Source organism: uncultured Eubacterium sp., assembly GCF_934295145.1.
Classification (GTDB): domain Bacteria; phylum Bacillota; class Clostridia; order Lachnospirales; family Lachnospiraceae; genus Eubacterium_I.
The window spans coordinates 1-57,671 of record NZ_CAKRAS010000011.1 but is presented as its reverse complement, the minus strand read 5'-3'; the positions used below and the strand labels follow the sequence as shown (position 1 = coordinate 57,671).

General features: G+C 45.1%; 45 protein-coding genes (1 of these 45 running past the window's edge). 9 read left to right on the top strand and 36 right to left on the bottom strand.

What is annotated here, in order from left to right; translation table 11 throughout:
* The 4 genes from Q0I54_RS03675 to Q0I54_RS03660 form a co-directional block, all read right to left on the bottom strand.
* Positions 1-691: the 5' portion of an Mrp/NBP35 family ATP-binding protein gene (locus tag Q0I54_RS03675; RefSeq protein WP_177957549.1), read on the bottom strand. 158 nt of this gene lie to the left of the window's left edge; the window shows 691 of its 849 coding nt (coding positions 1-691); it begins with the start codon at positions 689-691; the stop codon falls past the left edge of the window.
* A 178-nt stretch (positions 692-869) separates the two neighbouring features.
* A complete protein-coding gene (gene mtnA / locus Q0I54_RS03670) occupies positions 870-1,964 on the bottom strand; it encodes an S-methyl-5-thioribose-1-phosphate isomerase (protein WP_296116541.1) in 1,095 nt (364 codons plus the stop codon).
* A gap of 184 nt (positions 1,965-2,148) precedes the next feature.
* Positions 2,149-3,420: a peptidoglycan-binding protein gene (locus Q0I54_RS03665; protein ID WP_296116537.1), complete on the bottom strand. Its 1,272-nt coding sequence runs from the start codon at positions 3,418-3,420 to the stop codon at positions 2,149-2,151.
* Positions 3,421-4,042: 622 nt separating this feature from the next.
* Positions 4,043-5,011, bottom strand: coding sequence for a beta-ketoacyl-ACP synthase III (locus Q0I54_RS03660; RefSeq protein WP_296116535.1), 969 nt, complete (start codon positions 5,009-5,011; stop codon positions 4,043-4,045).
* Positions 5,012-5,224: 213 nt separating this feature from the next.
* Here Q0I54_RS03660 and Q0I54_RS03655 point away from each other — a divergent pair, with 213 nt between their 5' ends.
* A complete protein-coding gene (locus tag Q0I54_RS03655) occupies positions 5,225-5,989 on the top strand; it encodes an N-acetylmuramoyl-L-alanine amidase (RefSeq protein ID WP_294785072.1) in 765 nt (254 codons plus the stop codon).
* A 331-nt stretch (positions 5,990-6,320) separates the two neighbouring features.
* Positions 6,321-6,881: a hypothetical protein gene (locus Q0I54_RS03650; protein WP_296116533.1), complete on the top strand. Its 561-nt coding sequence runs from the start codon at positions 6,321-6,323 to the stop codon at positions 6,879-6,881.
* Here Q0I54_RS03650 and Q0I54_RS03645 read toward each other — a convergent pair.
* The 8 genes from Q0I54_RS03645 to tig form a co-directional block, all read right to left on the bottom strand.
* Complete coding sequence (locus tag Q0I54_RS03645) at positions 6,822-8,810, bottom strand: NAD(+) synthase (RefSeq protein WP_296116532.1); 1,989 nt, start codon at positions 8,808-8,810, stop codon at positions 6,822-6,824. The two genes, Q0I54_RS03650 and Q0I54_RS03645, sit on opposite strands and share 60 nt — an antisense overlap.
* Positions 8,807-9,679 carry an Hsp33 family molecular chaperone HslO gene (gene hslO / locus Q0I54_RS03640; RefSeq protein ID WP_296116531.1) on the bottom strand — a complete coding sequence of 291 codons (873 nt, stop codon included), beginning with the start codon at positions 9,677-9,679 and terminating at the stop codon, positions 8,807-8,809. Before hslO ends, Q0I54_RS03645 begins: the two co-directional genes overlap by 4 nt.
* A gap of 218 nt (positions 9,680-9,897) precedes the next feature.
* Entirely contained in the window at positions 9,898-10,650 is a 753-nt protein-coding gene (locus Q0I54_RS03635) for a class I SAM-dependent methyltransferase (protein ID WP_296116530.1), read from the bottom strand.
* Between the two features lie 17 nt (positions 10,651-10,667).
* Positions 10,668-11,597, bottom strand: coding sequence for a DUF1002 domain-containing protein (locus tag Q0I54_RS03630; protein ID WP_296116528.1), 930 nt, complete (start codon positions 11,595-11,597; stop codon positions 10,668-10,670).
* Positions 11,598-11,704: 107 nt separating this feature from the next.
* Positions 11,705-13,474 (bottom strand): single-stranded-DNA-specific exonuclease RecJ, encoded by a 1,770-nt coding sequence (gene recJ, locus Q0I54_RS03625; protein ID WP_296116526.1) that lies wholly within the window; start codon positions 13,472-13,474, stop codon positions 11,705-11,707.
* Between the two features lie 22 nt (positions 13,475-13,496).
* Positions 13,497-14,258 (bottom strand): tRNA pseudouridine(38-40) synthase TruA, encoded by a 762-nt coding sequence (gene truA, locus Q0I54_RS03620; protein WP_296116524.1) that lies wholly within the window; start codon positions 14,256-14,258, stop codon positions 13,497-13,499.
* A 169-nt stretch (positions 14,259-14,427) separates the two neighbouring features.
* Positions 14,428-15,819, bottom strand: a complete 1,392-nt coding sequence (gene asnS / locus Q0I54_RS03615) for an asparagine--tRNA ligase (protein ID WP_296116522.1) — start codon at positions 15,817-15,819, stop codon at positions 14,428-14,430.
* Positions 15,820-15,878: 59 nt separating this feature from the next.
* Entirely contained in the window at positions 15,879-17,069 is a 1,191-nt protein-coding gene (gene tig, locus Q0I54_RS03610) for a trigger factor (protein ID WP_296116520.1), read from the bottom strand.
* Between the two features lie 222 nt (positions 17,070-17,291).
* On the opposite strand from tig, the gene Q0I54_RS03605 reads away from it, so the two are divergent.
* Positions 17,292-17,735 (top strand): hypothetical protein, encoded by a 444-nt coding sequence (locus tag Q0I54_RS03605; protein ID WP_296116518.1) that lies wholly within the window; start codon positions 17,292-17,294, stop codon positions 17,733-17,735.
* A gap of 138 nt (positions 17,736-17,873) precedes the next feature.
* On the opposite strand, the gene murI is transcribed toward Q0I54_RS03605, so the two are convergent.
* The 9 genes from murI to Q0I54_RS03560 all read right to left on the bottom strand — a co-directional run bounded on the left by murI (position 17,874) and on the right by Q0I54_RS03560 (position 27,810).
* Positions 17,874-18,719, bottom strand: a complete 846-nt coding sequence (gene murI / locus Q0I54_RS03600) for a glutamate racemase (RefSeq protein WP_296116516.1) — start codon at positions 18,717-18,719, stop codon at positions 17,874-17,876.
* A complete protein-coding gene (locus Q0I54_RS03595; RefSeq protein ID WP_296116515.1) occupies positions 18,716-19,168 on the bottom strand; it encodes a DUF1934 domain-containing protein in 453 nt (150 codons plus the stop codon). The genes murI and Q0I54_RS03595 overlap by 4 nt, the downstream gene beginning before the upstream one ends.
* A gap of 94 nt (positions 19,169-19,262) precedes the next feature.
* Positions 19,263-19,871, bottom strand: coding sequence for a stage II sporulation protein R (gene spoIIR / locus Q0I54_RS03590; protein ID WP_296116514.1), 609 nt, complete (start codon positions 19,869-19,871; stop codon positions 19,263-19,265).
* Between the two features lie 143 nt (positions 19,872-20,014).
* Positions 20,015-21,112, bottom strand: coding sequence for a hypothetical protein (locus tag Q0I54_RS03585; protein WP_296116511.1), 1,098 nt, complete (start codon positions 21,110-21,112; stop codon positions 20,015-20,017).
* 74 nt (positions 21,113-21,186) lie between these two features.
* On the bottom strand, positions 21,187-22,272 hold the full coding sequence (locus tag Q0I54_RS03580; RefSeq protein ID WP_296116510.1) for a GerAB/ArcD/ProY family transporter: 1,086 nt from the start codon (positions 22,270-22,272) through the stop codon (positions 21,187-21,189).
* Between the two features lie 4 nt (positions 22,273-22,276).
* Positions 22,277-23,791, bottom strand: a complete 1,515-nt coding sequence (locus Q0I54_RS03575) for a spore germination protein (RefSeq protein ID WP_296116508.1) — start codon at positions 23,789-23,791, stop codon at positions 22,277-22,279.
* Positions 23,792-23,930: 139 nt separating this feature from the next.
* Positions 23,931-24,605: a GntR family transcriptional regulator gene (locus Q0I54_RS03570; protein WP_296116506.1), complete on the bottom strand. Its 675-nt coding sequence runs from the start codon at positions 24,603-24,605 to the stop codon at positions 23,931-23,933.
* Between the two features lie 27 nt (positions 24,606-24,632).
* The gene (ispE, locus tag Q0I54_RS03565; protein WP_296116504.1) at positions 24,633-25,505 is read right to left on the bottom strand and encodes a 4-(cytidine 5'-diphospho)-2-C-methyl-D-erythritol kinase; all 873 of its coding nucleotides are present in this window, start codon (positions 25,503-25,505) and stop codon (positions 24,633-24,635) included.
* Positions 25,506-25,773: 268 nt separating this feature from the next.
* Positions 25,774-27,810, bottom strand: coding sequence for an FAD-dependent oxidoreductase (locus Q0I54_RS03560; RefSeq protein ID WP_296116502.1), 2,037 nt, complete (start codon positions 27,808-27,810; stop codon positions 25,774-25,776).
* Between the two features lie 385 nt (positions 27,811-28,195).
* On the opposite strand from Q0I54_RS03560, the gene Q0I54_RS03555 reads away from it, so the two are divergent.
* Complete coding sequence (locus tag Q0I54_RS03555) at positions 28,196-28,783, top strand: TetR/AcrR family transcriptional regulator (RefSeq protein ID WP_296116499.1); 588 nt, start codon at positions 28,196-28,198, stop codon at positions 28,781-28,783.
* Between the two features lie 62 nt (positions 28,784-28,845).
* Here Q0I54_RS03555 and Q0I54_RS03550 read toward each other — a convergent pair whose 3' ends face one another.
* The 14 genes from Q0I54_RS03550 to ssnA all read right to left on the bottom strand — a co-directional run bounded on the left by Q0I54_RS03550 (position 28,846) and on the right by ssnA (position 48,366).
* On the bottom strand, positions 28,846-29,235 hold the full coding sequence (locus Q0I54_RS03550; protein WP_296116497.1) for a thioesterase family protein: 390 nt from the start codon (positions 29,233-29,235) through the stop codon (positions 28,846-28,848).
* Between the two features lie 234 nt (positions 29,236-29,469).
* Positions 29,470-30,762 (bottom strand): aminotransferase class I/II-fold pyridoxal phosphate-dependent enzyme, encoded by a 1,293-nt coding sequence (locus tag Q0I54_RS03545; protein ID WP_296116495.1) that lies wholly within the window; start codon positions 30,760-30,762, stop codon positions 29,470-29,472.
* Between the two features lie 25 nt (positions 30,763-30,787).
* Complete coding sequence (locus Q0I54_RS03540; protein ID WP_296116494.1) at positions 30,788-32,104, bottom strand: replication-associated recombination protein A; 1,317 nt, start codon at positions 32,102-32,104, stop codon at positions 30,788-30,790.
* A gap of 308 nt (positions 32,105-32,412) precedes the next feature.
* Positions 32,413-33,549, bottom strand: a complete 1,137-nt coding sequence (locus Q0I54_RS03535) for an aminotransferase class V-fold PLP-dependent enzyme (RefSeq protein ID WP_296116492.1) — start codon at positions 33,547-33,549, stop codon at positions 32,413-32,415.
* A gap of 183 nt (positions 33,550-33,732) precedes the next feature.
* Entirely contained in the window at positions 33,733-35,070 is a 1,338-nt protein-coding gene (locus Q0I54_RS03530; protein ID WP_296116490.1) for a uracil-xanthine permease family protein, read from the bottom strand.
* Positions 35,071-35,251: 181 nt separating this feature from the next.
* On the bottom strand, positions 35,252-36,604 hold the full coding sequence (locus Q0I54_RS03525) for a uracil-xanthine permease family protein (RefSeq protein WP_296116487.1): 1,353 nt from the start codon (positions 36,602-36,604) through the stop codon (positions 35,252-35,254).
* 34 nt (positions 36,605-36,638) lie between these two features.
* Positions 36,639-37,103: a 4Fe-4S binding protein gene (locus Q0I54_RS03520; protein ID WP_296116485.1), complete on the bottom strand. Its 465-nt coding sequence runs from the start codon at positions 37,101-37,103 to the stop codon at positions 36,639-36,641.
* Positions 37,100-39,682, bottom strand: coding sequence for a selenium-dependent xanthine dehydrogenase (gene xdh / locus Q0I54_RS03515; protein ID WP_296116483.1), 2,583 nt, complete (start codon positions 39,680-39,682; stop codon positions 37,100-37,102). Before xdh ends, Q0I54_RS03520 begins: the two co-directional genes overlap by 4 nt.
* A 31-nt stretch (positions 39,683-39,713) precedes the next feature.
* Positions 39,714-41,144, bottom strand: a complete 1,431-nt coding sequence (locus Q0I54_RS03510; RefSeq protein ID WP_296116482.1) for a uracil-xanthine permease family protein — start codon at positions 41,142-41,144, stop codon at positions 39,714-39,716.
* 105 nt (positions 41,145-41,249) lie between these two features.
* Positions 41,250-41,864, bottom strand: a complete 615-nt coding sequence (locus tag Q0I54_RS03505) for a TetR/AcrR family transcriptional regulator (RefSeq protein WP_296116480.1) — start codon at positions 41,862-41,864, stop codon at positions 41,250-41,252.
* A gap of 134 nt (positions 41,865-41,998) precedes the next feature.
* Entirely contained in the window at positions 41,999-42,376 is a 378-nt protein-coding gene (locus Q0I54_RS03500; RefSeq protein WP_177975251.1) for a RidA family protein, read from the bottom strand.
* Positions 42,377-42,495: 119 nt separating this feature from the next.
* Positions 42,496-43,869 carry a dihydropyrimidinase gene (hydA, locus tag Q0I54_RS03495; protein WP_296116478.1) on the bottom strand — a complete coding sequence of 458 codons (1,374 nt, stop codon included), beginning with the start codon at positions 43,867-43,869 and terminating at the stop codon, positions 42,496-42,498.
* 79 nt (positions 43,870-43,948) lie between these two features.
* Complete coding sequence (ygfK, locus tag Q0I54_RS03490; RefSeq protein WP_296116477.1) at positions 43,949-46,939, bottom strand: putative selenate reductase subunit YgfK; 2,991 nt, start codon at positions 46,937-46,939, stop codon at positions 43,949-43,951.
* Between the two features lie 95 nt (positions 46,940-47,034).
* Positions 47,035-48,366 (bottom strand): putative aminohydrolase SsnA, encoded by a 1,332-nt coding sequence (ssnA, locus tag Q0I54_RS03485; protein ID WP_296116476.1) that lies wholly within the window; start codon positions 48,364-48,366, stop codon positions 47,035-47,037.
* Positions 48,367-48,683: 317 nt separating this feature from the next.
* On the opposite strand from ssnA, the gene Q0I54_RS03480 reads away from it, so the two are divergent.
* From Q0I54_RS03480 to arcC, 5 genes are all read left to right on the top strand, one after another.
* The gene (locus tag Q0I54_RS03480) at positions 48,684-49,334 is read left to right on the top strand and encodes a transcriptional regulator (protein ID WP_296116475.1); all 651 of its coding nucleotides are present in this window, start codon (positions 48,684-48,686) and stop codon (positions 49,332-49,334) included.
* A gap of 12 nt (positions 49,335-49,346) precedes the next feature.
* Positions 49,347-50,561: a diaminopropionate ammonia-lyase gene (dpaL, locus tag Q0I54_RS03475; protein ID WP_296116474.1), complete on the top strand. Its 1,215-nt coding sequence runs from the start codon at positions 49,347-49,349 to the stop codon at positions 50,559-50,561.
* A 91-nt stretch (positions 50,562-50,652) separates the two neighbouring features.
* Entirely contained in the window at positions 50,653-51,963 is a 1,311-nt protein-coding gene (locus tag Q0I54_RS03470) for a YgeY family selenium metabolism-linked hydrolase (RefSeq protein ID WP_296116473.1), read from the top strand.
* 39 nt (positions 51,964-52,002) lie between these two features.
* Positions 52,003-53,196: a knotted carbamoyltransferase YgeW gene (gene ygeW, locus Q0I54_RS03465; protein WP_296116471.1), complete on the top strand. Its 1,194-nt coding sequence runs from the start codon at positions 52,003-52,005 to the stop codon at positions 53,194-53,196.
* A 31-nt stretch (positions 53,197-53,227) separates the two neighbouring features.
* Positions 53,228-54,172, top strand: coding sequence for a carbamate kinase (gene arcC, locus Q0I54_RS03460; RefSeq protein ID WP_296116469.1), 945 nt, complete (start codon positions 53,228-53,230; stop codon positions 54,170-54,172).
* Between the two features lie 651 nt (positions 54,173-54,823).
* Here arcC and clpB read toward each other — a convergent pair.
* Positions 54,824-57,406 carry an ATP-dependent chaperone ClpB gene (gene clpB, locus Q0I54_RS03455; protein ID WP_296116467.1) on the bottom strand — a complete coding sequence of 861 codons (2,583 nt, stop codon included), beginning with the start codon at positions 57,404-57,406 and terminating at the stop codon, positions 54,824-54,826.
* Positions 57,407-57,671: the final 265 nt, after the last annotated feature.

The window sequence follows — 57,671 nt, the reverse complement described above, 5'->3', positions numbered from 1 at the left end:
CACCAAACAATTTGATTTCTTTTCCACAATCCGGACATTTCAGATAGCTGTAGTTCTCTACAACTCCAAGTACCGGAATATTCATCATGCCGGCCATGTTGTAGGCTTTCTTTACGATCATCTGTACCAGTTCCTGCGGGGATGTCACGATCACGATACCATCTACCGGAAGAGACTGGAACACAGTTAACGGAACGTCACCGGTTCCTGGCGGCATGTCCACGAATAAATAATCAAGATCGCCCCAGACAACATCGCTCCAGAACTGTTTTACGGTTCCTGCGATAACCGGACCTCTCCAGATAACCGGAGCTTCCTCATCTTCCATCAGTAAGTTGATGGACATGATCTTGGTTCCATCTTCTGCTGCGATCGGTAAGATTCCCATCTCGCTTCCCATAGCCGGTCCGTGTACACCGAACATTTTCGGAATGGACGGTCCTGTGATATCTGCATCCAGAATACCTACTTCATATCCTTTTTTACGCATTGCAGTTGCTAAAGATGCAGTTACAAATGATTTTCCGACACCACCTTTACCACTGACAACACCGATTACTTTTTTTACAGATGAATACTCATTTAATTTTTCCTGAAAGCTCTGCGGCTGCTTGCTGCTTGGACATCCTTCACAGCTCTCGGAAGAACAGCTTCCTGCACTGCTGCAGCTGCTGCATGCACTGTCTGCCATAATTATACCTCCTGTGTATTTCACAAAAATTCAGTAGCGATTCAGCAAAGATATTCCTTCTTAGAACCAAACTCTGCTGAACCATTACTGCTTATTATACCCTACTCCACGAAAAAAGTGAAGTGTTTATTTTCCTATATTTCACTAGGTTTACAGGTTTTTGTAGAATTATTTCTGCCTATTTATTCTTCTGAGCTGCCTCTTTTTTTGCAAAAATCTCTTTGAAGGATTCTGTGTAAGGAGGACGCGCGATACCGAACTCTGTCACGATACCTGCGATCAGCTCATGATCTGTCACGTCAAAAGCCGGGTTGAATACTTTGACACCTTCCGGAGCCATGCGCTCTTTGTACCACATCTCTGTCACTTCTTCCGGTTTTCTCTGCTCAATCTTGATCTGATCGCCGGTCGGTGTGTTCATATCGATGGTGGATGTCGGTGCTGCGATATACATTGGCACGTTATACTGCTTTGCAACTGCTGCAACTACGGAAGTACCGATTTTATTTGCAGTATCGCCGTTTGCCGCCACACGGTCACATCCAACGAAAATAGCATCTACCCAGCCGTTTTTCATAACAGTTGCAGACATGTTATCGCAGAGCAGTGTTACGTCAACTCCGGAAGACTGAAGTTCGAAAGCAGTCAGACGTGCGCCCTGAAGCAGCGGTCTGGTCTCATCTGCAAATACACGGAAGTTGTAGCCTCGCTCCTGTCCCAGATAAATCGGAGCTGTCGCTGTACCATATTTGCTTGTTGCAAGTTTTCCTGCGTTGCAGTGTGTCAGAATACCATCACCTGGTTTTACCAGTGTCAGACCATACTCACCGATGGCTTTACATACGCGGATATCCTCATCCTGAATTTCGATGGACTCCTCTTTCAGAAGCTGCTTGATCTCAGCAACGGATTTGTCCGCATTCTTTAATACAACCAGCTCCATACGGTTTAATGCCCAGGAAAGGTTGACTGCTGTCGGACGGGAAGAATCCAGATACTCTTTCTGTTTCTTAAACTCTGCATAAAACTCATCATAGTTCTCTGTATCAATGCCTTTTGCTAATACATAGATACCGTAAGCTGCTGCCACGCCGATGGCCGGAGCACCACGCACCTGAAGCAGATAAATTGCATCCCAGATTTCCTGTGCTGTTTTTAATGCGATAATTTCTGTAGTTCCCGGTAATTTTGTCTGATCAATGATCACTACGGCACTGTTTTCATCATCCAGAGAAACAGTATCGTAATCCATAATGTTTTTTTTCTGTTCCATCATTTATCCTCTTTCTGTTATTTTCTGTCATTTACACACTATTCTACATGAAATCACAGAAAAATACCAGAAGAACATTTTTTTATAATATCCCCCTTACCCACCGCTTAGTGCTCTTCACACTTGAAGCGGGGGAATACTTATTCTGCGATAAAAATTTGTTGTAATTTCCCTGTAGGCGAGTTTAATTCAGTTCAGCGATTCTCGTCACGCCCACATAAATCTGGGAAATCTTATACCAGGTTGGAAAATCCACCACACCACTCACCGGCAGATCAAAAATCCGCTGGAATGCTTCTACTGCTTCTCTGGTACACTCCCCGAATATCCCGTCCGCTGCAATGGTCGGAATCGCCGGATATGCCTGGGAAATCCGGGCTAACTGCTGCTGCAACTGACGCACCTTCGTACCGGAGGAACCGACTGCCAGATCCGTTCCCGGCCAGGAAGATGGAATTCCGGCAATCTCTTCCGCTGAATTGATGTACATGCTACTCCCGTAATAATAACGCAGGATTTCAATCGGACTGTATCCCTGATCTCCCAGATATTTTGATCCCCACTGGGTCATCCAGCCGCTGCAGGATACATTTTTCCCATCACAGTATTGTGTCAGAATCGGCTGCTGCACATTCGGTCTCGACAGATAGTGATTGAAAATTTCATCCACGATCCGGGAAATATTGCTGAAGATCGTACGACCGAAGGACCACTTCTGATCGTAAGCAGTAGAAGAAGTAATGGTAAAATCGTATCCTTTTCCTCTGTACCACTCTGTGTATACACGGTTTAGGGCAAAGGACATGATTGCCAGAATATTTGCCCGCAGCGTTGCTTCCGGCCAGGTGGAGTAAATCTCACTGGAAGCCACATTTTTGATATAATCCCGATAACGCACATAATAGTCCCGCGCCCGGGTATCCGTCGGCGGTCCGTCATGGACGATCACATACTCCGGAATGACCACGCGGCTCAGCACGATCTCCCCGGTTTCATTTACAGGTTTTACTTCCTCCTCTGGAATCTTTGGTGGAAAATCTCCCCACAGCGTATTCGGGGGAACGACAATATTTTCCATTCCCTCTCCCTTTGAAATATCCAAAGGCTCCATCCGTATCTCCTGCAGAGCAGTCACATTTGCAAACACATCAATTGCAGATACTTCTACACTGCGGTAGCCCTCTGCCTGCACCGTTACGGTGTATTCTGAAAACGGTTGCGGCTGATCCGGCTCCTGGGAATATTCCACCGGCGGTGCGTCCAGCGTCACAGCCTCCGTCTGACCGGATGAATCTGTCTGCAATTCTTCCAACAGACGCTGACTTTCCCCTGTGTATGCAATGCCCACCCGTGCATTCACAACAGGCTGCAGACCCAATGTTGATGTCACATTGACCTGCAGCCTTCCTCTGTCCACATTTTCTGTTTGTTGTACGTGTAATCCTTTCTTTGCCATGAAACCCTCGCAAAATCATGTTTACACTAAATCTATGCGATGATAACCAAAAAATGTCTCTCTTCTTTTTATAAAATTCTTGTTTATCTATGTAAAGGGCAAATCCGAAAGAAAAATCCAGACAGACACGGATGATTTTCTACCTCCGCTGCGCCGCTTATCTCCGCCTCCTCCCTCGAACTCGCACGCAAATACAGCGTGCTCAAACACACTCACGGAGGCGGGCTATGCTCGCTGCGGTAACGAAAATCAACCTACCGTCTTGTCTTGGATTTTTCTTCCGGATTTTGCCCCATTTACGTGACGTCACCGTATGTCACGCATGCATCCTGTTTTTGACACATTTTGTCGCATGCGCGGCACGCAGTGCCGTCGTGTACTTTGACTAATTTTTGCAACGTAAATAGATAAAATGAAGCATCCTGTCAGGAAAAGCGATTCAGTGAGCGACTGATTTTCACAAGGTTTTGCGCGAACGGGAACCGACCAGCTTTTATCGGAGGTGGGAGTGAGCGCGATGAAACCGCAGTGAAAGGAAGGAAGCGAACGTCTAGCTTTCTGACAGGATTCTTCGTTTTCTTAATTATATTAAATTTTAGTCAAACCACAGACAAACAAGCGTTTATATTCCCCACTCGATTGCCATCGTTCCCCAGGTCAATCCGGAGCCAAATCCCGCCAACATCAGTTTGTCTCCCTTTTTCAGCATACCTTTACGGTTGACTTCATCCAACAGAATTGCCACGCTGGCTGCGGATGTATTTCCACATTTATCCACGTTCATCGGGATTTTCTCAGTCGGCACTTTCAGACGTTTTGCGATTGTTGCCGTAATTCTGGCGTTTGCCTGATGAAAAAGATACCAGTCAATATCCTCAGTGGTCAGATTTGCTGCTTCCAGTGTTTGTAAAATTGACTGCGGCACTTTTTTTACTGCAAATTTGAACACTTCACCACCATCCATGTACAGATAATCCATTGGTTTCTGTTCTGTCACAAACGGATTGTAGTTTTCTCTGTTTTTGACATAAATTGCACCGCCACGGGTTCCATCACTTCCCTGTGTGGATGCGATCACGCCGTGCTCTGCCGCACGCACCACGGCTGCACCAGCACCATCCGCAAATAACACACAGGTAGAACGATCACTCCAGTCCACGATACGGGACAACGTCTCAGCACCGATCACAAGTGCTGTCTTGTGGATTCCTGCCTGCATGTATGCATCCACCATGTTTAATGCAAACACGAATCCGGAACAAGCTGCGCTGATATCAAAGGCAACTGCATTGACTGCACCGAGTTCGCTCTGTACCAGACATGCAGTATTCGGCACCAGCGTATCCGGTGTACAGGTTGCCACAACGATCAGATCCAGCTCTTCTGCCTTTACTCCGGCTGACTCCAGTGCCCTGCGTCCGGCTTCTGTTGACATGGATGCTGTAGTTTCGTCCACTGCAATATGACGCTGACGGATACCGGTTCTGCTGCTGATCCACTCATCACTTGTGTCCACAATGGTGGAAAGAAAATCATTTGTTACTATTTTTTCCGGCAGACAACTGCCGGTTCCTATAATCTGTGCTCTCATCTATCCCTCCAATTAGTTTGATTATCAAAACATTCTATTTTCAAAGTATACAAAAAAACTGTTTTCTTGTCAACACCGAACCATTCTATTTCGCAATCCGCTGAATAAAGGGATGGATGTACTATTTCAAAATTCCGGACATATATTACTTACATGTAGCAACGCAAAAACAAATACAGGCTGACAACCTTATCATTATTAAGGGGGAAAACTATGGATGTAGATATTATTTTAGACGCCGGACACGGCGGTTTTGACAATGGGGCTTCCTACATGGGACGCCCGGAAAAAGATGATGTACTCCGTCTGACACTGGCCGTTGGTGCCAAACTGAAGGAAGACGGATACAACGTCTACTACACACGGACAACAGATGTTTATAACTCACCGACAGAAAAAGCCGCGCTGGCCAACCTCTCCGGCGGCAAATACTTTATTTCCTTCCACCGCAACTCCGCCATGGAAGATAACCTGTACAACGGTGTGCAGACGCTTATCTACGAACATAATCCAACGGTAGACACTCTTGCTGAAAACATCAACCGCCAGTTGGAACAGATTGGTTTTAAAAATCTCGGTGTAGAAGAAGTTCCCGGACTGATCGTTCTGCGCAAGACTGAAATGCCTGCTGTCCTCGTGGAGGTCGGCTTTTTAAACAGCGATCTGGACAATCAGCTCTTTGATGAAAAATTTGATGACATCGTGGATGCGATTGTGGCCGGCATCGAGGAAAGCATCCCTCTCTCCGTCCAGGAAATCCCGGAACAGTACTATGTCCAAACCGGACTTTTCAGATACGATGTCAACGCCGCCTATCAGTTAGAACGACTGCAAATTCTGGGCTTTGACGGCACCATTCACTACGAAGAGCCCTATTACGGTGTCTGGATCGGCAAACCCAAAACCTTAGACGAAGCCGTCATGCTGCAGGATGAACTCCGCCAAAAGGGCTATAGTACCCTTATCGTTTCCGCATAAATAGCCACGCTAAACCAAGACACATATTTTCCAAAACACTGTAATAGTAAAGCGGACATTCGCAATCCGCTTTCGCTACTTGCTCATGAACGCAGTCGCTTTGCGACCTGTCAACGGGACCTCTTAATTGGATAAATTGAAAAAATTGGAATGATATAAATTGAGAAAAGAAAGAATCCTGTCAGGGGAAGCGAACGACTAGCTGCCATGACAGGATTCTTCTTTTCTCTTCACAGTGTCAATTTTTTTAAACTAAACTATCTTTTCAGTCTTTACATTTTCGATACACGGATATATAATGATCATGTCTTTATCTTTTAGAAATCTACTTATGAAAGAATCATACATCATCGCATTCTGGTGTCCCATCCGGACCATTCACCCGCAATTCTGTCTGGACTATTTCATCCCTTTTTTTCAGAAATATGGCGACATCCAGTGCCTGGACTTTCAGTCCCGCAATGACCTGCGCACCATGCACTTACTAAAACAGGCAGACCTTGTCGTCATCGGTCTGCCTGCTGATTCTGCCTATTTTCATTCATTTTTCTGTGAAGGCCGCATGCCATTTTTCAACGTTTGCTACGCCATTTTGGACTACTTTCCCTGTCTGGAATCAGAAACCCTCAGTCTCTGTCGGCAGTACCGCATCCCGGAACACCTGACGTTACATGTTCCCTACAACGTTCAGTTTCTCGAAGCCCTCCATCGCGGTCATGTGCAAAACTATCTGTCCTTCGACCATAACCTTCTGCAAAACGAGTACAAACGTACTTTTCTGCAGGAACTTTGTACTGCCGGTCTCCGCATATTAAAGGCTCTGAACGAAGACCTACTGCTGATTCATCCGCGCTGCGAACTCTTCCCAGCTTCCGCCCAAAATGCCCTGTGAAACCGGCTGTTCGTCCTCATCCAGATGCTCCAGCTCATCCATCCAGATCCGTGCACTTGCATCGGACGGCATACGCAGATCTCCACGTGGAGATACCGCTACCGTACCAACCTTCGGTCCATCCGGCAGGCAGGAACGTTTAAACTGCTGACTAAAAAATCTGCGATAAAATGTTTTCAGCCATTTCTGGATTGTCTCTGTATCATAAATCCCGTCAAAGGCATATTTTGCCAGACGGTAAATCTTTTTCGGTGTACAGCCGAATCTCAGAATATAATACAGGAAGAAATCATGCAACTCATACGGTCCCACAATGTCTTCTGTTTTCTGGGAAATCTTGCCATCTTCCGGTGGAAGAAGTTCCGGGCTGACCGGTGTATCCAGCACATCATACAACACACGCTGCAGTGCCTCATCCCCACAGGTGTCCGCATAATACCGTACCAGATGACGTACCAGTGTCTTCGGCACGGATGCATTGACGCCATACATAGACATATGATCACCATTGTAGGTTGCCCATCCAAGAGCAAGTTCTGACATATCACCGGTTCCGATGACCATACCCCCGCTCTTATTTGCGATATCCATCAGAATCTGCGTACGCTCTCTGGCCTGTCCGTTTTCGTAAGTCACATCGTGCACGGCCTCATCCTGACCGATATCCTTGAAATGTACTCGCACAGAATCCACAATACTGACCTCACGGAAGGTTGCTCCCAGAGAATGGATCAGACTTACCGCATTATCGTAAGTACGGTCGGTGGTTCCAAAACCTGGCATTGTCACAGCCACGATGTCTTTATGGTCTTTGCCTATCAGATCAAAAGCTTTCACCATAACAAGCAGGGCAAGGGTGGAATCCAATCCACCGGAAATACCAACCACGGCAGTTGCCGCATGGGTATGCTCCAGACGTTTTTTCAGTCCCATCGCCTGGATCATAAAGATTTCCTCACAGCGTTTCTCACGGTCTGCCTTATTGCCCGGTACGAAAGGCGCCGGATCCACAAATCTGGTCAGCTCTGTTTTTTCTTCTTTTAAACTAAACTCGATGTTGATATAAGACTCATCCGATGTCACAAAAGTGCTCATGCGGCGTCGCTCCTCATTCAGTCTGGCAATATCCAGTTCAGTATAAATGCTCTCATTGCAGAAACGTCTGGACTCTGCCAGCAGTGTACCGTTCTCTGCGATCAGGTTATGACCGGAATAAACCACATCCTGAGTGGATTCCCCGTCTCCGGCACTGCAGTAAATATAGCCGCAGATCAGACGTCCGGACTGTCCTGTCACGAGACTTTTACGGTACATATCTTTTCCGGTTGTTTCATCGCTGGCGGAAAGGTTGACAAGCACGGTTGCTCCTGCCAGGGCATGTTCTACTCCCGGCGGGTTCGGTGCCCAGACGTCCTCACAGATTTCTGCACCAATCTTCAGTTCCGGCATCTGTCTGCACTGGAACAGGATGTCTGTTCCCATCGGAACAATGGTATCTTCATCAAGCGCCACCGGAACCGGATGTTTCATGCCCGATACAAAGTGTCTGCGCTCGTAAAATTCGTTGTAATTCGGGATATGTGTCTTTGGTACCAGACCAAGTACTTTTCCCTGCGCCACAGCTGCTGCCACATTGTAAAGCTTTCCGTTATATTCCAGCGGCAGACCTACAAACGCCAGATAATCCTTGCGCTCTGTATATTTTGCAATCGCTAAAAGTTCTTTTTTGGCCTCCCTCAGTAATACCTGCTGGTAAAACAGATCTCCGCAGGTATATCCGGTAATACAAAGTTCCGGAAAAACCAGAATTTTTGCACCTTTTTGTTCTGCCACATCCATCAGACGGCAGATTTCTTTCCGGTTTGTCTTTGTATCAGCCACCGTCACTTTCGGTGTCAGGGCTGCTGCTTTTATAAATCCCTGTCTCATTTGTGTATAATCTCCTTCAACTCTTCCAAACTGAATGTGTATGCAGTATTACAGAAATGACATTTCACCTCAATTGGTTTTCCTTCTGCGATCATTTCATTCAGATCTTTTTTACCAATGCTGATGATTGCTTTTTTCACACGCTCCTTGGAACAGTTGCAATAGAAAGATGCCGGGATCTTCTCTGTGATCTCCACACCGAAATCGCCTAAAATATACTCCAGCATACTCTCCGGGGTATGTCCTTCTTCCAGCAGATTTGTCACGGAAGTGATCTCAGACAACTTTTTCTCCAGCGCATCAATGATCTTCTCATCGGTAAACGGCATGAGCTGGATAATAAATCCGCCTGCCTGACGAACGGTATTGTCTTTATTCATCAGCACACCCAGTCCTACCGAAGACGGTACCTGCTCTGATGTTGCGAAATAATAGGTCAGATCCTCTGCGATCTCACTGGTCTGCAGTACGGTAGTTCCCACATATGGCTCTTTCAGACCCATATCTTTGATGACACGCATCATACCGACGCCGACAGCACCACCCACATCCAGTTTGTGCTGTTTGTTTGGCGGCAGCATGACATCATTTACCACCGGATAACCTTTGACATGTCCCTGGGAATCTGCGGTCACAGTCATTCCTTTCATCGGGCCACCGGACTGGATCTGAACGGTAAGCAGATCTTTGTCCCCTTTCATCATCACACCCATCATGGCGCCGCCTGTCAGCAGACGTCCAAGCGCGGCTGTTACAACCGGACTGGTATTGTGACGCTGACGCGCCTCCTCTACAATTCCTTTTGAAGTCATGGCAAAGGCACGGATGGAACTATCCGCCGCCGTTGCTCTTACAATATAGTCTTCCATATTTCTCATTCCTTTTCTTACTAAATTATAAATGATTACAGTTCACTTGCGCCATTCGCAAAAGAGCTCGCTTGCGAGCGATACTTCTTGAACTTTGTTCAAGAAGGCTACAGCTATTTTTGCTCATAAAAAGGCGCTCCCTTCATCACTATACATCCAGGTAATTCCTCATGCAAGCATGATCATTACCTGAATATATGTGATGAGTGAACTGTATCTTAAAATATATGTGGCTGTGTGCGCACGGCTACAAAATAAGCACGCTCACAGTCCGTTCCCGGTTTTTCCGTGGTGCCTTCCTCACAGACAGCCACCAGTGTCAGACCCGCCTCTTTCAGTAAAACTGCCACCTGCTCCAACTCATACGCTTTCTGATAATGAAACTCCTCATACCGTGCATACAGGCCGTTTTCCTGTTTTACAAACAAGGTCAGCGCATATTCATTGATGCTGCTTTCCTCGTCAAAATAGTTTTCCCAGATAAAGCTGCTGTCTTCCCGGTTTTCACAGATCGTGGAATCTCCGATCACATCTCTGTATTTGTGGATTGTATTCACATCAAAAATAAAGACTCCGTTCTGATCCAGATAATTGTGCACCAGTGAAAATACCTGCGCTAACTCTTCTGCTTCCAGAAGATAATTCAGCGAATCGCACACGCACACGACAGCTGCCACGGTACCATATAATTCAAATTCCCGCATATCCTGCTGCAGATACAAAATCCCCTCATCCGGGTGATTTCTGGCAATCTCAAGCATTTCCGCGGATGCATCCACACCGATCATGTCATATCCTTTTTTTCGCAGCAGACGCGTCATCGTGCCGGTTCCACAACCCAGGTCGAGCACCAGGCCATTCTGTATACCATGTTCCTGTAAAATATTGCAGATTCCCTCACACCATGCATCGTAAGGTACGTTGTCCATGAACGTTTCATAGACCTGCGCAAATTCTGTATATGCCTCCATATTTCCTCCACTCTGTCTTATCGGTTAAACAGACTCTTGATAAATGCAATGATTTTTGCAAAAAATCCCTGGGCCTGCTGTCCAAGAGCCGCTGTATCGATGTTCAATCCCATATCTTTTAATTTTCCATACAGGTTCTGTGCCTGATTTTTCAGATTGCCCCAGTCAAGATCCAGTCCCTGCAGCTTTTTCAACAATGCAAGCAGCTGATCGATCTGATCCTGCGTCAGGGTGACATTGAATTTCTCAGAGGCCTGATCGATGGCATCTGTAATCTCACTGTCAGATAAATTTTTTCCGCCCACCTGGTCTTTCAGGTAAGCTACCATACCTGCGATCTCGTCAGTATTTCCGGTTTCATCACCAATCTCACCGGTAACAACGATCTCGTTGATGGCACCGTCAATGACATCGGTATCTACTTCTTTCCCGGTCATTGTGGAGTAGGCTTTGATTGCTCCGATCAATGCCGCTGTTCCGGACATATCAAACGGACCCACAACAATGACATCTGCATCTTCCACACCGGCAGTTGCCAGGGCATTTTCATACATGCTTGTAGTACAATAATTGATATTTTTTGTGGTAACGGTAATGCCGCTTCCTTTTTTCGCCTTCATAACAGCTACGGAAGATAGCGCACGGCTTCCGATATGGTCATTTGTAATGTAAGCATCCAGATACTGATGCTCCTCCGCATTTGTCACGGTATTTATATCGCATTTTTCCAGATCCGCTTCTGTAATTCCAAAAAGCTCCAGAACTTTGGCTTTCTCATCCGCACGCAGGTCTGCGCCAAACGAAATATATGGTGTGTCACCATCCTCGATGGTCACCTGTGTCTTTGCATCGCTGTCACTGGTTTCGGCAAACACGCTGACGGTCAGTCCCATCACCATAACGGCTGCCAGAACTACGGCCAGTCCTCTTCGCAAGAATCCTTTCATACTGTTCCTCCTTTTTTACAGGCACTGTTTTCCCACTCTTTGATTCATTTATCAAAGTGAGCATTTTTACTCAGATTGTACTTCATCTGTCTGTAAACAGTATGCCCTCAGGCTGATACCCCTGTCAACGTTAATTTGATCCGCGGGGTCGCATAATAAGTGTCAATTTTCGGATAATAGGTAAAATGCAGAGACGCGTTATGAATGCATCGTCCTGCCAGTGTATCCTGTGCCACTACTTTACCATATTTTTCCTCTAATGGTAACAGAATATCTTCCGCATCACCAAAATATACCGCATCCACAGAAATTCCTGCACCGTTTCTCAGCTGCATCTGAAATACCCGTCCTTCTTTGCCACAGATTTTCAAACGTTCAATGGTCAGGTTTCGGTCTGCAAACACCGGTTTCTCGTTCCCTTTTCCAAACGGTTCTAAAAGTCCCAGCTGATCGATCAGTCTCTCAGAAATATAACTGATCGGCATCGGCACATCGATGACTACTTTTGGAATCAGATCCTCCTCTGTCAGAGTACAGGTTTTATTTAATGCTTTTCGAAATGCGTCAATGTTTTCTTCCTTCAGGGAAAAACCTGCTGCCATGGGATGCCCGCCAAACTGTGTCAGATACTGCTCACATTTACACAATTCCTCATACATGGAATACGCTTCAATGGAACGCCCGGATCCCTTTGCCCCATTTTCACTGCGGGTGATCACCAGCGTCGGCCGGTGATAGGCTTCCCGGATTCGTCCTGCCACGATACCCGCCAGACTTTCATGACAATCTGGCAGAAAGATCACAAGTACACGGTCTTTTTTGTATTCCTCCTGCTCCGCAATTTCTTTCGCCTGTTTTACCGCATCTGCCGTCAGAAGTTTCCGGCTCTCATTTAATTCCACAATCTCCTGCGCCATCACAGCAGCTTCCGTATCCGATTCACATAACAGCAATTTCAGAGAAAGCCGCGCCGTATCCAGGCGACCACTGGCATTTAAGCATGGTCCGATCTTAAACCCGATATCATAGGATTTCAGATTTCCCGGTTCCAGTCCATTTTGCAGAATCAGCGCTTTCATTCCGATGTTTGTAGTGTGATTAAGCATTTCCAGTCCAAGTTTTACCAGAATCCGGTTTTCGCCCTGCAGGTTCATGACATCTCCCACCGTTGCAAATCCTGCATTTTCAATAAAACAGTCCGCCTCCGATGGTTCCAGTCCCGCAGCTTCATACAGCACCTGCACAAATTTGAAGGCAACAGCCGCTCCGCATAATTCCTTGCACGGATATGCACAGTCCTTCTGCTTCGGATTAACGATAGCATCTGCTTCGCTGCGTTTTTCCACACGCACACCATCTGCTTCGCTATACGGGATCTCATGGTGATCTGTCACCACCACCGTCATACCAAAGCTTTTTGCCAGATGAATCTGCTCAATGGCGGAAATACCGTTGTCACAAGTCAGGATCGTGTCAACGCCCTCTTCCTGCGCTTTTGTCACCAGATGCTCGTTCAGTCCATAGCCATCCAGAATCCGGTCCGGAATCACAAAATCCACTACGGCACCTAAACGATGCAGCGCACTGTACAAAATATAAGTAGACTGAATTCCATCTATATCATAATCTCCGATAATCCGGATGTGTTTTTTCTCAGCAATCTTTTTCTGAATGATCTGTACCGCCAGATCCACATCTTTCAGCAGATGGGAATCGTGCAGGTCTGCTCTGCCGCCGTGCAGATACAGTTCCATCTCATGCAGATCTGTCAGGCCACGGTTTCGCATGATCCGCGCAACAACCTGATCAATGCCAAATTTCTGTCCGATTGCCTGAAAATCAGCTTTTTTTGCTGATACAACCCATTTTTCTTTCAAACTATCTTCCTCGTTTTCTATATTAATAAACCACTTCCCAAAGCGTCAGCCCCTGGGCCGGCATGGTCGGTCCAGCATTGGCCCGCACCTTTGCCTCCAGGATTTCCGCCACATGCTCCGGCAGATACACACCGGTTCCCACATCCACAAGAGTTCCTGTGACGATTCGGATCATATTTTGCAAAAAGCCGTTTCCGGTATATGTAAAACGAATCTCCTCGCCGATCCGTCTGATCTCGATTTCATGAATGGTTCGAACCGTGGATTTCTTCATTTTTGCGTTTCCGCAAAATGCCGCAAAATCATGCTTTCCAAGCAGATATTCTGCTGCTTCCTGCATGGCTTTTACATTCATTTTCTGAGGATCATGCAGCATATATTTCCGTTCAAACACATTCGGATATTCCGCATTCCAGATGCGGTACACATACGTTTTTTTCACCACATTCAGACGGCTGTGAAAACGCTCAGAAGCGGCACGCACATCAACCACTGCAATGTCCTCCGGCAGATACTGCGCAAAAAGAGCTTTCAGCTCTTCACACACTTCTTCCGGTGTCTTTCCCTCACAGCAGGCTTCCGGAATCCGGAAATTCGCCACCTGCCCATGGGCATGCACCCCTGCATCAGTGCGCCCGGAACCATCGATTTCAATGGTCCGTTCATATTGTCTGCTCAAAATTGCTTCTATTTTCCCCTGAATCGTCTGATCTGTGGTCTTCTGGCGCTGCCAGCCTTTGTAGCGGGTTCCATCGTATTGAATGATAATTTTATAATTTGCCATATGATTTCCTACTTTATTTTCCTGTTTGATAAAGGGGAAGTCCGGTGTGTACCAAACCTCCCCTTTTTTAATTACTTACATATTCTTTTTACACGGATTGCTCCGAATTCCATGTGTCCTTTACATGCAAGCATGACATGACACATGTATTCTGGCACTGTAAAAAGAATTATAATTCACAGTTGTTGACAGTTCTTGGGAACGGAATTACGTCGCGGATATTTCCCATACCTGTCAGGTACATGACGCAACGCTCAAATCCAAGTCCGAAACCTGCATGTCTTGCAGAACCGTATTTTCTCAGATCCAGATAGAAGTCATAATCTTCTTCGTTCAGTCCAAGTTCTTTCATTCTGCCAAGCAGCTTGTCGTAATCATCCTCACGCTGGCTTCCGCCGATGATCTCGCCGATGCCCGGAACCAGACAGTCCATAGCAGCAACGGTTTTGCCATCCTCGTTCAGTTTCATGTAGAAGGCTTTGATCTCCTTCGGATAATCGGTTACGAATACCGGGCGTTTGAAAATTTCCTCTGTCAGATAACGCTCATGCTCTGTCTGGAGATCTGCGCCCCAGAATACTTTGTAATCGAATTTATCATTGTTTTTCTCAAGGATTTCAATTGCTTCTGTATAAGTAACGTGACCGAAATCGGAATTTAATACATGGTTCAGACGGTCAAGTAAGCCCTTGTCCACAAACTTGTTGAAGAACTCCATTTCTTCCGGCGCATGCTCTAATACATAACGGATGACATATTTTAACATGCTTTCTGCCAGTACCATGTCGTCTTTCAGATCTGCAAAAGCAATCTCCGGCTCGATCATCCAGAACTCAGCTGCATGACGGGTGGTGTTGGAATTTTCTGCACGGAAAGTCGGTCCAAAGGTGTAGATATTCTTAAATGCCATGGCATAAGTCTCACCGTTTAACTGTCCACTTACGGTCAGGTTGGTTGGTTTTCCAAAGAAATCCTGTGTAAAATCAACGCTTCCATCGTCTTTTTTCGGCACATTATTCAGATCCATCGTTGTAACCTGGAACATCTCGCCTGCACCCTCGCAGTCACTTCCTGTGATCAGTGGTGTGTGTACATACACGAAATCACGCTCCTGGAAGAATTTGTGGATTGCGTATGCGATCAGGGAACGAACTCTGAATACAGCCTCAAATGTATTGGTACGCGGGCGTAAATGAGAAATTGTTCTCAGATACTCAAAACTGTGACGTTTTTTCTGCAGCGGATAATCCGGTGCGGAAGCACCCTCGATTTCAACACTGTCTGCCTGAATTTCAAATGGCTGTTTTGCTTCCGGTGTAGCCACCAGTTTACCGGTTACGATAATTGCAGCACCTACATTTAATTTGGAGATCTCTGCAAAATTCTCCAGATGATCACCGTAAACTACCTGTAACGGTTCGAAAAAAGTACCGTCATTTACTACGATAAATCCAAATGTCTTGGATCCTCGAACGGAACGAACCCATCCACCGATAGATACTTCTTTTTCAAGATAAGTCTCTTTGTCCCGGAATAAATCCCGGATGTTTGTCAACTCCATGTCATTGCCTCCCAATATACAGCCCCTTAGCTGTTATTTTTTACATCAAACTCAATTTTTTATTCTGCGTCTGCGGAACTGTCAGCTGCTCCGGTATCTGAAGAATCGGAACTGTCAGCAACCGTCGTCTTTACGCTGTCCATTACTTTGGAAAGTGCCTGGTTCTCAGCATAGCTTAATTTTACATAATCCTCTCCGCCGTACTCTTTATAGAAAGTGTCGCGGTCAGCGATTCCATACTGGGAAACATAGCTGTCTACGAATGTCTCAAAGTTTTTCTCAGAAATAGAGATGTTCTGATCTTTTACGATTGCTTCCAGGATCAGCTCCTGTTTCAGACTCTCCTCAATATAATCACTTACCTGATCGTTGAAATCATCTTCGGACATTCCCATATAATCTTCAAAGCTCTTTCCGCTCTCTTCTACTGCTTTATTCACACGGTCTTTGTACTCGGAAATTCTCTGGTCTAACAAACCGTCCGGAATTGTAACCTCACACTCTTCCAGAAGTTTGGAAAGTACGCCTGACTGGATCTCAGACATTTTATTGCTATAAACCTGCTGCTCCAAAGTGCTGCTTACTGTAGATTTCAAGCCATCAACAGTTGTAATTCCCTGGCTTGAAAAATTCTGGCTGACATACTCATCCGTCAGATCATCGTAAGTCATTTCTTTCTGTGTATCAATGCTGTTGATCGTAACAGTAAATACAACGTCCTTGCCTGCCAGATCTGTATTATTACTATAGTCATCCGGGAATTTCAGGTTCAGATCTACGGTATCTCCAACATTTTTTCCAATCAGTCCGTCCTCGAATCCATCAATAAAAGATCCGGATCCGATGGTCAGATGCTGTCCCGTAGCGCTGCCGCCGCTGAACTCTTCGCCATCTACTTTTCCGACATAGTCGATATTTACGATATCACCGCTCTCAACAGTCTTCTTGTCACTTACTTCATAAGACGGATACTGAGACATCAGATACTCGATATAAGACTGAATTGCATCATCTGTCACAGAATAATCCTGAGACAGTTCTACTGTCATATTCATATAGTCATTCAGCTTTACATATTTCTCTACTTTATAGTCTGTTGCTTTCAGCAGTTCCTTTGCGGAAATTTCCACATCCTGCTCTTCTTCTGCGGAAGCACTGGTTCCTGTACCAGCTCCTTTCTGTCCACATCCGCCAAGTGCAGCAGTTGCAACCATAACTGCCATTAATACCATCACGAGTTTCTTTTTCATTATTATTGTTCCTTTCTGTCGAATGAATCTTTTCCCCAAAAATCCACCCCCGGTCTGCGCTTCTCTCAAAAGGCATCACTGTCTTTAAAGATATCATATTTTCCTGTAAATGAAAAGTGATTCTTCTATTTTTTTCTTGAGTTTTCGCATAATCAATGATACAATATCACTTAGACTTAGTTTTACTATGAACAAAAAACCGATAAAGGAGGAAATATATCCGTGTCACCACAGATTATTACGCTTATTATTGCTATCGCAGTATGTGTGGCTGCCATCATTCTTATGTATTTCTTAGGAAAAAGAAATATGAAAAAGCGTGATGAACAGCAGGCTGCCATTGACCAGGCTGCACAGTGGGTAAATATGCTGATCATCGACAAGAAAAAGCTTCGTATGAAAGAATCCGGTCTGCCACAGCAAGTCATTGATCAGACTCCGAAGTTCGCAAAACTGGCAAAAATACCGGTTGTCAAAGCAAAAGTCGGACCTCAGATCATGGTTCTCATCGCAGACAATCAGATTTATGATCAGATCCCTGTGAAAAAAGAAGTAAAAGCTTCTGTCAGTGGTCTCTACATCTCCGATGTCCGCGGTGTGCGTGGACCACTGGAGAAACCGGAAAAGAAACGTGGTTTCTTCGCAAAACTTACCGGTCAGAAATAAGAATTACAATATGTAAGAAAAAATGGAGCGTGATGAATGTTGATTTTTCATCGCGCTCCATTTTTTTCTTATTTTACCGACTTTGCTCTGCAAAATGACCGTAATAGTCTGCATCTTCTTTTACAAATTGTTTTTCACTTAGTAATCTTCAATATGTATCAATTGTGTGGTATCCACACCATACGGCAAAATGGAATTTGCAAAATTCTTAAACTTGTTTGCCGCATCACTGACATAAAACTCATGCATCGGTCCTTCGTAACTCTGCTTTCCGTCGTTGTTCAGTCCGTTCTGTTCCAGCAGGGCTTTCAGTTCTCTGGCTGTCTCATAGGCCGGATTTACGAGATTTACTTTTTCTCCCATGATCTGACGCAGTGTGGAACGCAGCAGCGGATAATGGGTGCAGCCCATGATCAGCGTATCAATGCCAGATTCCAGCAATGGCTCCAGATAGCGGTTTGCTACTTCGACAGTCACCGGATCCTTTAACCATCCTTCTTCTACCAGCGGCACAAACAGCGGACATGGCTTGCCAAGCACCTGTGCATTTGGTTTGTGCGAATGAATAACCTCAGTATACACTTGGCTTTCAATGGTACTTTCTGTGGCGATCACACCAATTTTCCCATTTTTTGTCACTCTGGCAGCTTCCTTGGCTCCTGGTTTTAACACACCAATGATCGGAATATCAAACTCCGGCTGTATGGTCTCCAGTGCCAGTGCGCTTGCTGTGTTGCAGGCAATTACGATAGCCTTTACACCTTTGCTCTGTAAAAATCGAATGATCTGTCTGGAGAACCGGATGATCGTCTCCTTGGATTTACTTCCGTAAGGCACACGGGCAGTATCTCCAAAATAAATGATCCGCTCGTTCGGAATCTGACGCATGATCTCTCTGGCCACGGTCAGTCCGCCTACACCGGAATCAAACACACCAATGGGTGCATATCGAAACTCGTCTTTTTCTTTTAATTTATCTGTCATTCCCCTTTTTCCTTTCGCTCATTTATTCCCTTGGATTTAACTTTCATCGTCAAGGTACATTCTGCCAGATGCTCCTCTTCCACTTCCATATCATATTCCAGTTTCACATGGAGCATATCCTCTGTCTCCATCACTCGGATCGTCCGTGAATCAAAACCAAGCATCATGCTTCCATATGGTGTCTGATAGGAAGTCCGTGTCTTCTTGTCTTTCTGAAAACTCATATGTACACCGGCGGCTCCCTTTTTGGACAGATCCACAGTATCTTCTCCTATCTTGATCATGCACTTTGTCACTCCCTGCACACCTTCCTGTACTTCATCATACAGGATGTAATGCTTGCCGTTGCGGAAATAATATTCTCCCGGAGTGACAGTCTCTACCGGATCGTTTACTTCTCCATCTATCGTTTGTACGCCGCTGATGGTAATCAACACGTCTTTTTTCATATTGTGTCCTCACATCTTTTCTTCTTATTCTTAACTTTTTATTCTATATTTCTTCTTCCAGTAACTCCCACACATTGTAAAGGTTTTTCCGCAATTATTCAAGCACACGATTCAGAAATCCGAGCATTTTAAACCGAATCTTAAAATTTCCATTCTCCAAAACTGCCGCATATTCCGTTGGGTCAAGAACTTCCCTCAGTTTTTCCCCGGAAGCCTCATCCACCTCGTACATGCTGTTTGCAAAACAAAGGTTCGGATACATCACACACCACCAATTATGCCCCTCGCCGGAACCGATCACCACACGGAGTGCCTCATACTCGCCACCCGGAAAGGTATATGCTCCGTATGTTTTTTCCGGAAACGCACAGTTTTCAAGGGTTGCACTCACCGGATAATGGTAACCTTCATCCTCGATCACCGCTGCCGCACAGTCCTCGATCACACACAGATTCTGCTCTACCACCTGCGTACTCTCATCTAAAGTCTTTGCATCTTTTAATTTGTCCGCCATCACGATTCCTACCCGATCACGCACCTTCCGTTTCAGTTCCTGATCTTCTGTACTGTCACTGTTCGCCAGCACATGGAACCGCAGCACTTTCTGCGCCATGCTCTGCTGCAGGCATCGGGTCTGTATCGTTGTAGAAAGCAGGATGCAGGCTGCTGCAGCCAGACACACTGCCAGAATTCTTTTTTTCATTACGCTCATTTCCTTTCATTCAAGAATGCCCTCGGCATTCTTGCTGCGAGATGCATGTCATGCAGCGCATGACATATTCTTCTGTGCATCTCTGCAACTCTACACTCTGTTCTCAGAAATGAGTATTTCCATATTTTTCCGGTTTATTCCACTACAACCTGCACCCATTTTGTTTCTTCACCGAGCATCTGCTGCCACTTTTCAGCAAAAGATTGCAGTTGTGTTTCCAATTCCCGTTTTGCCTGCGCTTCCAGCTTCTGGGTTTTCTGGCTTCCTTCCATACGATTCGTAATGCCAAAAGAACCATGCACTGTAATTTTCTTTACTGTATGCTCTCTTTCATTTTCTATACCATCCGTCTGTACTTTTTGTGCTGCATCTTTCACTTCGTCATTTTGCAATCTATCTCCTTGCTCTACCTCTTTTTGCTCTACTCGCAGTTGCTCCACGGTCACCCCGGTGCCATCCTTCATCTGGAACTGATATTCCCGCATCTTATTTTGCAGTAACAGGGCATCATATCCTTCCTGCAATGAAAGATTTCCTGCAATTTTCATTCGATGCAATACAGCAAAACCACCAATGTTTAATTTTCCGTTCTGCAATTCCAGCTTTGGAATACACATCATTTCTTCCGCTCCGTAAAACTGCTGCATCAGCGTGCCAACCGTCACAAAAGCGTTGTCTTTCACATGTTTCCACTCCTCCAGCAAATCTTCCAGATAAATCCCCATGCACTCCGGCAGCTGCATATCCTCTGAAAAAAGCTGCTCCATCGGTTCCTCCGCCAACAGCACATACGTATTCCAGGCCGCATCTGTCTCCTTTTCAAAAAAAGATAACACTGCCTCAGATGCATCTTCTGACGCAAATACCCGCGGATTCAAAATCAGCACTTTCAAATGATTCAGATCCGGATTTTTGTTGCTGTTCTCCGACATCTGGCGCATTCCGGTAAACAGATCCCGTACCTCTCCATCCCAGAACACATCGGATGAGAGCGCATTTTCCGAAGCCTTTTCATCCTGCAGATCCGGATAGGCCAGATATAACTTCATTGCGCCATCATCCTGCGCCTCCACTCCAAGCGCCAGCGGAAAAGCCTGATTTTCCAGTTCATTGACACCACAGCCGCCTAGGCAGGCAAGACAAAACACAAAGATTGTCCAAAACAACGCACACAGGATGATTCGCATTTTCTGATATGCAGAATCTATTTTCTGTTCTACCTTCTGCTCCATTTCAGTAACCTGCCTTTCTATCATAACCTGAATTGATTCCGCTCTTTTTGCATGTTTTTTTCTTTCTATCTTAACTATCCATTTTTTCTTCCGATTCTTAAAAGAAATGGTAAAAGCAGCATCAAAGGTAGTATGCCATATAAATAACAAGAAAACATTCGCTCTGCTACTGCTTCATGATGCAGTAATAATAAAGCCAACATCAAGATTACCATTGTTAAAACACCCGTCAATAACAATTTATTTCTCTGTGTTTTTCCTGTTTTATTTTGCCCCGGAAATAATTTCATCCAAAACTCCACCGCATAAAACAGCATGGAATCCAGAAACGCAAACAAACAAAAAAACCAGATTCCAACCATCAACGCATCCTGCCGCTCCAGAAAATTTCCCGGAAGTTTCACTACCGCCATCAGATCGATCACCGGCCAGTCCAAATGCACCAGCAGATCACTTCGAAATACCCCAAGCAAGATCAGATAGATGACCAGATTCAGTCCAAGCAACACAAGCAATGCATGTTTTGTCCCCCGATACGCTGCCTTTGGATTTTTACAACTCGGCTGAAAAAGTGCATACAGGGAAATCCCGGAAAAAAACAAAAAACTCAGATAACTGCTCTGCAAAAAGTTTGAAACAGAAGACGCCGCCACCGGTGTCCACGCATCCGGATCAATTCCCACACATGCCAGTCCCAGGATTACAAGCAACGGAATCAATAAGAAAAAATACAGCACCTCATACACTCTCACCCGACATTCCAATCCACGCAGCAATCCGAAAAAAGCTGCTCCGGTCAACGTCAATACAATGACAACTTCCCAGTTTTTCCCCAGCAGCTGTTTTTCGATCAGGCTTGTCAGCAGATACAACGTGTACCCCGCAATTCCAAGAAATCCAGTACCATAAAAAATCAGTATCGGGAATCGCAGCTCTGCAACAAAGGCATCCACGCATTCATATAAACTGCATTTCCGAAAAAATTTCTGCCAGAAAATCAGCAAAAGCCAGGCACATCCGCCTCCCACTGCCAGTGCAAAAAATCCGTCCACACCGCTGTGAGAAGCAACCAGTGATGGAAGCAATAACGTACTGATTCCCAAAAGCTCCAGGGTAAGTGTACGCTTCACCTGTCTGGCAGAAATTTTCTGATTGTTCATAAAGTTAAGATCCTGCATCACGATGCCCCTTTCTGGATTTCATTCTGAGCCGGATTCGGTTCTTCGGATTCGCATAAAAAGGTCTGCGCGGCAGTGCCTGCAGCGGCGGGCGCACAAGGGTATCCCTCTCATCCTGATAATCATTCAGATCCGCTCCCACAAAAGGCATCAGATACGGCATACCAAAGCTTTCCAGCTGCGCCAGATGAATAAGCAGGACCAAAAGTCCAAGCAAAAATCCATAAAAACCAAACGCAGCAGATAAACCAATAAAAGCAAATTTCAACAAACGGAATGCCGTGGCAAAATCTTCATTTGGAATAGCAAAAGAACAAAGTGCCGTAAAAGCCACCACGATCACCACCATGGGGCTCACAATATTCGCATCCACCGCCGCCTGTCCGATAATCAGGCCTCCGACGATTCCTATGGTATTTCCCATGGCTCCGGGCAGGCGCACACCAGCCTCCCGCAACAATTCAAAAGACAGTTCCATCAGAAGCACTTCCACCACCCCCGGAAACGGGACACCCTGTCTGGCAGCCGCAAAGGAAAGCAATAGCTTCGTTGGCAGCAACTGCGTATGAAAATTTGTCATGGCAAGATACAATCCCGGCAGAATCATGGACAGAAAAGCCGCCACATAACGCAAGGCCCTCGTAAATGTCGCAATCTCCCATCTGGTGTAATAATCATCTGTCGTCTTGATAAAAGAATTGTAATCTGCTGGAAAAATCAGTGCCTCCGGAGAGTTATCCGCCAGCAGAACCCCGCGGCCTTCCAACAGTGCCATTACCACCCGATCCGGCCTGCGGGTTGTCTGAAACTGTGGAAACGGCGACAACCACTGTGTTTCCGTTAATTGCTCAATGACACCGCTGTCTCCGATGCCATCGATTTCAAATCCATTCAGCCGCTGCTGCATTTCCGATACGATCTCCGGCCGCACGATTCCGTTCAGATACATCAGATCCACATTTGTGCTGGTCTGCCTGCCGCATTTGCATTCCGCCACTTTCAGATCCACGGAACGCAGCCGTTTTCGGATCAGTGCTGTATTTTGTTTAATGGAACCGCCAAATCCTTCGTTGCTTCCCCGGATTGCTTTTTCTGAATCGGTCTCCTGCAGTGACATGCCGGGGTATCCCCTATCCGGAATTTTTAAAGCCCGGTCAAATCCATCCACAAAAAGGATGGTATCGCCGGTCAGCATTCCACTTGCCGCCTCTGACATTTTGGCAAAAGGGGTCGCATCAGAAATGCCAAGGCCGTTTTCCTTCAGTGCTTCATATAACGTCGCATCTTCCATGGTGTTCAGACGATTCAGCATTTTTCCAAGCAGGGAATCTTCCATCATGTTTTTGCCACCGGTGACTTCGATGTAGCTCAAAAATGCCCGAATGTTCATATTTTTTCCAAGACACATCGGACGCATTTTGATATCTGCACAATTGGAAAACTGCTGTTTCCACCATAATATATTTTTATCCAGCTTTTTCGAAACAGCCTGATCCTGCATACCATCACCTCATTTGCTGCTATTTTTACCTACACGAAGTGCTTTTGTTTGATAGGAAATTCATCGTAATTTCCTATCAAAACAAAAAGGGCAGACTCTCGTCTGCCCTTTACTATGCTCATATTTTTAATTTTTATTCTTACTCCTGCTCGCGGATGATTTTTTTCACCGCTTCCGCCTGATTATGCAGGTGCCGCTCCACATAAGAAACCGCAAGTTTGGAATCCTTCACTTTCAATGCCTCGTACATTTTCTGATGTTCCTCGATCAGTCTCGGATAGATAGACTCATCCTTCAGATATTCCACACGATAACGATACATCTGCTCTCTCAGATTGCTCAGCAGCTGCTGTAATTTCGGATTGTTGGATGCTTTGTAAAGAATCTCATGGAATTTCACATCTGCCTTTGCCATCTCGACAAACTGGCCATTCTTTGTCTTTTCCTCAAAATCTTCCATTGCAACTTTCAGTTCCTGCAATGCAGCTGGTGTGATCTTCTCACAGGAAAGGCGAACTGCCAGGCCTTCAAGGGAAAGCCGGATTTCCAGTACATCTTCCATATCCTTCTCTGTCATCTTGGCTACTTCCGCACCTTTTCTCGGAATCGTTACTGCCAGACCTTCCTGCTCCAGCATACGGATAGCCTCACGGATCGGTGTACGGCTTACGCCAAGCTTGGAAGCAAGCTGCAATTCCATCAGGCGCTCACCCGGCTTGAGATCACCTTTCAAGATTGCACCGCGCAATGTCTGGAACACGACATCACGAAGCGGCAGATAGGCATCCATCTGTAATTCCAAATTGTCTGTCATAGTCTGTTTCCCCCTCTTCTTTCGTGTTTATCTTCTGTTGTTATGAATATCGGATGTGTATACATTTTTGGCAAGTCCGGATTGCTTTAATGCATCATAAGCCCGGCGGATTTCCTTCTCATTCGGGAATAAACCAAATACAGTCGGTCCGCTGCCACTCATCATGGCATTTAATGCGCCGTTTTCCATCATCATTTTTTTGATATCACTGATCACCGGATACATTGGAATCGTTACAGTCTCGAGAATATTCCCCATATGAGAAGCTACGCCTTTTAAGTCTTTCTGCTGAATGCTTTCCATTACACCATCAATATCCGGATGCTCCATACCGTCATACAGTTTCAATCCCTCGTATACAGCTTTTGTGGACACGGAAATTGCCGGCTTTGCGATCAGTACCGGGCATTTCGGCATCGGTGGCAGTGCAGTCAGTTTCTCACCGATTCCCTCTGCCAGCGCAGTTCCGCGCATGATGCAAAACGGTACGTCTGCTCCGATTTTTAATCCAAGCTCCATCAGTTTATTCTGCTTCAGCCCCAGATTAAAAATACGGTTCATTCCAACCAGAACAGCTGCCGCATCCGAACTTCCGCCAGCCAGACCGGCTGCAACCGGAATAAATTTCTGAAGCACAATGCGGACACCTTCCTTGATCTGGAATTCGTCCTTCATCAGTTTTGCTGCCCGGTATACCAGATTATCTTCATTGACCGGCAGATAATACAGGTTCGTCTCTACATGAATGTGCGGGGAACGTGTCTTTTTGATCTCCACACGGTCATACAGATGAATCGTCTGCATGATCATGCGCACATCATGATATCCGTCCTCACGTTTTCCAAGCACATCCAGTCCAAGATTAATTTTGGCAAGTGCCTTCAAACTTATTTCGTCCATTGATTTATCCCTCGTTTCTCTCGCTTTTCATGAATATTTTCATATCGTATTTTGTATACATTCTTATGTATTATTTTATATACAATTTGTTTTTCTGTCAATAAATTTTTCACAGTCTGTGATTCTATGTGACATATGATGAGTGAACTGTACACATATATAAATAGGGGCTGAGTTCATTTTTTCTCAGCGAGCGATTTGTTAGCCGCGGAGATAAAATGAACCCAGCCCCTTTCAATATCTTAAATTTTTAACCACAAACAAGCGTTTAGATAATTTCCATTGCTGCGGTCCAGCCTTCTCTTACCGCATCACCAATCTGGCGGGCACGCACACAGTCACCGATCTTCCATACCGGAATGCCTGCTTCTTTGATGGCCGTCTCAAGTGCCTCTGTCGCATGCGCACGACGTCCCATTGCATTTACAACAGAATCCGCTTTGATCGTAATCTCTTTGCCATCCTGCTCAGCTACTACAAAATCTTTGCCAACTTTGGTAACTTTTGCATTTACTTCGTATTTGCCACCATTTTTGTCGATGAAATCATGTACGGCTGTTCTGTACAGACCGGTTGTCTCCGGCATCAGAGCGCCTTTCATCTCTACGATAGTTGTCTCTACACCATGATCAATGTAATCTGCAGCTGCCTCACAGCCTACCAGACCGCCACCGAGTACGATGGTGCTCTTTCCAAGACCTGCAAAGTCATTGTAGTATACATCCATTGCTGTTACCGCATTTTCGATTCCTTCGATCGGAAGGATCAGATCATCGGATCCAACTGCCAGTACCACTGCTTCCGGAGCGATTTCTTTGATGAGTTCCGGTGTTACTTCACAGTTTAATCTTACTTCGATCGGACGTTTCTCTACGTCACGGATCAGCAGATCTTTGAAGTTTCTGATATCTACTTTATGATCGGTATGATCTGTAAAGTTGATCAGGCCGCCTAAAACACCAGATTTTTCACAGAGAATTACCTGATGTCCTCTGTCTGCCGCTGTGATCGCTGTCTGCAGACCACCGCAGCCACCACCTACGACTAATACTTTACGGCTTGCTTCCGGTTTCGGCATGCGGTCCGGAAGGACTTTATGATGAGATGCCGGCCATACATCGTATGGATTGATGGTACAGGAGTCCAGTGGTGGGAATTTTACAGTCCAAATTTCTGTCTCATGCTCACCGGACGGACCCGGATAACATCTTCCGCAGCGCAGACAGCGACGGATTTCATCTGCATGACCATCTTTTGCCTTATTCGGGAAAGCCGGATCTGCAAAGAACTGACGTCCCATGGATACCATATCGATTTTTCCTGCTGCAATTGCTTCCTCTGCCTGCTCCGGAGAGTTGATACCGCCGACTACTGTAACCGGAATGGATACGTTCTGTTTGATAATGGATGCCGGCTCGATATTTGGTCCGTGCGGTGCATATGCAGTTGTAAACTCCCAGCTTCGTGAAGAACTCAGGTAATGACCACAGGATACATGGATCATATCAATGTACGGCTCGCACAGTTTACAGTATTCTACCGCATCTTCCAGCTCTAAACCGCCTGGCAGATGCTCGGAGCTGCTGACACGAATTTCAATTACGAAGTCCGGTCCCATTGCCTCACGGATGGTTTTTAACAGATCAACAGTAAATCTTGCTCTGTTTTCAAAAGATCCACCATACTCATCGGTACGTTTGTTGTATTGCGGAGACAGGAACTGTGCCGGAAGCCAGCCATGTCCGCAGTGGATCATAACGCCTTCCCAGCCTGCTGCCTCAAACCATTTACATGCAGTAACATAATCCTGATAACAGCTTAAAATTTCTTCTTTTGTAAATGCATCTACATGGGTGCCATCCGGAAGATCTTTCTCAGACGGTCCTTTCGGGTTAATGCCATCTCCGATATTTGTCTTGATCTCACCACAGGAAATCAGCTCACCGATGGCCAGCGCACCATAGCTTTTGATCATATCGGCAGTTGCCTTTGTAATCTCAAATGTTTTATCGGATCTGGATGTAAAATCAATGTACGGCTCAAATGGGAAACGTTTGTCATACTCATGGTTCGGACTTAACTCACCGAAACAGACAATACCTGCGCCGCCTTTTGCCTTTGCTTCCAGCATACGGAATGCACGCTCAGGAACCGGTGTGGTGTAGCCAAACGGATCCGGATCCAGCTCAATGTAATGCTCAAATGCAAATAATGCAGGAGCTGCCTCAATACGGTTTTTGATTGTTTTTGAACCAATTTTTAACGGCTCAAATAAATGTGGGAAATACTGATTTTTTTCTGCCATAATCTCTTACCTTATCCTTTCTGAAAATACCTGATACCAAGTTCAAGTCGAACGCATGTGAAACTTGGAGCGTTTATCTCAGTCCGTATTCACTTTCAAAAATTCCCGTTTCTTTGCGAAACTTTTTCTGCGAATATGAACTGTTTTCTGTTACTTAAACTGTAGCAGAATTTCCCCCTCTCCTTCAAACATCAGCTTATTTTTCTCTGTTTTATTTTGCAACATTTCATCTGTTTTTGTTGTATTGCATCTGGATAAGTACATGAAAGCATGATATAATTCTGCTATAGTCTGATTATAGAAGATAATATCAGACAGATTAATCTTTGCATTCTTTATCAAATGAAATTCGAAAAAATATAAAAAGGTGAAGGTAAAAATAATTATGGATCATCGCGCAGAAAGAATGAAATCACTGATCATCCAGACTTTTTTTGACTGTCTGGAAAAAGAAGATTTTTCCCAGATAACTGTGGGACAGATTGCAAAACAGGCTCTGATCAACCGCTCTACGTTTTATCGCTATTTTTCTGATAAATATAAGCTGAGAGATGAGATTGTGGATGAAATTGTCCGGGATTTTGCAGAACACATGGAAGTCGATTTTCTCCATATGAACGTCCAGGATGAAGTCCACACACGCTCCCTGCTGGACGGGTTGAGCCGCCTGTGCACGCAAAAACAGAGACTGGAAATTTTGTGGAACCAGAATCTGCTTGGGCGGAACGTCTTCGATGAGATGATGAATGCCGGAGCACGCAAGGTGGAAGCTGAAATTTTGAATCATCCAACGATCTCACCGGAGAAAAAACAGCTTGCCGACTGGTATGCAAAATTGCTGGTAAATAATTTCCTCGTCACCGTCCGCTGGTGGTTTTCCCACAGTGACACCGTTTCCGCCAGTCAGATTACAATTATGATGGAACGGCATATGCTGTATGGGACTATCCCTACATTAAAAGAAAGCCGCTAAGATAGCGGCTTTCTTATCTGTAAGAGTTCTTCTTAGAATCACTGCACTCTACACAATCTTGATTATTTTGTAAGCTTATTATTTGCTTTCGTCTGGAATTTCTCATTCTGTACGATGAAACGCTCATGTGTTCCTTCACCGATCAGACCAGCTTCATCATAAGCTGCTACTTTAAATACAAGACGGCGACCGTCTACTTCTGTAAGCTCTGTCTCGCAACGAACAGTCATTCCGATCGGAGTTGCAGCTACATGGCTGATGTTTACCTGTGTACCAACACTGCCACAGCCTTCTTCCAGATATGGAGCAACGCTCTCGCTTGCTGTTTTTTCCATTAATGCAAGCATACATGGTGTTCCGAATACTTCCAGTACGCCGCTTCCTACTGCTGTTGCTGTATTCTCATATACAACTTCTACGCTCTGTTCCCCTTTGATTCCTGCTTCTAACATTTTATGTCCTCCTTATCAAGCATCTGAAGTTTTTTACTTTTTTCAGATGTATTTTTCTGTTTTTATGTATCTTTGGTAAGTATATCATAACTTTTCCTATGCGACCAGTGTTTTCTACAAGCTTGAACTTATCGCTCGTTTTTATCGCTTATTTTTATATAAAAACAGACATCCCGTTTCTTTCGAATTCAGAATGTCTGTTTCACCTTTTATCTTATTAACAATTACTAGGCGTTATGCCTCTAATAATTTCTCCACGCTTGCAAGTTTTGCACAAACGATAAATACCTCGCAGGCCTCTTTCAGTTCTTCCATTGGCGGAAGTGTCGGAGCGATACGGATCACGGAATCCTTCGGATCTTTTTTGTATGGATATGGTGCGCCTGCGCCTGTCAGTACAACACCAGCCTCTTTTGCTTTTGCAACGATGTTCTTTGCACATCCTTCATTTGCCATGAAGGTGATGAAGTATCCACCGTTTGGACGAATCCATGTACCTGCGCCAAGACCTTTCAGTTCTTCCTCAAAACGATCCAGGATCATCTCGAATTTCGGACGGATGATTGCTGCATGTTTTGCCATATGTGCTTTTACGCCATCGATATCTTTTAAGAATTTTACATGACGCAGCTGGTTGATCTTGTCAAATCCGATGGTCTGAATCGTCAGACGTTTCAGGATATCTGCTTTGTTCTCAAGGCTTGTGATCAGACCGGATACACCTGCTCCGGAAAATGTGATCTTGGATGTAGAGCAAAACTCGATCGGAAGATTTGGGTTGCCTGCTTTCTCGCACTCACCAAGGATTTCAAGGATCTGATCTGCTTTGTCCTCATACAGATCATGTACGCAGTAAGCGTTATCCCAGTAAATACGGAAATCTTCTGCTGCCGGTTTTAAGCGCGCCAGTCTGCGGACTGTCTCATCGGAGTAGGAAGTTCCCATCGGATTAGAGTATTTCGGTACACACCAGATACCTTTGATACTGTCATCTTCGCTGACTAATTTTTCTACCATATCCATGTCCGGACCAGCTTCGTAAAGCGGTACGTTGATCATCTCGATACCGAAGCACTCTGTGATGGCAAAATGACGGTCATATCCCGGAACCGGACAGAGCCATTTTACTTTATCCAGTTTGCACCATGGTGTGCTTCCGTTTACACCAAACAGCATGGAACGTGCAATACAGTCATACATGATATTCAGACTTGCATTTCCGTAAACAATGACATTATCATATGCTTCCGGACCAAGTCCCACTAAGCTTGCGATGAATTCCTGTCCTTCTGTGATACCATCAATCACACCGTAGTTACGGATATCTGTGCCGGCTCTGCTGACTAACGGAGTCTCACTGGTCAGAACGTCCATCATCGGCATGGACAGCTCAAGCTGCTCTTTGGATGGTTTACCTCTGGACATGTCCAGTTTCAAGCCTTTTTTGCAGATTTCTTTGTACTGCTGTTCCAGGCTTTCTTTCTCTCTTAATAATTCCTCTCTGCTCATTTCCTGATAAGACTGCATTGATTTTTCCTCCTGCTGTATATTGTTATTGTTTGATTTTGTTAAAATATTCCCGTATGGTCTGCTCGTAACCATTTTCTGTCGGCTCGTAAAATTTCATATCTTTGTACGCATCCGGCAGATACTGCTGTTCCACATAATGATTCGGATAATCGTGGGCGTATTTATACCCGATGCCCCGCCCAAGCTTCGCAGCACCTTTGTAATGGGCATCACACAGATACGTTGGAACCGGTGCGGTTCTCGACTCTCTGACAACAGAAAGTGCTTTATCCACTGCCAGGTAGGCCGCATTGCTCTTTGGTGCACTCGCCACATAAGTGACGGCCTGCGCCAGCACGATCCGCGCCTCCGGCATTCCAAGCCGTTCCACAGCCTGGGCTGCACTGACGGCCACGGTCAGGGCGTTCGGGTCTGCATTTCCCACATCTTCCGATGCACAGATCATAATTCTTCGGGCAATAAATGTCACATCCTCCCCGGCATACAGCATTTTTGCCAGATAATACACGGCTGCATCCGGATCAGACCCCCGCATACTTTTGATAAATGCGGAAATGTTATCATAATGGCTGTCGCCACTTTTATCATACTTGATCACGCGCTTCTGGATACATTCGGAAGCCACATCCAGCGTGATATGGATGAGCCCGTCTGCACTGCGTTCTGTGGTAAGGATTCCCAGTTCAATGGCATTTAATGCGCTGCGGGCATCCCCATTTGATACATCAGCAAGAAACTCCAGTGCCTCTTCATCCGCCACCGCATGATATGCTCCCATACCTTTTTCCATGTCCTCTAAGGCACGGTGCAGCAGCGTCTTGATATCATCTTTCTCTAACGGTCTTAATTCAAAAATAATGGATCGGGAAATCAGCGCTCCGTTTACTTCAAAATATGGATTTTCCGTAGTAGCACCGATCAATGTCACGGTACCGTCCTCTACAAACGGGAGCAGATAATCCTGCTGACCTTTGTTAAAACGGTGAATCTCATCGATAAACAGGATCGTACGTTTTCCGTACATGCCCTGCAGCTGTTTTGCCTTTTCAATCACAGCTTCCATATCCTTTTTTCCGGCAGAAGTTGCATTGATCTGCATAAACTCTGCACTGGTTGTCCTCGCAATGACTTTCGCCAGTGTCGTTTTTCCGGTTCCCGGAGGTCCGTAAAAAATAACAGACTGCAATTTGTCCGCTTTAATGGCACGGTAAAGTAATTTATCTCTACCAATAATATGCTGCTGCCCAACTACTTCTTCTAACGTAGTCGGCCGCAATCTGGAAGCCAGCGGGGATTCCTTTTCCTTATTTTGTTCTCTCATGTAATCAAACAAATCCATTTTTTATCTCCATTTCACGTTTCGTCCTGCAAAAATGAATCCTTTTCATGATATAAAATTCATTTTCAGCTGCTTTCATCCTGTAAAATGCATGGAATTTAGATGTTTTTGCATGATACCAATATGATATCTTTCATATCCATGCTATACAATACATTAAAATTACTGGTATGACAAGTTATTTTTTTGTCAAAGTTGCATTTTCTCCAATTTTTCCATAATATAAGAAGATTCCCAACTATGTTTTCTACATTGTGCCGAAAACAGTTCACTTATCACATGTATTCTGGATAACGATTCTGCATTGCTCACTCTTTCACCAATTCTCTCACTGCCTCGATCGCTGTCTCTACTTCCTGTTCGGTATTATAATGGGAAAAGCTGAACCGCACAGCACCCTGTTCCACTGTTCCAAGTGCCTCATGCATCAACGGTGCACAATGTCCCCCCGGTCTGGTGGAAATCTCCCATCCTTCATAAAGTTCATCGCTGACCTCTGCAGAATCATAATCCCCGATATTAAAGGATACGATGGGACACCGGTTTTTCTGTGAGAAATCACCATAAATCTTTATGCCTGGAATGTCTCGGATACCTTCATAAAACTGCCACATCAGCTTCTGCTCTTTCTCGCGGATTTCATCAATTCCTGTCTGCATCAGGTAATCCAGGGCCGCATCCATCCCTGCAATCCCATGTCCGTTCAATGTCCCTGCTTCCAGCGCCGTCGGCATCTGCTGCGGATGCTTCCTGCTGTACGTCTGCACGCCGCTGCCGCCGCTCTTTAACGGACGAAGTTGCAAACCGGTTCTGACATAGAGCCCGCCGGTTCCCTGTGGGCCAAGCAGGCTTTTGTGCCCGGTAAAGCACAGAATATCAATATGCATCGCCTGCACATCGATGGGAAATACACCTGCTGTCTGTGACGCATCCACCACAAAAAGAATTCCATACTTTTGCGTCAGTTCGCCGATTGCCGCGATGTCCACCAGATTTCCGGTGACATTCGATCCGTGTGTACAAATGATGGCTTTTGTCTCCGGTCGGATTGCTGCATCCATATCCGCTAATAAAAATCTGCCCTGCGCATCCGCTTTTACAATGGTCAATTCCACACCTTTTTCTTCCATTTCATAGAGTGGACGAAGCACGGAATTATGCTCCAGCTGTGTGGTGATCACATGGTCTCCCGGATTTAATAATCCTTTAATGGCTGTATTCAGACTCTCTGTCGCGTTGCCTGTAAACACCATACGCTCCGGGCTTTCCGCATGGAAAAATTCTGCCAGCTTCCGTCTTGTATCATAAATCGTGCGGGAAGCCTGCAATGTCGCTTCGTGCGCCCCACGCCCGGCATTTCCCAGCGAACATAACGCCTCCGTAACTGCCTGCACAACTTCATTCGGTTTCTGCCTGGTTGTTGCTGCATTATCAAAATATATCATTGAAAAATCCCCTTTTCTCATACACATTATATTATCTGATAGATGTTGTGGTCAAAAGATGCCATACGAATTGTTCCGTACTTCGTACTCCCACAATTCTACCCATCATCTGATATATTTTATCATAAAAAGGAGCCCTCGCCAATCCGCGAGGACCCCTTCTTATATAAGGCGTTCCATTCATTATTTCTTTTCTTCCGTTTTATCTTTCGGCAGCACCAGATTTAAAAATACTGCAGTTACAGTTGCAATAACAACCGGTGTCTTACCAAATACGGTTGTCACCCACGCCGGAAACATTCCAAGGGATGCAGAAGCCTGGGTCACACCAACACCAAGTGCCACGGACAATCCTACAATGGAAGTATTTCGATAACTCATCGGCTGGCTTGTGATCAGCTTAATACCTGTCATTGCGATAGAAGCAAATACAGAAATCGTTGCTCCTCCAAGGACACACTGCGGAATCGTTGTCAGCAACGCGGAAAACTTCGGCACCAGACCGGCAATCAACAGAATACCTGCAGACATTCCAAGCACAGAACGGTTGATAACTTTTGTTGTAGTAACAATACCTACGTTCTGACTGTAGGAAGCAGTCGGAAGACCACCTAAGAAAGCTCCAACGATATTGGTACATCCATATCCTACGATAGCACCCTTTAACTCTTTATCTGTCGGCTCACGGTCCATACCGCCGGTTGTTGTTGCCGTAAAGTCGCCGATGGCCTGAATCGCATTGATGGCAAATAATAATCCAATGGCAATGCAGGAGGACGGATCAAACTGAATACCAAAATGCATGATCTGCGGCATCTGGAAAACGCTTGCCTGTGCCACTGCAGTCAGATCTACCATACCAAAACATGCTGCAATGATGTAACCGCAGATGATACCGATCAGAATAGACGCAAGTTTTACAAATCCTTTGGTAAAATGATTCAAAAATGTAACGATAGCCAGTGTGATAATTGCTACCAGCCAGTTGGTCCAATGTCCATAATTTGCACTGGATGCACCGCCTGCCATATAGTTGACAGCAGTCGGATATAAAGAAAGTCCGATGGTAAATACAACCGTTCCTGTTACAAGCGGTGGAAACACTTTACGAATCTTGTCAATAAAAAATCCGATGATCATCGCGATGATACCACCAACGATCTGTGCTCCGAATATCGCTGCAATTCCTACATCTGCTGCAATAGCCTGCATGCTTGCCACATAAGCAAAACTGGTTCCCATGATGACCGGCAATCCGGCCCCCAGGCGAAATCCGTTTTTGCTTCCAATCGGAAACAGCTGTAAAAATGTGGAAAGTGCAGAAACTACCAGTGCCGACTGAATCAGCATGACACGGCTTGCACCTTCAAGACCTGCCACTCCTGCCACAATAATGGCCGGGGTCACGCATCCAACGATCATAGCTACCACATGCTGCAAAGCCAGCGGAAGTGCTTTGCTTAACTGCGGAATACCATTTAACTCGAAAATAGACGCATTTGTTCCTTTTGTCTTTTTCATGTACTAAAATCCTCCATCTTTTATGTTACAGTTCATTTTTTTCTCAGATATTATAACGCAGGCAATTTACGTTTTACAACCGCTCCACTTATGAATTGTATTTATGGTATTCGTTAGCACTGCTAATAAAAAGCTCTCTTCTTTACAGTTTTTCTATCTGTAAAGAAGAGAGCTTTCACATTTACTTTTCTTCTGTTTCTTTCTTCACTTGCGGTTTTTCCTGCGGCAGCACGAGATTTAAGAATACTGCTGCTACTGTTGCGATAACAACCGGTGTTTTTCCGAATACTGTGGTTACCCATGCCGGGAACATGCCCAGAGATGCGGAAGCCTGAGTCACACCGACACCAAGTGCAACAGCCAGACCAACTACGGATGTATTACGGAAATTCATCTCCTGTGTTGTGATCAGTTTGATACCTGTCATTGCGATGGATGCAAATACGGAGATTGTTGCACCACCAAGGACACACTGCGGAATCGTTGTCAGTAATGCAGAGAATTTCGGCACCAGACCGGCAATCAGCAGAATGCCTGCGGACATTCCGAGAACCACACGGTTGATAACTTTCGTTGTTGTAACGATACCTACGTTCTGACTGTAGGAAGCAGTCGGCAGACCACCAAGAAATGCACCGAGAATATTCGTACATCCATATCCTACGATAGCACCTTTCAACTCTTTGTCCGTCGGCTCACGATCCATACTTCCTGTCGTCGTTGCTGTAAAGTCACCAATCGCCTGAATCGCATTAATTGCAAACAGTAAACCGATAGCGATACAGGATGACGGCTCAAACTGGATACCGAAATGCATGATCTGTGGAGCCTGGAAAAAGCTTGCCTGTGTAACAGCCGCAAGGTCTACCATTCCAAAACATGCGGCAACAATATAGCCACAGATAATACCAATGAGGATAGAAGCCAGTTTCACAAATCCTTTTGTAAAATGATTTAAAAATGTAACAATTGCTAATGTAATAAACGCTACCAGCCAGTTTGTCCAATGTCCATAATTTGCACTGGCTGCGCCACCTGCCATGTAATTAACAGCTGTCGGATACAAAGAAAGTCCGATTGTAAATACAACGGTACCGGTTACCAATGGCGGGAATACTTTACGGATTTTATCGATAAAGAATCCAATGACCGCTGCTATGATACCTCCAACGATCTGTGCACCAAAAATTGCTGCGATACCAGAATCTGCGGCAATGGCCTGCATACTTGCTACATATGCAAAGCTGACACCCATGATAACCGGTAATCCGGAGCCCAGACGAAAGCCACCTTTCGGACCAATTGGAAACAACTGTAAAAATGTGGAAATTGCGGAAACGATCAGTGCTGACTGAATCAGCATAACACGATTTGCACTGTCAAGTCCTGCCACGCCTGCCACGATGATAGCCGGAGTTACACAACCTACGATCATTGCCACTACGTGCTGCAAAGCCAGTGGAAGCGCTTTGCTCATCTGTGGAATCCCATCGAGTTCGAAAATGGATGCTCTTTCTCTTTTTGCCTTTTCCATTACATAAATCCTCCTCTTTATGTACTTCTTTCTTCTATTTTTTTACAAATCCACGAATATCAACAATTGCATTTCTCGGACATTTCACCACGCAATTTCCACAGGATAAACAGTCCGTTTCATATATAACCGCACAATTATTTCTTATCTGTATCGCCTCACTCGGGCAGTTTCTGTGGCACAATCCACAGCCGATGCAGCTCACATCGCAAGCTTCTTTTGCTTCCACACCTTTGTCCTGGTTGGAACAGAGCACCAGAAAGGATTCTCCCACCTGATGCATATGGATAACATGCTGCGGACAGGCTTTTTCGCACAACCGACACCCAACGCAGTGGGCGCGGTCAATCTCTGCTACCCCCTGTGCATTGATACTCACAGCATTTTTCCGGCAGGCTTCCACGCAGGCGCCACAGCCGATGCAGCCGTATTGGCAGCTGTGGTTGTGTGTTCCACCGTTACAGGCTACATAAGCAAATTTACGAACTGGTTTTTTCATAACTGCTCTTCCCCCTTTTTCTGCTCTGCATCTTCTTCATACGGTGTATCCGCAAGCGGAAGGCTGGTGCGGTACTTTCCGTCATATACATAATATGCTCCTGCGATAGCCGGTGCGGTCGGAATAGAAGTAATCTCTCCGATGCCAATAGCTCCGCATGCCACATTCAGTCCAGCTTTTTCTACGATGATACTTTCCACTTCCGGAATCTCATTTGCCCGGAATAATCCAAGCGTTCCATATTTAGATAACGGTTTACAATCCTTCAGATCATATCTTTCCCGCAGCGCGTAACCAAGTGACATGATCACGCCTCCTTCGATCTGGCCTTCCACCGACAACGGATTTACTGCACGTCCCACATCATGGGCTGCCACAATTTTTTCCACTCTTCCGTCCTTGTCCAGCACGCATACCTGCGTTGCATATCCATATGCCACATGAGAAACCGGATTTGGAACATCTGCGCCAAGTTTATCTGTTTTTGCCAGATATTCTCCGTAAAACTCTTCGCCTTCAAGTTCCTCTATACTTTTCGTCTTTCTTGCTTCGTTAAATAATTCACAAGCACGGCGCACTGCTTCTCCGGTTACAAGAGTCTGTCTGGAGCCGGATGTAGTTCCGGAATCCGGTGCATTAATGGTATTTGCTGCATCATATACGATGTCCTCTCGTTTCAGACCTGTATTTTCAATGACCATCTGTACCAGTACTGTGCCAAGCCCCTGACCGATGCAGGAAGCTCCGGAACGGATATGTACTTTTCCGTCTACAATGGCAAGGATCGCTCTTCCAAAATCCGGGATACCAACGCCGACACCGGCATTTTTCATAGCACAGGCAATACCGACATACTGATTGTTTTCAAATACATCTTTGACCGCTTCCAGTGTCTCCACCAATCCGGTAGACTCATCTACGATCTGACCGTTTGGAAGCACCTGTCCCGGCCGGATTGCATTACGGTAGCGGATCTCCCAGGCACTGATGCCGATCTGCTCTGCCAGCTTCGTCAGCATCATTTCCATACAGAAGCAGGTCTGTGTGACACCAAAACCACGGAAAGCTCCTCCCGGCGGATTATTTGTATAATATGCTTTTCCGTCAATCTCGAAATTCTGGTAATTATACGGTCCGGCTGCATGCGTACAGGCTCGTTCCAGAACCGGTCCGCCAAGGGATGCATAAGCTCCGGTATCAGAGATAACCGTTGCCATAACGCCCTGAATGATACCATTTTCATCACATCCAACCGTAAATTTCATATCCATCGGATGCCGTTTCGGATGGATCAGAATACTTTCCTGTCTCGTTAATTTTACTTTGACCGGACGTTTCAGCAGATAAGCTGCCAGTGCTGCATGATGCTGCACGGACATATCTTCTTTTCCACCAAAGCCACCGCCTACCAGTTTGTTGACAACCCGGACTTTCTCGTTTGGAAGACCAAGCATCTCGGCACATTCATGCTGGGTTGCGTAAGTTCCCTGATCGGTAGAATAGATCAGCACACCATCCTCATACGGCATGCCTATCGCACATTCCGGTTCCAGAAATGCATGCTCTGTCCACGGTGTATGGAATTCTTCCGTATACACATATTTTGCATTGGCAATGGCTTCCTTGGCATTACCTCTGGATACATGTTTGTGTGCCAGCAGATTTCCGCTTCCGTGTACCAGCGGTGCATCCTCTTTCATTGCTTCCTGCGGATTGCTGACAAAAGGCAGCTCCTCGTATGCGACTTTTACCAGTTTTTTCGCTTTTTCCACAGCATCCAGATTTTCACCAACCACAAGTGCGATGGCATCTCCCAGGTAATGGGTAATGGAGCCAACCGGAATCATCGTATCCCAGTCCTGCACCAGATGTCCGACTTTGATATCTCCCGGAATATCTGCTGCGGTAAAGATATCTACGATGCCCGGAACCGCTTTTGCTTTCTCTATATCGATGGACAACACCCGCGCTCTCGGATATTTGGAGCGGACGGCACTTGCATGAAGCAGGCCTTCCACTTCCATGTCATCCACATATTCTCCATATCCTAATACTTTTTCCCTGGCATCCACACGGTGCACACGCTCGCCCAGCTTCCAGGAAAACTCTTTTTTCGGGATTCCTTTTCCTTCCCGTTTGATCTTTGCGGCCAATTCTACCGCATCCATGATTTTTTTATATCCGGTGCAGCGACAGATATTATTTCGCAATGCAAATGCGATCTCATCTCTGGTCGGATCCGGATTTACATCCAGAAGTCCTTTCGTACAGATGACCATTCCCGGGATACAGAATCCACACTGCACAGCACCTGCCTCAGCAAAAGCATATGTATACAGTTCTTTTTCTTCCTCGGAAAATCCTTCTACTGTCAGAATTGATCTTCCATCCATCATGGACAATGTCGGAATACAGGCTTTCATTGCCACTCCGTCCACCAGCACATGGCAGGTTCCGCAGGCTCCTTCACTGCAGCCATCCTTCACGGATTTACACTTACAGACATCCCGCAGGAACGGTAACAGTTTTCCATCGCCTTCCACCTGATATAATTCATTGTTTACATAAAATTGATACATCGAAATGCCCCCCATTCTGATGCAGATGTATTTATACACGGCAGGTATCTTTTGCAGCTCCTGTTACCGTTTTTTGCTCTGTCTGCTTTCTGGTTTTCACCGCTGCAGTACTCGATACATCGCTCTCTTCTACCTGCTCTTTTTCCTTTGGCAGCACCTGATTCACAATTACCACGATAATGGTTGCCAGTACAACCGGTGATTTGCCAAATATCATTGATACCCATTCTGGGAACTGCGCCAGTGCTGCCGGTACCTGGGATACACCCATACCGATGGCAACAGCCAATCCCACAGCCGCTGTGTTCCTCATGCTCAGTTTTTCACTGGCGATCAACTTGATTCCTGTCATGGTAATACTGCCAAACACACATACGGTTGCACCACCTAACACACATGAGGGAATCGTGGTAAGCAATGCGGAAAATTTTGGAATCAGACCTGCCGCCAGGATGATCAGTGCCGCTCCGCCAAAGATTTTTTTGTTCACAGCTTTTGTGGAAGTAACGATTCCGACATTCTGTGCATAGGTGGAAGCCGGAAGTCCGCCAAACAAAGCTCCTGCAATATTAACCACACCTGCGGAGATCAAACCACCACGCAGTTCTTCATTTGTCGGCATCCTGTTTTCCGCTCCATAAGTGGTCGCTGTAAAATCTCCGATCATCTGAATCGAACTGATCAGATATAAAAATCCCATAGTCACCATGGCTGCCGGATCAAATTCCAGTCCAAAATGCAACAGTTTTGGTGTCTGAAATACCGCTGCCTCACCGATGCTGGAAAAATCCACCATGCCAAAAGCCGCTGCCAGGATATATCCGACTACAATGCCTCCCAGAATACTGGAAAGCTTTAAAACGCCTTTTGCAAAATTGTTGAGAATAAAAACAACCAAAAGCGTTACGATGGCAACCAGCCAGTTCTGCCAGCTTCCAAAGTCCGGATTTCCGTCTCCTCCTGCCATATACGTCACAGCAGTCGGATACAGAGATAATCCAACCACAAATACAACCGTTCCTGTTACCAATGGTGGGAACAGTTTCATGAGATATCGAACATTCCACCCAATCAGAATTGCAATCAGTCCGCCGATGATCTGCGCTCCCAGGATACAGGCAATTCCGTATCCCTGTGCCATTGCCTGCAGACTCGGCAGAAATGCAAAACTGAGTCCCATAACTGTGGGGATTCCACTTCCAAAATATTTTCCTACTTTATAACTCTGAAAAAATGTAGATAAAGCCGCAATGATAAAGGCTCCCTGAATTAATATGACTTTCTCCGATGCATCCAGTCCCGCATAATTTGCCACGATGACTGCCGGTGTCATACAGCCAATGATCATTGCTATAACATGCTGTATGGACAACGGAATGACTTCTTTCATCGGAGCCGGACCTTCCCGGTGATATACTGATGAAACCGGGTCTTTTTCAGCCGGCATTTTTTGTAATTTCATATAAAGCCCTCCTTACTCTTTGACTGAACATTCAATCAAACAGAAAGATACATTACGCCTTTACCAATCCCCATAGTAAAGTCCCAGTAATATATTGGATTAAAATTACCCTTCCTTTTTCTCCATCGCAATTCTGATCTGCTGAAGCACCATTTCTTCCGCATATGCAAAATAACTATCTGCGTCAAAACCTTTTCCATCTACCAGCACCTGGATCGAAGCCCCCTCAAGCAACGATACTGCCATGTATGGAATCAGTTCTTTGTCTGTCTCGTCCATATTCGGGCAAAAACGAATAATGATCTCCCGGATATTATCTCTCCAAACCGCATATGCTTCCTGAAAACGTGCTCTGATGTCTGCGTCAATCCTTGTCTGAACAAGAAAATCAATTTCTGCAAAATCGTATTCTTTCTTCTTTGTCAGCAGTATTTTTTTCTGCTGAAAGAAAATATGTAACTGATCTTCCAGTGTATCTTTACTTGATTTCTTGCTCACCTGCTGCATATCGTAGCATTCTTCTAAAATCCACTCTTGCAGTCCCTTTAACAGTTCCTGCTTTGTTTTATAATAATAGTGAACATTTGACTGCACCATGTCTGCCTTTTCTGCGATCAGATGCATTCTGGTTCCACTGATTGTAACATCATTTACAACTTTCAGTGCCGCATTCAGAATCCTTTCTTCTGTTTCTGTAACATGTAATGTTTCTGTTTTCAAATTCTTGCCTCCTGCCTATAAGATTACCCTAACATTCGGTTTTTATTTTATTTTTTCTTACAGGCAGTGTCAAGAATTAAGCTAAAAATCTTTTTGATTTAATCTGTCGATTTTGTATACAATCCTGTTTTTCTTTACTTTTCAACAGCAATTGCTTCAATCTCTACCAGACCTGCTTTCGGAAGGTTTGCTACCTCTACGCAGGAACGAGCCGGTACTTCATTTGCAAAATATTTTGCGTAAATCTCATTTACTTTACCGAAATCAGCGATGTCAGCTAAAAAGATTGTTGTTTTTACAACGTGATCAAAATCAGATCCTGTACCTTCCAGAATTGTTTTCAGGTTCTCCAGACTCTGAACGGTCTGTGCCTCAATGCCTTCCGGAAGTGTACCGTCTGCCGGGTTTAAACCTAACTGACCGGAGATGAAGATCATGTTTCCTGTTTTCACTGCATGTACATATGGGCCTACTGCTGCCGGTGCTCCGTTTACGTTGATTGACTGTTTCATAATCATATCCTTCTTTCTTTTTAAATTGTGAAAAAAAATATTTCACCTTTTTTATTATAATGCAGTATCTTACTGCTTTACAAGCAAACTTGTGAATACAGATTTTCTGTACCCTTTTGCTACAGCTGACGCTGGGTTCTGTGGATGTATTTTCCTTTTAACTCCGTATGGACCTTACCGTATTCTGCCACCGGACAGCCTCTTAAAAATACCTGTGCTGCCATTCCGGTTCCCGAAATTCCTTCGTATGGCGTGTTGTCTACATTCTGAACCTGTGTCTCGGCTGAAATCGTCCATGCTTTCTGTGGATCCCAGATGACCAGATCGGCATCGCTGCCAGGTAAGATGGCTCCTTTTTTCGGATACATACCAAAAAGTTTTGCCGGACGCTCGGACAAAATCTGACACATCCGTTCAACGGAAGTCCTTCCATCCACCACGCCGTACTGATAAAACAGCTGTGGCCGGTGCTCGGTTCCCGGAATGCCGCCCGGAATTCTGGTAAAATCATCCTTACCGCGCGTCTTCTGATCTTTCATATTGAAACTGCAATGATCTGTGCCAAGCATATCAATCTCGCCTTTTGTAACTGCTTCCCAGAGTGCCTCCCGGTCCTCTTTTTTTCGAAGCGGCGGCGCACATACAAAAGCAGCTCCTGCAAATCCCGGACGGTTATATTCCTTTTCATCCAGAATCAAATACTGTGGACATGTCTCCACAAATACCTGCTGGCCTTCTTTTCTGGCTCTCTGGACTACTTTCAATCCCTGTCTGGAACTTAAATGTACGATATTTACCGGTGTGCCTGCCAGCTTTGCAATGGTCAGGAGTCGGTTGATGGCTTCTGCTTCCGCCTCCGCCGGACGGCTCTTCGGATGCAGACGTATGCTGTTGCGTTCCTCGGATTTGAGTTTTTCTGTCACTGCCTTGATGATGTCACCGTTTTCACAGTGGACACCTGCGATGCCGTGTTCTTCCTCAATTGCTGACAATATCTCGAATAACTCTTTGTCATTTACTCTGAGATTATCATACGCCATATATAATTTATAAGAAGTGACCCCCTGACGGGTCATTTCTTTGATTTCCTTTTTTGCCTCATCGTTCCAGTCTGTGATCGACATATGAAAACCATAATCACAGGAGCTTTTTCCATCTGCCATTTTATGCCAGACATCCAGCGCTTCGGTTAAGGTCTGCCCTTTTTCCTGCGTGGTAAAATCAAGGATTGATGTGGTTCCTCCTGCTATCGCAGCTTTTGTCCCTGTATAAAAATCATCTGCGGTATGAAAATCTCCCGCATCCAGATCGAAATGTGTATGGGTATCGATGAATCCGGGAAATATATATTTCCCGGACGCATCGATGACCGTCATGCCCGGCGCATCAATGGTTTTTGCCACCTGGGTTATTTTCTCACCTTCTACCAGTACATCGGCTGTGTAACTGCCGTTTGCGTAAACAACGGTACCGTTTTTGATTAAATATCCCATTATGAACTCCTTATCTGAAATGCTGTCTTATGCCAGCATAACTCACAGTTTCTCTTAAAAATCTACTCGGCTCTGAATATTACAGATAAAGGTAATCGTAATCTGCATCAATTGTCAGAATCACCTGTTTTAATCCATCGTATAAGCTGCAGTCAGCATCTTTCAGATTGTAGATCTTTACGAAATCTGCCAGTCTGACTTTCACTTCCATGGTCTCTCTGTTCAGTACAACATAACCGTCATTTTTGCTGTTCTCAAAATCGGCCTCATTTGCAAATAAGGTAAATTTATCCTGATACGGTGCACTGCTGTATGGGCAGAAGCTCTTACAGTTGCCGCACTCGTTACACATGTAATCCACATGTACGATAGCCGGCATTTTCTGTCCCGGTACTGCGATTGCTACGTTTGCACGGTTTGGACATACATCAACGCAGTTCTCACAGATATGGTTACATTCCAGACATCTCTCTTGCTCTGCTTTTCCTTCTGCGGAGTGAACTAAAATGCCTTTCTTTTCTGCTGCACGCGCTACATCGGTATCGTATGCATACTCAGATTTTGCAGATTCTCCAAGGATATGGCTTGCTGCTTTTTGTGCATCGCGGATAGCCAGAACGATCGTCGCTGCTCCGCCTGCACCATCACCGATGGCATAAACGCCCGGTTTGCTTGTCTCCATGGTTTCCGCATTGAGAACCGGCTGTCCTTTCTCATTGACATCGATACGGTTTTTCTCATACAATGTGCTGTCCACACGCTCACCGAGAGATGCGATGATAGTGTCTGCCGGAATCTGAACTTCTTCCTCTGTCTCCATCGGTTTCTGTCTGCCGCTGGCATCCATCTCACCTAAGACAACTTTCTTACATGTCAGAACACCGTCTTTCTGTGTCTTCGGTGCAAGCAGCTCTTTCATAACCACACCGTCTTCCAGTGCCTCTAATAACTCATCCTCATCCGCCGGCATGTAACGTTTTGTTCTTCTGTATACCACAGTAACGTCTTCTACGCCCTCAATTCTGCCTGCCATACGTGCCGCATCCATGGCTGTGTTACCTGCTCCGATGACAACGACATGTTTGCCCAGGTTCTGTGCTTTCGGGTCTTCTTTTGCTGCCTCAAGGAAGTCTACCGCATTCAGTTCTTTCTCGGTATCTACTCCGATCGCCATACCTTTATGTGCGCCGATTGCAAGAACGATGGTCTCAAATCCTTCCTCTTTCAGGCTGTCGATATATTCAATTTCTCTGTTATTTACAAACTTTGCTCCGTATGTTTTTGCAATCTCAACATCTTTTGCAATTGCCTCGTTGTCAATACGGAAGGATGGAATCACGTTGCGTACTGTTCCTCCGAAGTTTGCTTTTTTATCAAATACGGTAACGTCTGCTCCGCCTTTTGCAAGGAAGGCTGCACAGGCAATACCGGCAGGACCGCCACCTACGATGGCAACTTTCTTACCACAGCATCCTTCTGCTTTCAGACCACCTAACACACTGTCATATCCGCCTTTTGCAGCCTGCAGTTTTGTGCCGCGGATCGCAACCGGCTCCTCGTAGAAGTTTCTGGTACATTTGCTCATACATCTGTGGTTACACAGAGTACCGGTCATAAATGGCAGTGGATTTTTATCAAGGATCACTTCTAACGCTTCCTGCATTTTTCCTTCACCAGCAAGTTTTACATAAGCCGGAATATCCTGATGGATTGGACATCCTTCCATACATGGTGCGGTGAAGCAGTCCAGTAACGGAACTTCTTTGTCCATCTTGCGGCTCGGTAACGGTTTTACCGGTTTTACATGATGCGGATCATGCTTGATCTCCTCGATCAGCGCTGCCAGTCCGTCTACATTTACCCCTGCAAACGGCTTGAATTCCATTGCGTTTAATTTATCTGCAAGCTGAATGCCACGGTTATATCCGCCTGGTTTCAACAAAGTAGTTGCCACTGTGATCGGCCAGATGCCAAGTCCGAAGATTTTATCAATGTTAAATGCATCAGCTCCGCCGGAATAGGAAATTCTTAATTTTCCGTCAAATGCTTTGCTCAGCTTATATGCTACGCTCAAGGACAGTGCACATAAAGATTTTCCGGACATGTACATTTCTTCACTTGGAAGTTCATTTCTTGTCACATCTACCGGGAAGGTATTTGTGATTTTTACACCAAAGGCAAGTCCTTTGCTGTCTGCTAATGCCTGAAGTCTGGTCAGCATCGGTACAGCATCTTCAAACTGAAGATCATCTTTAAAATGGAAATCACCGAATGCCACGTAATCATATCCCATGCTGTCCATGATCTCGCGCGCTTCTTCGTATCCAAGCAGAGTCGGATTACATTTTACAAACGTGTTCAGGCCTTTCTCCGTCAATAAATAAGAAGCAATGCTCTCAATTTCCTGCGGAGGACATCCGTGCAGGGTAGATACGGTTGCAGATTTACAGATATCAGAAGGAATTGCCTCGATATCAGCATCTGTCAGGTTGTGGAAACTGTCTTTGTTGTCCTTCAACCACTGAATACACTCCTGAAATACCGGATTGTCTTTCGACTCGATCATATTATTTAAAAAGGTATCGATTTTTTCTGATTTGATACCCTGCAGATCATATCCAACACTGATATTGAATACAAATCCGTCTGCTGCGCCAAGTCCCCACTCTCTGGAAAGTGCTTTTAATGCAACCCATGCTTTTACGTACTCTGCGTAAGCCTGCGGCACATACAGCTCTGTGGACCACTCACAGTTGTAACATTCATCATCTGCAAGGATACATGGTTTATTTACCGGAAGATCCTCTCCGTCTAAAATCTGCACCGTTTTCAGTTCAAAGAAACGGCTGCCTGCCAGATAGGCTGCAATAATATTCTGTGCAAGCTGTGTATTCGGTCCTGCGGCCGGGCCGTATGGTGTCTCGATTTTTTCTCCGAAGATAGAACGATTTTTCGCCGGATCTGCCTTGTACTCTTTACGAATTCCAAATACAGTCTGTTTTTTTGCACGTTCTGTCATCGCCCAGTTCATCAGATTTCCAAAAGGAATCGGTGTCATTCTGTCGCCCATTGTAATTAACCTCTCTTTATTATTCTATTCGTCATTTTATAACTTTAGTTTATTCTATCTCGAATATTTATTACCCCATCCATATAATTGTTATATTATCCATTGATGCTGTGCGCCAGCTCTGCTGCCGCCTGTCTGCAATCTGCCATTGCTTTTGCCTCATCGATCATGGTCAGTTCACGGTCTTTCATCAGCACTTTTCCATTACAGATGGTTGTCTGTGTCATGGTACCGTTGATACCAAATAACATATGGCTGTTGATATTGTCCGCGGTCAGTGGTGTCAGCGGATCGTAAGCTACTACAACCACGTCTGCTGCTGCGCCTTCCTTCAACACACCAAGTGGAATATCAAAGTAGCGGTTTGCCATTTTCGCATTTCCTTCAAATAACATCGCCGGAACTTCACCCCACGCAGCATTTGCATCACATAAAGAATGTTTGTGCAGTACATTTGCTACCTTATAAGATTCAAACATATCATGTGTATAGCCGTCCGTTCCAAGGCCGGTCAGAACACCTTTCTGGAAAATTCTCATAGTTGGAGGACATCCGCAGGCATTTCCCATATTTGACTCCGGATTATGTACCACCATGGTATCTGTCGCTTTCAGCAGATCCATCTCCTGTTCATTGACATAAATGCAATGTGCTGTCATGGTCTGCGGTCCTAACAGATCGTGATCCATCAGTCGGTTCACAATTCTCTTTCCATATTTATGCAGACAATCATGCAGATCCTCGATTCCCTCTGCCACATGAATGTGTGCTCCTACGCCCTCCGGCATATTTTCGCGGCACAGTTCAAATGTCTTGTCAGAAATCGTAAATTGTGCATGCATACCCATCATAGCTTTGATCATGTCATTATTCTGCTGTGCTGCATATTTAATGAAGTCTGCATTTTCTTTTACGGAAGCTTTTGCTTTCTCCTCACCATCACGGTCAGATACTTCATAGCACAGACAGCTTCGAACCCCCATCTTTGCAGAAGCCTCTGCAATTTTAAACAAGCTTCCTTCAATGGATCCAAAACTTGCATGATGGTCAAACACGGTCGTTACACCATTTTTGATACAGTCTATATAAGTAGCGATCGCACTTAAATAGGTCTGCTCCAATGTCAGGTGTCGATCAATTGTCCACCACAGTCCGTCCAGGATATCTAAAAATCCGTTTGGATTGTATCCATTAATAGATAATCCTCTGGCAAATGCACTGTAAATATGTTCGTGCATATTAATAAGGGATGGCATAATGATCTGACCTTTTGCATCGATCAGCTCTGCCTGCGGATATTCACTGCGCAGTGTCTCATAATCACCCACCTTTACAATCTGTTCACCATCAAGGACAACTCCACCATCTTTGATCAGCGGATTGGTCTCATCCCTTGTGATCACGGTTCCTTTTCCTACCAGAATCATGTTTCTTCTCCTTTCATTCCCCATGTCATTTGCTGTACTGTTTACAACTTTTTAAGGAAACAAAAATCCATCTCTTTTTTTCATTAAAAAAGCAGGTGCATTTTGTCATTTCCAAGGTTGTTTTTCACGATTCACAACGGCTGTGTTTTTATTGACCGTTCAATCTAATTAGATATTACCACACCCTTTATTTAAAAGCAATATTGTTTTTCAAACTTTTTTTATTTTTACCTAAAAAAAATTTTGTTTTTGGTGTTGACATCTGAAAAAAATCTGCTATGATGAGTACAGAAAGCAAAACAAAAGGAGACAGCAAAATGATGACACTGGAGCTTTTAAAACAACTGGCAAAAGCACTGGCCATTCAGTTTGGAAATGACTGTGAAATAGTGATTCATGACCTGACCCGAAAGAGTCTTCAGAAATCCATTGTTTATATCGAAAACGGTCATATTACAAACAGAAAAACCGGCGATGGGCCGTCCAAAGTTGTATTGGAGACCATGAAGAAAGATCCGTCCAAGATTTCCGATCATCTCGGTTATCTGACAAAGACACAGGATGGAAGAACATTAAAATCTTCTACCATCTTTGTACGTGAAGAAGAAGACGGACCGATCCAGTATATCCTTGCCATCAATTTTGACATCACCAATCTTCTGTATTTTCAGGATTCTGTCCGCTCACTCATCAGTGAAAACGGCGAACCGGCGGTTTCTTCTTATCATAAGGAACCGGAAAGCATCTGCACCAACGTGGCAGACCTGCTGGATGATCTGATTGCGCAGGCCGTTGCAGTCGTTGGAAAACCTGCATCCCTGATGTCAAAGGATGAAAAAGTTCAGGCAATTCAGTTCCTGAATAATACCGGTGCTTTTCTTATTACTAAATCAGGCGACAAAGTTTCCCAGTACTTTGGGATTTCAAAATATACTTTGTACAGCTACATCAAAGCAGATAAAAATTAGGAGGAGGTTTTTATGAAACAAATCAAATGGGTGAAAAACACAATGCCGAAAACAGACGATGCAAATCTTCCGGTTATGGCACTTGAGGAAGTTGAAAAAGCCCGCGCTTTTCACAAAACAATTCCGGGATATGAGAGAACACCTCTTGCACATCTGACTCACATGGCAGACCGCCTTGGTCTCAAAGATGTCTGTGTAAAAGATGAGTCTTACCGTTTCGGTCTGAACGCATTCAAAGTTCTCGGCGGTTCTTTCGCAATGGCAAAATACATTGCAAAGCAGACAGGTCGAGACATCACAGAGCTTGATTTCGAGACACTGACATCCGACAAACTTCGTGAAGAATTCGGACAGGCAACATTCTTTACTGCAACAGACGGCAATCACGGACGTGGTGTTGCATGGGCAGCAAACCGTTTAAAACAGAAAGCGGTTGTATTTATGCCGAAAGGCTCCACACAGAACAGACTGAACCACATTCTGGCAGAAAACGCTACTGCTACAATCGAAGAAGTAAACTATGACGAATGTGTACGTATGGCTGCTGCAGCTGCTGCAAAAGTAGACAACGGTGTAGTTGTACAGGATACTGCATGGAAAGGTTATGAAGAGATTCCTTCCTGGATCATGCAGGGATACGGAAGCATGGCAATGGAAGCAAATGAGCAGCTTCATGAACTTGGCATTAAGCGTCCGACACATGTATTTGTTCAGGCCGGTGTTGGTTCCTTAGCTGGCGGTGTACAGGGCTATTTTGCAAATCAGTACCCGGACAATCCTCCGATCGTCTGTGTGGTAGAAGCTGATACAGCTGCATGTCTGTACAAAGGCGCCGTTGCCGGCGATGGTGCAGAATACAACGTAGAAGGCGATATGCCGACTATCATGGCAGGTCTTGCATGTGGCGAGCCGAATACAACATCCTGGGATATTCTGAAAAACCATGTATCTGTATTCGTTGCTGCTCCGGACTGGGTATCTGCAAAATCCATGCGTATGCTCGCTGCTCCGATCAAAGGTGATCCGCAGGTAACATCCGGTGAATCAGGAGCCGTTACATTCGGTGTATTAAATGAGATCATGACAAATCCGGATTATGCAGATTTAAAAGAAGCGTTACAGTTAGACGAAAATTCACAGGTACTGCTCTTCTCTACTGAGGGAGATACAGATCCGGAACGTTATAAAGAAATCGTCTGGGACGGAAAAGATTATTTAGAAGATTAATAAAATCCAATATAATCCAAATTTTTTTGAACCTTTTTTAGACTAACCAATCAATCTATTATTCAACTTATAGTATGGAGGTATTACTACTATGGATTACAACAAAATCAAAGCAACCGCTGAGAGCTACAAAGACGACATGACCAGATTCTTACGTGCTATCGTAAAGAATCCGGGCGAGAGCTGTGATGAGAAAGCTCATATCGAGACCATCGCTGCCGAAATGAAAAAACTGGATTTCGACGAAGTTGTTATCGATCCGCAGGGTAACGTTATCGGTTACATGGGAACCGGTGACAAGATCATCGCTTACGATGCACACATCGATACTGTAGGTATCGGAAACATTGAAAACTGGAACTTCGATCCATATGATGGATATGAGACAGACGAAGAAATCGGCGGTCGTGGTGTATCCGATCAGTGTGGCGGTATCGTTTCCGCTACATATGGTGCTAAGATCATGAAAGATCTTGATCTGATTCCGGAAGGCTGCAAGATCATGGTAGTCGGAACAGTTCAGGAAGAGGACTGTGACGGTCTGTGCTGGCAGTACATCATCAACGAAGACAAGATCCGTCCGGAATTCGTAGTTTCCACAGAGCCGACAGACGGTGGTATCTACCGCGGACAGCGTGGACGTATGGAAATCCGTGTAGATGTAAAAGGTATCTCCTGCCACGGTTCCGCTCCGGAGCGTGGAGATAATGCCATCTACAAAATGGCTGACATTCTTCAGGACATCCGTTCCTTAAATGAGAACGATGACGCTGACGAGACAGAGATCAAAGGTCTTGTAAAAATGCTCAACCCGAAATACAACAAAGACTGGGAAGAGGCTCGTTTCCTTGGCCGCGGTACTGTAACAGTATCTCAGATCTTCTATACATCCCCAAGCCGTTGTGCAGTTGCTGATTCCTGTGCAATCTCCCTTGACCGTCGTATGACATTCGGCGAGACATGGGAAAGCTGCTTAGACGAGATCCGTGCACTTCCAAGCGTACAGAAATACGGCGATGATGTAAAAGTATCCATGTACAACTACGATCGTCCTTCTTACACAGGATGTGTATATGAGATCGAGTGCTACTTCCCGACATGGGCAATTCCGAAAGATCACAAAGTAACAAAATCTCTCGAGGCTGCTTACACAGCATTATACGGAGATCAGCGTATCGGTGCTGCTGAGACACTTGAAATGCGTCAGGCTCGTCCACTTACAGACAAATGGACATTCTCCACAAATGGCGTATCTATCATGGGAAGAAACAACATTCCTTGTATCGGTTTTGGACCGGGTGCTGAGGCTCAGGCTCATGCTCCAAACGAAAAAACATGGAAACAGGATCTGGTGACTTGTGCAGCTGTATACGCAGCATTACCAGGCAACTATATGGAGTAAATTTCAACGAATCTAATTTATTATAAGGAGAATACATAAATGAAAACATTACAGGATTACATCGACAAACTCAACAGCTTAAACTTCAAAGAAATGTACAACAACGATTTCTTCCTTACATGGGAAAAAACAGATGACGAATTAGAGGCTGTTTTCACTATCGCTGATGCACTTCGTTACATGCGCGAGAACAACATCTCCACAAAAGTATTCGAGAGCGGACTTGGAATTTCCTTATTCCGTGACAATTCCACAAGAACACGTTTCTCTTTCGCTTCCGCATGTAACCTGCTTGGTCTGGAAGTTCAGGATCTGGACGAGGGTAAATCCCAGGTAGCTCATGGTGAGACTGTTCGTGAGACAGCTAACATGATCTCCTTCATGGCTGATGTTATCGGTATCCGTGACGATATGTACATTGGCAAAGGTAATGCTTACATGCACGAAGTATCTGACTCTGTAAAACAGGGTAACGAGGACGGCATCTTAGAGCAGCGCCCGACACTGGTAAACCTTCAGTGTGATATCGACCATCCGACACAGGCTATGGCTGACGCTCTTCACCTGATCCATGAGTTTGGCGGTGTTGAAAACTTAAAAGGTAAAAAAGTTGCCATGACATGGGCATACTCTCCATCTTATGGTAAACCACTCTCCGTTCCGCAGGGTATCATCGGTCTGATGACACGTTTCGGTATGGACGTAGTACTTGCTCATCCGGAAGGATACGATGTAATGCCGGAAGTTGAGGAAGTTGCTAAAGCAAACGCAGAGAAATCAGGCGGTTCCTTCACAAAAGTAAACAGCATGGCTGAAGCTTTCAAAGATGCTGATGTTGTATATCCGAAGAGCTGGGCTCCGTTCGCAGCTATGGAGAAACGTACAAACCTTTACGGCGAAGGCGACACAGAAGGAATCAAAGCACTTGAGAAAGAGCTTCTTGCTCAGAATGCAGAGCACAAAGACTGGTGCTGTACAGAAGAATTAATGAAAACAACAAAAGACGGCAAAGCATTATACTTACACTGCCTGCCGGCTGATATCAACGATGTAAGCTGCAAAGACGGCGAGGTTGAGGCTTCCGTATTCGATCGTTACCGCACACCGCTTTACAAAGAAGCAAGCTACAAACCATATATCATCGCTGCTATGATCTTCTTAAGCAAATTTGAGAATCCGCAGGAAATCTTAAAGAAATTAGAAGAGCGCGCTGGAAAACGGATCTTCGAATAATACACACTAATCCATATGGGGGTAGCTAATCATGGGTAAAAAACGTATCGTCATTGCACTTGGCGGTAATGCCCTTGGAAAAAATCTTCCTGAACAGTATCTGGCTGTTCAGGAAACTTCCAAGGCAATTGCTGATCTGATCGAAGCAGGAAATGAAGTCATCATCTCCCACGGCAACGGTCCACAGGTCGGAATGATCAACAATGCAATGGCAGCATATTCCAAAACAGAACCTTCTCATCCGGCAATCACACCACTCTCCGTCTGTGTTGCCATGAGTCAGGCATATATTGGTTATGATCTTCAGAATGCATTAAAAGAGGAATTATTAAACCGTGGCATCAAGAAAAATGTTGCCACTGTGATCACACAGGTTCGTGTGGACGAAAATGATCCTGCATTCGAACATCCAACCAAACCAATCGGTCAGTTTATGACCAAAGAAGAAGCTGATGCAGCTGTAGCCAGCAGCGGTATTCAGATTATGGAAGATGCAGGACGCGGCTATCGTCGTGTCGTTGCTTCTCCGAAACCGGCAGAAATCATTGAAATCGACACAGTCAAAGATCTCTTAGAAGCAGGCGAAGTCGTCATCGCCAGCGGTGGCGGTGGTATCCCTGTGATCCGTCGCGGAAACCATTTAAAAGGTGTTGGAGCAGTTATCGACAAAGATTTCGCAAGCTGTCTCCTCGCACAGCAGTTAAATGCAGATTTCCTGATCATTCTGACTGCAGTTGAAAAAGTAGCACTCCGCTTCGGTACTCCGGAAGAGACATGGCTCAATGACATCTCTGTCAAAGAAGCAAAACAGTACATGGAAGAAGGACATTTTGCTCCAGGTTCCATGCTTCCGAAAGTACAGGCAGCTGTAGAATTTGCCGAATCAGGCGAGGGACGTACCGCCCTCATCACCCTTTTACAGAAAGCAAAAGACGGTGTAAACGGTGCAACAGGAACACGAATCATCAAAAAATAATTATTTTATCTTGTTATTTGATTGATTATTCGATTAAACTTTTTTTAACATTTTCCCTCTATTTTACAATATACAAAGCACTTCAGAGCCAAGGCAATTTTTTGAAAATAGGATCGTCATGCTTGCATGTAAGAGCATATTTTCAAGAAAATTTCTTTGGTGAGAACCAAAGATGAGCAAAAGGAAAGCCTTGCAAAGGCGATTTTGCGAATTGGCTCTGAAGAAAGAAAGAGCCCCGATCCTAACCAAATCGGGGCTCTTTCATGTGGTGCTTCTTTTATATTACGGAAATTTATGAAAGCGGGCATTCGCAATCCGCTTTCGCTACTTGCTCATAAACGCAGTCGCTTTGCGGTCTGCGTTCAAAGTGATCATTCCAAAATCTGAGAGAAAAAGAGACTCAGCCCAGTCATTACAACTAAGCTAAATCTCTTCTTTCTATCTCTTATACTATGATTTGGGTGTCAAAACACCCAAATCTTGATTAATACGGATTGCTCCGTGCTTTGCACTCCCACAATCCTTCCCGCTATTCGCATATCGTGGGATGAAAATCCCACTTTTATGCTCATATCGGGGCGTGCCCCAAGGTCATTCATCCACCCTTGTGCAAGCACAGGTGGACTCAGACCTTTTGACACTGTAATCATACTATTTTACCCTTGCTGTCAGATGATCTCCATCTACATCGATGAGGATGACATCATTTGCATGTACTTCATCCGCAAGGATCAGTTTTGCAGATAAGGTCTCCACATGCTTCTGCAGGAATCGTTTCAACGGTCTTGCACCGTAGATTGGATCATAACCATGCTCTACGATAAAGTTCTCTGCTGCCGGTGTAAGTTCTACAGAAATCTCGCGGTCTTCCAGACGTTTGTTCAGCTGATTCATCAGCAGATGTATGATATTTCCGATGTTATCCTTGGTCAGCGGCTTGAACATGATGATCTCATCCAGACGATTTAAGAACTCCGGTCTGAAGTTGCCGCGCAACTCGTTCATAACCAGTTCTTCTGCTTCCGGATTGATATCACCGTTTTCGTCGATACCTTCCAGCAGATGCGCAGATCCAAGGTTGGATGTCATAATGATGATGGTATTTTTAAAGTCTACGGTACGTCCCTGGGAATCTGTGATACGACCGTCATCCAGAACCTGTAACAATACGTTAAACACGTCCGGATGCGCTTTCTCTACCTCATCAAACAGAACGACGGAATATGGTTTTCTACGAACGGCTTCGGTCAGCTGACCGCCTTCATCGTATCCTACATATCCTGGAGGTGCTCCGATCAGTCTGGATACAGAGTATTTCTCCATGTATTCACTCATATCAAGTCGAACCATATTGGATTCATCATCAAACAGGCTTGCAGCCAACGCTTTTGCCAGCTCTGTTTTACCAACACCGGTAGGTCCAAGGAACAGGAATGAACCGATTGGCTTGCTCGGATCTTTGATTCCTGCTTTGGAACGAATGATCGCTTCGGTAACTTTTGTGACACCCTCATCCTGTCCGATGACACGTTTGTGCAGTTCTTCGTCCAGATGTAAGGTTTTGTTACGTTCACTCTCGGTCAGTTTTGCAACCGGGATGCCTGTCCAGCGTGAAATGATTCTTGCAATCTCATCTTCGCTGACACTCTCATGCACCAGTGACATATCTTTATTTTTTACGATTTCTTCTTCGTGCGCCAGTTCTTTTTCAAGCTGTGGTTTCTTGCCATACTGCAGTTCTGCTGCCTTTTCCAGATCATAATTCTGCTGTGCGGTCTGGATTTCTTTGTTCAGTGCTTCCAGTTCCTCACGCAGCTTCTGTACACGCTCAACAGCTTTCTTCTCGTTGTCCCACTGTGCTTTCTTTGTCTGGAACTCACTGCGCAGCTCTGCCAGTTCTTTCTGAAGATTCTCCAGACGCTCTTTGCTCAGATTGTCTTCTTCTTTCTTCAAAGCGGTTTCTTCAATCTCCAGCTGCATTACTTTACGGTTCAGCTCATCCAACTCTGTCGGCATGGAATCCAGCTCTGTCTTGATCAGTGCACATGCCTCGTCCACAAGGTCGATGGCTTTATCCGGCAGGAAACGGTCGGAAATGTAACGGTTGGACAGTACGGCTGCGGAAACCAACGCGCCATCTGTAATTTTTACACCATGGAATACTTCATAACGCTCTTTCAAACCACGCAGGATGGAAATAGTATCTTCCACCGTTGGCTCGTCTACCATAACCGGCTGGAAACGACGCTCCAGCGCAGCATCTTTTTCGATATATTCACGGTACTCATCCAGTGTGGTAGCACCGATACAATGCAATTCACCTCTTGCCAGCATAGGTTTTAACATGTTGCCGGCATCCATGGCTCCATCCGTCTTTCCTGCACCAACGATGGTATGCAGCTCATCGATAAAGAGGATGATCTTGCCTTCGCTCTTCTTTACCTCGTCCAAAACAGCTTTCAGACGTTCCTCAAATTCACCTCTGTATTTTGCACCTGCAACCAGAGCACCCATATCAAGGGCAAACAATTTCTTGTCTTTTAATCCTTCTGGAACATCTCCACGGACGATACGCTGTGCCAGTCCCTCGACAACAGCTGTTTTACCAACACCAGGCTCACCGATCAGAACCGGGTTGTTTTTCGTCTTTCTGGAAAGGATACGAACCACGTTTCGGATCTCACTGTCACGGCCAATGACCGGATCCAGTTTCTGATCTCTTGCACGCTCTACCATATCGTAACCATATTTTTCCAATGTATCATAAGTAGCTTCCGGATTGTCACTTACAACTCTCTGGTTGCCACGGACGGTGGATAAAACCTGAAGGAATCTGTCTCTTGTGATTCCATACTCACGGAAGATTTCTTTGATCGCCGGGTTCGGATAACGGATCATGCTCAAAAACAGATGCTCTACGGATACATACTCATCGCCCATCTGCTTTGCTTCATCCTCGGCACTGATCAGTACTTTGTTCAGCTGCTGGCCGACATAAACCTGTCCTCCGGACACTTTCACTCTCTTTGCCAGATGATCTTCCGCATTGTTCATGAAATGCTGTTTGTTGATCTCCATCTTTTCAATCAACATCGGGATCAGACCATCTTCCTGACGCATCAGGGCTACCAGCAGATGTTCCTGCTCGATTTCCTGATTACCATATTCATAAGCTAATTTCTCGCAATCCTGGATTGCCTGCATAGATTTCTGTGTAAATTTCTGGATATTCATAAAAACCCCTCCTTTCCGGGTGTTTCTACTATTTTCATACCTTTTGTTCTACTTGTTGTATAACGTTTTTATTTGCGCTAAGTATGTTATATCACATGTTATTAGCCAAGTCAATAGGCGAGTGCTAATATTTTGAGATTTTTTTGCAAACCTTGATTTTACGAGGTTTGCAACACTTTTTCTTCCTTATAATCATCACTTTTTCTTGGTTTGACACCATTTTGACACCAATTTTTTATTTTTGGTGTCAGCTAATTGCTACGCT

Excerpts from the sequence above, each read along its gene's own strand:
- Q0I54_RS03480 (WP_296116475.1), top strand. The coding sequence starts at position 48,684 with ATGATGACACTGGAGCTTTTAAAACAACTGGCAAAAGCACTGGCCATT.
- murI (WP_296116516.1), bottom strand. The coding sequence starts at position 18,719 with ATGACAGATAAATTAAAAGAAAAAGACGAGTTTCGATATGCACCCATT.
- Q0I54_RS03545 (WP_296116495.1), bottom strand. The coding sequence starts at position 30,762 with ATGCAGTCTTATCAGGAAATGAGCAGAGAGGAATTATTAAGAGAGAAA.
- ispE (WP_296116504.1), bottom strand. The coding sequence starts at position 25,505 with ATGGACGAAATAAGTTTGAAGGCACTTGCCAAAATTAATCTTGGACTG.
- Q0I54_RS03630 (WP_296116528.1), bottom strand. The coding sequence starts at position 11,597 with ATGAAAGGATTCTTGCGAAGAGGACTGGCCGTAGTTCTGGCAGCCGTT.
- hslO (WP_296116531.1), bottom strand. The coding sequence starts at position 9,679 with ATGGAAGACTATATTGTAAGAGCAACGGCGGCGGATAGTTCCATCCGT.
- Q0I54_RS03645 (WP_296116532.1), bottom strand. The coding sequence starts at position 8,810 with ATGAGACAGGGATTTATAAAAGCAGCAGCCCTGACACCGAAAGTGACG.
- Q0I54_RS03470 (WP_296116473.1), top strand. The coding sequence starts at position 50,653 with ATGGATTACAACAAAATCAAAGCAACCGCTGAGAGCTACAAAGACGAC.
- Q0I54_RS03570 (WP_296116506.1), bottom strand. The coding sequence starts at position 24,605 with ATGACAGACAATTTGGAATTACAGATGGATGCCTATCTGCCGCTTCGT.
- Q0I54_RS03530 (WP_296116490.1), bottom strand. The coding sequence starts at position 35,070 with ATGAAAAAGACAAAAGGAACAAATGCGTCTATTTTCGAGTTAAATGGT.
- dpaL (WP_296116474.1), top strand. The coding sequence starts at position 49,347 with ATGAAACAAATCAAATGGGTGAAAAACACAATGCCGAAAACAGACGAT.
- Q0I54_RS03575 (WP_296116508.1), bottom strand. The coding sequence starts at position 23,791 with ATGCAGGATCAGGCTGTTTCGAAAAAGCTGGATAAAAATATATTATGG.
- hydA (WP_296116478.1), bottom strand. The coding sequence starts at position 43,869 with ATGGGATATTTAATCAAAAACGGTACCGTTGTTTACGCAAACGGCAGT.
- truA (WP_296116524.1), bottom strand. The coding sequence starts at position 14,258 with ATGGCAAATTATAAAATTATCATTCAATACGATGGAACCCGCTACAAA.
- Q0I54_RS03510 (WP_296116482.1), bottom strand. The coding sequence starts at position 41,144 with ATGAAATTACAAAAAATGCCGGCTGAAAAAGACCCGGTTTCATCAGTA.
- tig (WP_296116520.1), bottom strand. The coding sequence starts at position 17,069 with ATGAAAAAGAAACTCGTGATGGTATTAATGGCAGTTATGGTTGCAACT.
- arcC (WP_296116469.1), top strand. The coding sequence starts at position 53,228 with ATGGGTAAAAAACGTATCGTCATTGCACTTGGCGGTAATGCCCTTGGA.
- ssnA (WP_296116476.1), bottom strand. The coding sequence starts at position 48,366 with ATGATTCTGGTAGGAAAAGGAACCGTGATCACAAGGGATGAGACCAAT.
- Q0I54_RS03555 (WP_296116499.1), top strand. The coding sequence starts at position 28,196 with ATGGATCATCGCGCAGAAAGAATGAAATCACTGATCATCCAGACTTTT.
- spoIIR (WP_296116514.1), bottom strand. The coding sequence starts at position 19,871 with ATGAAAAAAAGAATTCTGGCAGTGTGTCTGGCTGCAGCAGCCTGCATC.
- clpB (WP_296116467.1), bottom strand. The coding sequence starts at position 57,406 with ATGAATATCCAGAAATTTACACAGAAATCTATGCAGGCAATCCAGGAT.
- Q0I54_RS03635 (WP_296116530.1), bottom strand. The coding sequence starts at position 10,650 with ATGGAGGCATATACAGAATTTGCGCAGGTCTATGAAACGTTCATGGAC.
- Q0I54_RS03650 (WP_296116533.1), top strand. The coding sequence starts at position 6,321 with ATGAAAGAATCATACATCATCGCATTCTGGTGTCCCATCCGGACCATT.
- Q0I54_RS03660 (WP_296116535.1), bottom strand. The coding sequence starts at position 5,011 with ATGAGAGCACAGATTATAGGAACCGGCAGTTGTCTGCCGGAAAAAATA.
- Q0I54_RS03550 (WP_296116497.1), bottom strand. The coding sequence starts at position 29,235 with ATGTTAGAAGCAGGAATCAAAGGGGAACAGAGCGTAGAAGTTGTATAT.
- Q0I54_RS03655 (WP_294785072.1), top strand. The coding sequence starts at position 5,225 with ATGGATGTAGATATTATTTTAGACGCCGGACACGGCGGTTTTGACAAT.
- mtnA (WP_296116541.1), bottom strand. The coding sequence starts at position 1,964 with ATGGAACAGAAAAAAAACATTATGGATTACGATACTGTTTCTCTGGAT.
- ygeW (WP_296116471.1), top strand. The coding sequence starts at position 52,003 with ATGAAAACATTACAGGATTACATCGACAAACTCAACAGCTTAAACTTC.
- Q0I54_RS03595 (WP_296116515.1), bottom strand. The coding sequence starts at position 19,168 with ATGAAAAAAGACGTGTTGATTACCATCAGCGGCGTACAAACGATAGAT.
- ygfK (WP_296116477.1), bottom strand. The coding sequence starts at position 46,939 with ATGGGCGACAGAATGACACCGATTCCTTTTGGAAATCTGATGAACTGG.
- Q0I54_RS03535 (WP_296116492.1), bottom strand. The coding sequence starts at position 33,549 with ATGATATATTTTGATAATGCAGCAACAACCAGGCAGAAACCGAATGAA.
- Q0I54_RS03585 (WP_296116511.1), bottom strand. The coding sequence starts at position 21,112 with ATGGAGCAGAAGGTAGAACAGAAAATAGATTCTGCATATCAGAAAATG.
- asnS (WP_296116522.1), bottom strand. The coding sequence starts at position 15,819 with ATGGAGTTGACAAACATCCGGGATTTATTCCGGGACAAAGAGACTTAT.
- Q0I54_RS03665 (WP_296116537.1), bottom strand. The coding sequence starts at position 3,420 with ATGGCAAAGAAAGGATTACACGTACAACAAACAGAAAATGTGGACAGA.
- Q0I54_RS03525 (WP_296116487.1), bottom strand. The coding sequence starts at position 36,604 with ATGGAAAAGGCAAAAAGAGAAAGAGCATCCATTTTCGAACTCGATGGG.
- Q0I54_RS03560 (WP_296116502.1), bottom strand. The coding sequence starts at position 27,810 with ATGGCAGAAAAAAATCAGTATTTCCCACATTTATTTGAGCCGTTAAAA.
- Q0I54_RS03580 (WP_296116510.1), bottom strand. The coding sequence starts at position 22,272 with ATGAACAATCAGAAAATTTCTGCCAGACAGGTGAAGCGTACACTTACC.
- Q0I54_RS03520 (WP_296116485.1), bottom strand. The coding sequence starts at position 37,103 with ATGAAAAAACCAGTTCGTAAATTTGCTTATGTAGCCTGTAACGGTGGA.
- Q0I54_RS03540 (WP_296116494.1), bottom strand. The coding sequence starts at position 32,104 with ATGGATTTGTTTGATTACATGAGAGAACAAAATAAGGAAAAGGAATCC.
- Q0I54_RS03500 (WP_177975251.1), bottom strand. The coding sequence starts at position 42,376 with ATGAAACAGTCAATCAACGTAAACGGAGCACCGGCAGCAGTAGGCCCA.
- xdh (WP_296116483.1), bottom strand. The coding sequence starts at position 39,682 with ATGTATCAATTTTATGTAAACAATGAATTATATCAGGTGGAAGGCGAT.